This is a genomic window from Streptomyces sp. NPDC059906 (genome assembly GCF_042730645.1).
Lineage (GTDB): Bacteria > Actinomycetota > Actinomycetes > Streptomycetales > Streptomycetaceae > Streptomyces > Streptomyces rubrogriseus.
In genome coordinates this window covers 1-57,671 of the sequence record NZ_JBHWKU010000034.1, presented here as the reverse complement: position 1 = coordinate 57,671, position 57,671 = coordinate 1, and the positions used below count along the sequence as shown (strand labels likewise).

Sequence of the window (57,671 nt, the reverse complement as noted above, 5' to 3'; positions counted from 1 at the left end):
AAGGGCGAGTACGCGCGGATCCAGCACGAGCGCCGCACCGGGCAACTCATTCTGCCCAGCAGGCTGACGGTGTCCGAGCTGATAGACGCCTACGTCGCGAGCAAGGTCGACGACCTCGAAGAGACGACGCTCGACGGCTACCGCAACCGGCTCCTGCACGCCCGCGACTACCTCGGGCACATACGCCTCCAGGCGCTCACCGAAGACGACATTGAGCGGTGGGTGGCGTGGCTGTTGGTGGCCGCGCGGCGCCGCGGCGGGCAGAAGGGGACCGGCCTGCGGACGACGACCGTTGACGGTGTCCTCGGCCGCTTCCGCGCCGCGCTCCGGTACGCCGTGCGGAAGCGGTACGTCGGCCGGAACGTCGCCGAATACATCGAGGTACCGCGCAAGGCACGCAAGGCCGACCGGCGCGACAACCGGCGCCCCGCCCCGTGGAACGTGGTGGAGGTGAAAGAGTTCGTCGTCGGCGCCCGCGAAGACCGCCTCTTCGCTCCGCTGCTGCTGTCCCTCATGGGCATGCGGCCCGCCGAGGTGGCCGGCCTCCGCTGGAACGAGGACGTCGACTTCACCGCGGGCACCCTCGCCATTGCCAACACCCGCACAATGCTGCGGAACGCGAAGGTGATCGAAAAGGACACGAAGTCGGAGGCGGGGGAGCGCACGCTTCCCCTGCCCGAACCGGTCCGGCTCGCCCTGCTGAATTTCCGTGTCCTACAGGAAGCGGAGCGGGCCACCATGGGCGACGACTACGCGGCATCCGGCTACGTGTTCGCCGACGAGATCGGCCAGCCGCTCACCACGCGGGACCTGCGGGACGCGGCGTATCGCCTCATGGGGCAACTGGAGCTGCGGCGGGTGCGGCTGTACGACGCCCGGCACTCCTGCCTCACTTTCCTCGCGGTGAACGGCGTCCCGGACGTCGTCCTCGCCGCGTGGGCCGGCCACGCTTCGGCGTCCTTCACCAAGGCCAAGTACGTGCATCCGTCGGCCGCAGACATGGGCGCCGCCGTGACTCACCTGAACGACCTTCTCGGCGTCTCCGCTGGCCGTTCCGACACCCTGATGTGAGAGAAAGTGAGATAGTCGCTGTGACCTAGCTCCCGAAACCGCCTCTGACCAGTAGGAGAGACGGAACCGGTAGAGCACGTCAGCGACTCTAACCGCGCCCTCAGATCCCCGCGCCGGTTCGCCGCAGGACACGCAGCGAGTCGGTCGCGGAGACCTCTGTGAACGCGCCGGACGCCAGCGCCCTCAGGTGGACGCGGTACGGGGCCTGGCCGGTGAACTCGTCGGCCGGGTCCGGGAAGACGTCGTGGATGACCAGCAGGCCGCCCTCGGCCACGTGCGGGGCCCAGCCCTCGTAGTCGGCGTTCGCGTGCTCGTCGGTGTGGCCGCCGTCGACGAAGACGAGGCCGAGGGGCGAGTTCCAGACCGCGGCGACCTGCGGGGAGCGGCCGACCAGGGCGACCACGTGCTCCTCCAGACCGGCCCGGTGCAGGGTGCGGCGGAAGGTGGGCAGGGTGTCCATCACGCCCAGTTCCGGGTCGACCGTCTCCGGGTCGTGGTAGTCCCAGCCCGGCTGCTGCTCCTCGCTGCCGCGGTGGTGGTCGACGGTGAGCGCGGTGACCCCGGCCCGGCGGGCCGCGTCGGCGAGCAGCACGGTGGAACGCCCGCAGTACGTGCCCACCTCCAGCAGCGGCAGCCCGAGCCCGGCCGCCTCCACGGCGGCGGCGTACAGCGCGCGGCCCTCGTGCGCGGGCATGAACCCCTTCGCGGCCTCGAAGGCGGCCAGGACTTCGGGGGAGGGGGCGGGGAGGGAGCCGGGGGCCGCGGTCATGGGGGCCTTTCGGTGGTCGTACGGGGTGTGCCGGCGCCCCATGCTGCCGTACCCCCCGCCGCGTGCTGCGACAGGGGGTACGGGGTACGGGGTACGGGGCCGGGACGGCGGGGCGAGGGTCAGGCGGGGACCGTCTCGCCCGGCAGGGACAGGTCCAGGTCGACCGGGCGGTCACCGCCGTGGGTGGCGGCGTGGGCGAGCGGGGCGTGGCCCGCGGCGCGGGCGGCCAGGACGTACGGGCCCTGGGCGGGCACGGCGAGGGCGTAGCTGCCGTCGCCCGCGGAGAGGGTCGCGCCCGCCTGCCGTCCGTGCCGGTCGATCAGGGTGACCTTGGCGCGGGCGACGGGGGCGCCGTCGGCGGCCAGCACCCGGCCCCGGAAGCCGTGCGGGTGCTGCCCGGCCCCGGCGAGCGCCTGCTCGGCGCGGGCCAGGTTCGCGTCCTCCTCGCTGCTCGCGCGCAGCTGGGACACCGCCGCCGGGGTGCGGCGGGGGAGGAAGAAGGCCAGGACCAGGCCGACGGCGACCGCGCCCGCCGCGATCATGAAGGAGACGCGGAAGCCGTGCAGGGTGGGGACGGCGACGCCGCCCACGTCGTTCGCCGTGTTGGCGAGCACCATGCCGATGACGGCGCTCGACACCGACGTACCGATGGACCGCATCAGCGTGTTGAGGCCGTTGGCGGCGCCCGTCTCGGAGGCCGGGACGGCGCTGATGATCAGGGCGGGCAGGGAGGAGTAGGCGAGGCCGATGCCCGCGCCGATCAGCACCGAGGTGACGACGGTCTGCCAGGCGGCGCTCATCAGGCCGAGGCCGCCGGCGTAACCGATGCCGATGATCACCAGGCCGGTGATGAGGGTGGTGCGGGGGCCGTAGCGGGCGGACAGGCGGGCGTAGACCGGCGCGGTGAACATCATCGTCAGGCCCAGCGGCGCCACGCACAGACCGGCGACCACCATCGACTGGCCGAGGCCGTAACCGGTCCGAGAGGGCAGCTGGAGGAGCTGCGGCAGGACGAGGGAGATGACGAAGAAGGAGACGCCGACCATGATCGAGGCCAGGTTGGTGAGCAGCACCTCGCGGCGGGCCGTGGTGCGCAGGTCGACCAGCGGGGCCTTGACGCGCAGCTCCATCAGGCCCCACAGGACCAGCACGACGACGGCGGCGGCGAACAGGCCGAGCGTGGTGGGCGAGGACCAGCCCCAGTCGCTGCCCTTGCTGATCGGCAGGAGGAAGAGGATCAGACCGGCGGTCAGACCGAGCGCGCCCGGCAGGTCGAAGGAGCCCTTGGCGCGCAGCGGGGACTCGGGTACGACCAGCAGGGTCAGGGCGATGGAGACGACACCGAGGCCGGCGGCGCCGTAGTACAGGGCGTGCCAGTCGGTGTGCTGCGCGACCAGGGCCGCGGCGGGCAGCGCGAGGCCGCCGCCGACGCCGATCGAGGAACTCATCAGGGCCATCGCCGAGCCGAGGCGCTCGCGGGGCAGCATGTCGCGCATCAGGCCGATGCCGAGGGGTATCGCGCCCATCGCGAAGCCCTGGAGCGTACGGCCGACGATCATCGGGACCAGGGCGTCGGTGAGCGCGCTGAGCAGCGCGCCGACGACCATCACCGACAGGCTGGCGATCAGCATGCGGCGCTTGCCGAAGAGGTCGCCGAGCCGGCCCATGATCGGCGTGGCCACGGCTCCGGACAGGAGCGTGGAGGTGAGGACCCAGCTGGCGTTGCTGGGTGAGGTGTCCAGAAGTCGGGGCAGGTCCTTGATGACCGGGACCAGCAGGGTCTGCATCACCGCGACGACGATGCCCGCGAACGCGAGCACCGGGACGGTGGCCCCGCTCGCTCGCCGCACGGGCTCGTCGGTCGTCGTGTGGGACATGGGGTGGGGCCTCCAGGCCGGAGTTGGCGGGTGCGAAGCGTGATCGTGATACGTGCAGACTGAACCTCGTGCGCCGGGGCAACTATTCCGTTGCTTCGAGTCCCTAACTAATTCTTGACCTTCTCTTGGCGTTCACGGGAGGGGAGCGGAGGGAAGGGCACGGCTAGGTCGGGAGACCTAGGCCGGTCCGGGGCCGAAATACCGATGCAAGGGTCAGGTCGGGGTTGAGACCATGACACCCATGCTCGAAGCCACCGGTTCCCCCGCCTCCGCCACCGCGCGGATATCCCCGCGCCGTACTCCGCCCACCTGGCTGGTCGTGGCGCTCGCCTGCGCCGGACAGTTCCTGGTCGTGCTCGACGTGTCCGTCGTCAACGTCGCCCTGCCCTCGATGCGGGCCGACCTCGGCCTGAGCGCGCAGGGGCTCCAGTGGGTGGTCAACGCCTACGCCATCGCCTTCGCCGGCTTCATGCTCCTCGGCGGGCGGGCCGGCGACCTCTACGGGCGCAAGCGGATGTTCCTGGTCGGGCTCGGGCTCTTCACGCTGGCCTCGCTGGGCGGCGGCCTCGCCCAGGAGGGCTGGCAGCTGCTGCTCGCCCGCGCCCTGCAAGGGCTCGGCGCGGCCGTACTCGCCCCCTCGACGCTGACGATCCTGACCGCCGCGGTGCCGGAGGGCGCGGCGCGGGCCCGCGCGATCGCGACCTGGACCGCGGTGGGCGCGGGCGGCGGCGCAGCGGGCGGTCTGGTGGGCGGCGCCCTGGTGGACGGGCTGTCCTGGCGCTGGGTGCTGCTGATCAACGTGCCGGTGGGCGCGGTCGTGCTGGCCGGCGCGGCGCTGTGGCTGGCCGAGAGCAGGGGTGGCCCGCGGCGCCGGCTCGACCTGCCCGGCGCGCTGCTGGTGACCGCCGGTCTCGCCACGCTGGCCTACGGCATCTCGCAGACCGAGTCCGAGGGGTGGGCGGCGTCGGCGGCCCTGGTGCCGCTGGTGGCCGGGCTCGCGCTGCTCGGACTCTTCCTCCTCGTCGAGGCGCGGACGGCGACGCCGCTGATGCCGCTCGGGCTGCTGCGGCTGCGGGCGGTGGCGTCGGCGAACGTGGCGATGCTGGTGTCCGGCTCGTCGATGTTCTCGATGTGGTTCTTCATGACCCTGTACGCGCAGAACGTGCTGGGCTACTCGCCGCTGGAGGCCGGGGTGGCCCTGGTGCCCAGCTCCCTGGCGGTGATCCTCGGCTCGAAGGCGGCCCCGCGGTTCCTGCCGGTGCTCGGGGCCCGGAACGTGGCCGTGCTCGGCACGCTCGTCGCGGCGGTCGGCTTCGGCTGGCAGTCCACGATGACCGCGGACGGCGGCTATCTGACGGCGATCATGATCCCCGGCGTGCTGATGATGCTGGGCGCGGGCATCGCGGCGACCCCGCTGGCCTCGCTGGCCATCTCCGGCGCGGCACCCGGGGACGCCGGGCTGGTCTCCGGGCTGATCAACACCTCCCGGACGATGGGCGGTTCGCTGGGACTCGCGGTGATGTCGACGATCGCGGCCACCCGGGCCGGGGGCGAGGACGCGGGCCCGGTGGCCCTGACGGACGGCTACGCGCTGGTCTTCCGCACGGCGGCGGTGGTCCTGGTCGCCGCGGCCCTGCTGATGTGGCTCTGGCTTCCGGCAGGACGCCCAAAGCCCGAGCGGAAGGCAGCCCACAGCACAGACTGATCGCCCCTGAAAGGGGCGCGGGGAACTGCGCGAGCAACCCCCACGGGCCCGCGGCCGACAAACCGCCCCCGCCCGGGGCCGTTCGGGGGCGCCGCGCGTCGCCGGGTGCGTGGATCGCCCCTGCAAGGGGCGCGGGGAACTGCGCGGCCAACCCCCACCGGCCCGCGGCCGACAAACCGCCCCGGCCCGTAGGCCGACAAGCCGCACCCCGGGCAGATCAGAGCCACCCCTGCGCCCGAGCCGCGCGCAGCGCCTCCGCACGGTTGCGCGTACCGGTCTTGCCGATCGCCGCGGAGAGGTAGTTGCGCACCGTGGACTCGGACAGATGCAGCGCGCCGGCGATGTCGGCGACCGTCGCGCCGTCCGCCGAGGCCCGCAGGACGTCGCACTCCCGCGCGGTGAGCGGGCAGGGACCCGCGCTCAGCGCGGCGGCGGCGAGCGCCGGGTCGACGACCGTCTCGCCGCCCAGCACCCGGCGGATCGCCCCGGCCAGCTCCTCCACCGGGCCGTCCTTGACCAGGAAACCGGCGGCGCCCGCCTCCATGGCCCGCCGCAGGTACCCAGGGCGGCCGAACGTGGTCAGGATCAGCACCCGGCAGCCGGGCGCCCGCTCCCGCAACTCCGCGGCGGCGTCCAGGCCGCTCAGGCCCGGCAGTTCGATGTCGAGGAGGGCGATGTCGGGGCGGTGCGTGAGCGCGGCGGCGACGATCTCGTCCCCGGCCGACACCTGCGCGACCACCTCGATGTCATCCTCCATCCCGAGCAGCAGCGCGAGCGCGCCCCGCATCATGCCCTGGTCCTCGGCGAGGAGGACGCGAACGGGGTGGGCGCAGGGCGTCTCGTCGGTCACGGGGAAAGGGTAGAGGGCAGACCGCCGGAGGACGGGCGCCCGACGGCATGCGCACCGGAGGGCAGGCCGCGGGAGGACGGGAGCCGGACGGCATGCGCACCGGAGGGCAGGCCGCGGGAGGACGGGAGCCGGACGGCATGCGCACCGGAGGGCAGGCCGCCGGAGAACAGGCGCCCGACGGCATGCGCACCGGAGGGCAGGCCGCGGGAGGACGGGAGCCGGACGGCATGCGCACGGGAGGGCAGGCCGCCGGAGAACAGGCGCCCGACGGCAATGCGCACCGGAGGGCAGGCCACGGAGGACATGCGCCCGACGGCAGGCGCACCGGAGGGCATGCGCACGGGAGGGCAGGCCGCCGGAGAACAGGCGCCCGACGGCAATGCGCACCGGAGGACGGGCGCCGGACGGCATGCGCGCCGGACGGCATGCGCGCCGGAGGGCAGGCCGCCAGAGGGCAGGCCGCCGGAGGGCAGGCGCCGGAGGGCATGTGCACCGGAGGCTCGGCGCCTCGCACGGCGGGGTGTTACGCCGGTGCGCCCACCGGTTTTCCCTCCGCCGGGACCGGCAGCTCCGCCGTCACCGAGAAGCCGCCCCGCGGTTCCACCCCCGCCGTCAGCGACCCGCCCGCCGTGGCGAGGCGTTCCCTGAGCCCGGTCAGACCGGTGCCCGGACCCTGGGTGGCGGGAGCGGCGCCCGTGCCGTTGTCCGTGACCGTCAGCCGGACCCGGTCCGCGCTGCCCGCGACCGCGATCTCGCACCGGCTCGCCCCGCTGTGCCGTACGACGTTGGTGACCGCCTCCCGCACCACCCACCCCAGCAGCGCCTCCGCCTGCGGGGGCAGCGGCGGTCCGGAGCGGCGCACCACCGGGTCCACGTCCGCCGCGCTCAGCGCGGAGCGCGCCCGGTCCAGCTCGGTGCCGAGGCTGCCCTCCCGGTAGCCGGTGACCGCCTCGCGGACCTCGGTCAGCGCCTGGCGGCCGACCGACTCGATGTCCGTGATCTGGGTCAGCGCCGCGTCCAGGTCGCGGGGCGCCAGCCGGCGGGCGGCCTCCGACTTGACCACGATCACCGACAGGGTGTGTCCCAGCAGGTCGTGCAGGTCCCGCGAGAACCGCAGCCGCTCCTCCGCCACCGCCCGCGTGGCCAGTTCCTCCCGGGCGGCCCGCAACTGCCGTACCGCGTCGGACAGGCTCAGGATCGCGGCCGTCACCATCGTCGACAGGAAGGTCCCGTAGGCGATGTTCAGGCCCGTCCAGCCGTCCTTGACGCCCGCCACCGCACCGGCCACCACCGCCAGCGACCAGCCCCACCGGCCCAGCCACCGGCCGCGCAGCGCCGCCCCCGCGGCCAGGCCGAGCAGCGGGAAGAAGAGCAGCCAACTGCCCCCGTACGCCAGCGCCAGACCACAGGTCACCAGCGCCATGGCGGCCAGCGCCAGCCGCGTGGACGGCGACTCGCGCAGCTCCTTGTCGAAGGAGCGGAAGGCGACGTAGATGTAGAGCGAGTTGAAGACGAACAGGCCGAGGCCGCCGATCCAGGGGTTGGCGCTGTTCCCCTGGAAGATGTTCGCCAGGCTGCCCAGGCCCATCAGCAGCCACGGCAGCAGCGTGAATCCGGTGGGCGGCGGCCCCATCCGCTCCGGCCGCTCGCCCGCCCCCGCCGCCCCCGCCGCCGCCCCGGCCGCGTCGGCCGGATCCGACTGCCGTGCCAGCTGCCACGCGTCCAGACGGCACGACATGCTGCGCAGCCGCCCTCGGGTCCCGGTCATGGGTGTCGGCTCCCTTCCACTCCGGCGCCCGCGGCGCTCAGTCGTTCGCCGCGCCGCGGCGGTAGGACAGGACGGCGTACGCGCCGAAGGCCAGCAGCCACCCCGTCAGGACGAGAATGGCACCCGCGGGGGGCGCGTGCCCCGTGGCGACCGAGGTGCCCAGTTGCGCGAAGCGGTTGGTCGGGGTGTACGCCGACACCGTGCGCAGCCACTCCGGGAACAGCACCAGCGGGAACCACAGCCCGCCGAGCACCGCGAGACCCAGGTTGGCCACCATGTTCGCCACGCCCGTGGTCTGTCCGGTCAGCCGGTAGCCGTTGCCCAGCCCCAGCAGCGTGAACGGCACCGAGCCGAGCCACAGCAGCAGCGCCAGCGCCGCCCACTGCCAGGCGTCCAGCCGTACGCCGTTGAGCAGGCCGCCCGCGGCGAGCACCGCCGTGATCGCGGGCAGCACGGTGACCGAGGCGGTCAGGGCGCGGCCCACGACCACCTGGTGCGGCCGCATCGGAGTCACCCGCAGCTGCCGCAGCCAGCCGATGGCACGGTCCTCGGCGACCCCGCCGCCGGTGTTGAGGGCGGAGCCGACCGCGCCGTACGCGGCCATGCCGACCATCGCGCCCGTCTTCCACTCGCCCGCGTCGCCCCCGAGGTTGGTGAACAGCAGGTACATCAGCACCGGCATGGCGACACCGCCGACCACGAAGCCGGGGTCGCGCAGGGTGCGGCGCGTTTCCAGGATCAGGTAGTCCCTCATCGCACGCTCTCCTTCTCCGGCACCGGCACCGGCTCCGGCACCGGTGCCGCCGTCGTCAGGGCCAGGAACGCGTCGTCCAGGGACGCGGGCGCGACCTCCAGGCCGCGTATCGCGCCGAGCCGCGCGAGGGCGATCACGGTCGCGTCGGAGTCCTCGGTGCGCAGCAGCGCGCGGTCCCCGCGCACCTCCAGCGAGCGGACCCCGGGCAGCAGCGTCAGGTCCTCGGTGGCCCGCCCGGCCAGGTCGAAGGAGACGCGGCTGCCGCCCGCCGCCCGGCGCAGCTCGTCACCGGTGCCGTCCGCGACGATCCGCCCCCGGTCGACGACCAGGATCCGGTCGGCGTGCGCCTCGGCCTCCTCCAGGTAGTGGGTGGAGAACAGGACCGTGCTGCCGCGCCGGGCGTACGCCCGCATCGACTGCCAGAAGGCGTGCCGGGCCTCCACGTCCAGGGCCGCCGTCGGCTCGTCCAGGACCAGCAGGTCGGGGCGGCCGGCCAGGGCGAGCGCGAACCGCACCCGCTGGGTCTGCCCGCCGGACAGCCGGTCCACGCGCCGCCCGGCCAACCGCTCGATCCCGGCCAGCTCCAGGGCCTGCCCGACCGGCATCGGCGCCGGATAACGGCCGGCCACGAAGGCCACCAGCTCGCCCACCGTGACCCGGGGCACCGCCCGCGCTTCCTGGAGCATCGCGCCCACCCGGCCCGCGCGCACGGCACGCTCCGCGGGCCCGCCGAACAGCTCCACGGTGCCCGCGTCGGGCGGGCACAGGCCGAGCAGCAGCGCGATCGTCGTCGACTTGCCCGCGCCGTTGCGGCCGAGCAGCGCGACCGTCTCGCCGCACCCGATGCGCAGGTCCACGCCGTCGACGGCGCGGACGTCGCCGTAGGCCTTGGCCGCTCCGGTGAAGGCTACGGCGGGGGTGGTGCCCTCTGTCGGTCTCATACCGGTGACGCTACGGAGGCGGCCCGGACGGGCGGCAGATGCGGTTGTCCGGAGTTGGCGATGACAAATGTCATGGGTGGCCGGCGTCCCGTACGGTCGGGGCTGTCCGTGATCGTCTTCGTGCCCGGGGCGTTGTGCCCGGGGCGTTGTGCCGGGTCGTCGTGCCCGGGAGGAGCAGGAGGGCCATGCCCGTCGACGCAGCCGGGGCGCTCGCCGCCGCACCCCGGGTCCGTGAGATCGCCTGGGACCACAAGGACGTCCAGCTCTACCACCTCGGCATCGGCGCCGGACGGCCCGCCACCGACCCGCGCGAGCTGCGCTACACCCTGGAGTCCCGGCTGCACGTCCTGCCGAGCTTCGCGACGGTGGCCGGCGGCGGCGCCCCAGGGGTGATGGGCACCCTGTCCGCACCCGGCGTCGACGTCGACCTCGCCCGCGTCCTGCACGGCGGGCAGCGTCTGCGCCTGCACCGGCCGGTCCCGGTGCGCGGCCGGGCGAGCGCGGCCTCGCGCGTCGTCGCCGTGTACGACAAGGGCACCGCGGCCGTCCTCGTACTGCGCACCGAGGTCACCGACGCGGACGGGCCGCTGTGGACCGACGAGGCCGAGGTCTTCGTGCGCGGGGCAGGCGGCTGGGGCGGTGAGCGGGGCCCCTCCGGACGCCCCTCGCCGCCGCCCGCCGGCCCGCCGGACCAGATCGTGGAACGGGCCGTACGGGAGGACCAGGCGCTGCTCTACCGGCTCTCCGGCGACTGGAACCCCCTGCACGCCGACCCGGAGTTCGCGGCGCGGGCCGGCTTCGAACGGCCCGTGCTGCACGGCCTGTGCACCTACGGCGCCACGCTCAAGGCGGTCGTCGACACGCTGCTGGACGGCGACGTGACCCGGGTGCGCGACTACCGCACGCGGTTCGCCGGAGTGGTGTACCCGGGGGAGACGCTGCGGGTGCGGATGTGGTCGGCGGCGGCGCAGAGGAGCGGGGCGGGGGAGGCGCGGGTGACCGTGAGCGCCGTCGAGCGGGACGACGCGCCGGTCCTCGCCGACACGGTCGTCCGGTACGGGTGAACGACAACGGCCCCGCCCGCCGGATACGGCGAACGGGGCCGGAGCCGCTTGCCTCAGGCGGCCGTCTCGGACTCCTCGGCCGGCTTGCGGTGGCGGCCCTGTGGAGTCGCCACGCCCTCCTGGCTGGAGAACGGTCCACGGTGCTTGCCGTGGCCGGTGTCGGTCTCGGAAACGTCGGCACCGGCGGCCTGCATCGGCTGGGTCGTGCTGGCGTCGTTCATCGGAAGGAATTCACCCCGTCAACATGATCTTTCCTACAACCGGGCGAGTCTAACCGGCACACCTCGGGCCGAATCCAGGCGGCCGCGCCAACCGGCACTACTTCGTTACAAGCCGTGCCAGCGGGGCCTGTTGCAGCGGTACGGGGCAGGGCCGAGCGGGTGTGGAGGCGCGCGTCGACGGGTCCGTCGTACCGGGGTCGCCCGACTCGTCCGGAGCCGATTCCTCCGTGCTCGCCGATTCCTCCGCGCTTGCCGATTCCCCCGTGTCCGCCGCATCCGCAGGGTCCCCCGGGTCTCCCGCGTCTCCGGTTCCGCTCGCCGCCTCCGTCCGTCCGCCGCCCGCGTCGGGTGCGGCCAGCCGGGCCACGCCGCACGGCGACCGCGGTGTGGAGCAGGGCAGCCGCAGCTCCCCGTCCGGGGTCCACAGCCCGGCGCCCGTCAACCAGCCCTCGGGGGCGGGGAGATGCCGCACCCGCCGTTCGGCCGGCCGCCACACTCCGACCCAGCTGCCGAACGCGCCGTCCACCCGCAGGGCCACCGCACAGCGTTCCGGGGTCAGCACCTGCCCCGGCTGGATCGCGAACGGCGTCACCACGCAGTCGGGCATGCGCAGGCACTCCGGGAAGCGCACCGGCAGTGTGCTCCCGAGCACGCCCCAGCCGAGCCGCTCCCGCCCCGGCGAGGGGGCGTCCGAGCCGATCAGCACCAGCCCGCTGTCGGGGTCGGCCAGCAGCAGCCGGTCGTCGCTGTCCGCGGCGATCTGCAGCAGCGGCGAGACCTCGCCGTCCCGCTCCAGGTCCACCACGACCGCCTTGGTGCGCCCGCCGGTCTCCCGGTCCACCGCCAGCATCCGGCCCGCACGGTCCAGCCAGACCCCGCCCGAGCAGCGGCCGGGGACCTCCGCCACCCGCTCCGGGCCGAAGGCGCCGCCCGCGACCTGCCACAGCACCGTCGAACGCGGCCCGGTCGCGAGGGCGTACGCCCGCTCACCGCCCGGGACCGGCGGCAGCAACCGCAGTCCGGTGGTGTCCGCCGGGCACTCGACCGCGCCCAGCGGTAGCTCGCCGGTACCGGGTCCGGTCGGGTACAGCAGCGCGAAGACGTGCCGCCCGGCGGCGACGCGGTGGACCAGGACCCGCCCGTCGCCCATCGGCTGCACCTCGGTGCCCGCCTCCTCGGGCTGGTTGCCCGGCAGCGGCACCGCGTACGGCTCGGGGCCGTCCAGGGTCCAGCGCTCCGGGTACCAGGAGTCGCCGTCCGGCCCGCTCCGGGCGAGACGCGCGGCGTAGGCACCCGCCGCGGTGATGCTGCAGCCCGCCCGCGGGGCCCCGCTGTTCCCGGGGTCCGCCGAGGGCTCGATCGCACAGGCCGTCATCGTTCGGTCACCTCCGGCGACGAAGCTAGTTTTCGCACGCACGGGCGGGGGACCGGAGCGGCCCCCATCACACATACGTGTGTCACAGGAACGATTCGCCTGAGGGAAAGGCACGGTGTGTGCTGCGCCGGACCGGCCGGCCGCGGGGGCGGGCGGGGAGTGCGTCCGCGGGTACAACGGCGCAGAACCTCCAGGTAGCCTTGCACGCGTGCCCCGTCTGTCAGAAGTCATCGCCGCGCTGGAGGACCTGTGGCCCGCCGAGCGGGCCGAGTCCTGGGACGCGGTCGGCACCGTCGTGGGCGAGCCCGACCAGGAGGTCACGCGGGTCCTGTTCGCCGTGGACCCCGTCCAGGAGACCGTCGACGAGGCGGTGAAGCTGGGCGCCGACCTGCTCGTCACCCACCACCCGCTGTACCTGCGCGGGACGACGACGGTCGCGGCGTCCACCTTCAAGGGCCGCGTGGTGCACACCCTCATCAAGAACGACATCGCCCTGCACGTCGCCCACACCAACGCCGACACCGCCGACCCGGGCGTCTCCGACGCACTGGCCGGCGCCCTCGGCCTGAACGTCGTACGGCCCCTGGTGCCGGACCCGAGCGACCCCGAGGGGCGCCGGGGCCTGGGCCGGGTGTGCGAGCTGACGCACCCCCTGACGGTCCGCGAGCTGGCCGCCCGCGCCGCCGAGCGGCTGCCCGCCACGGCGCAGGGCATCCGCGTCGCCGGCGATCCGGAGGCGAGGGTGCGCACCGTCGCCGTCAGCGGCGGCTCCGGCGACAGCCTCTTCGACCACGTGCGGGCGGCCGGCGTCGACGCCTTCCTCACCGCGGACCTGCGCCATCACCCCGTGTCCGAGTTCGCCGCGGACCGCGCGGCCCGTCGTCCCCTCGCGCTGCTCGACGCGGCACACTGGGCCACCGAGTGGCCCTGGTGCGAGCTGGGCGCCGCCCAGCTCGACGAGATCTCCGACCGCAATGGCTGGGACCTCAGGGTCCACGTCTCGAAGACGGTCACCGACCCCTGGACCGCCCAGGTGGCGTCCGCCCCGACCTCTAGCGCAATGGGAGCCCCCAACTGAAAGCCGCGCCCGCCGACCAGATCCGACTCCTCGACGTCCAGGGCCTCGACACGCGGCTCCAGCAGCTCGCGCACAAGCGCCGGTCCCTGCCCGAGCACGCCGAGATCGAGTCGCTGACCAAGGACCACACCCAGCTGCGCGACCTGCTCGTGGCCGCGCAGACCGAGGAGAGCGACTGCGCCCGCGAGCAGACCAAGGCCGAGCAGGACGTGGACCAGGTGCGCCAGCGCGCCGGCCGCGACCAGCAGCGCCTGGACTCCGGCGCGGTCACCTCCCCGAAGGACCTGGAGAACCTCCAGCGCGAGATCGCCTCCCTCGCCAAGCGCCAGGGCGACCTCGAGGACGTCGTCCTGGAGGTGATGGAGCGCCGCGAGTCCGCGCAGGAGCGGGTCGCCGAGCTGACCGAACGGGTCGGCGCGGTCCAGGGCAAGATCGACGACGCCACCGCACGCCGGGACGCGGCCGTCGAGGAGCTGGACGGCGAGGTGGCCTCGGTGACCAAGGAGCGCGAGGTCGTCGCGGGTGCCGTCCCGGACGACCTGCTGAAGCTCTACGACAAGCTGCGCGAGCAGCAGGGCGGCGTCGGCGCGGCCAAGCTGTACCAGCGCAGCTGCCAGGGGTGCCGCCAGGAGCTGGCCATCACCGAGCTGAGCGAGATCCGCTCCTCGGCGCCCGACACGGTCGTACGCTGCGAGAACTGCCGTCGCATCCTGGTGCGTACGGCCGACTCCGGGCTGTAGGGGCGGCCCGGTGGCCGACCAGACGCCGCGTCCGGCGCGGGAGTTCGTCGTCGAGGCCGACGGTGGGTCGCGGGGCAACCCGGGGCCCGCGGGCTACGGCGCGGTGGTCCTCGACCCGGCGACGGGGGAGTCCCTGACGGAGGCCGCCGAGTACCTCGGCGTCGTCACGAACAACGTGGCCGAGTACCGGGGCCTGCTGGCCGGCCTGCGCGCCGCCGCCGCACTGGACCCGGACGCCACCGTGCACGTCCGCATGGACTCCAAGCTCGTCGTCGAGCAGATGTCGGGGCGCTGGAAGATCAAGCACCCCGACATGAAGCCGCTGGCGGCCGAGGCGGCCCGCGTCTTCCCGCCCGGCCGCGTGACGTACGAGTGGATCCCCCGCGCCCACAACAAGCACGCCGACCGCCTGGCCAACGAGGCGATGGACGCGGGTGCGCGCGGCGAAGCGTGGTCCCCGTCCGCCTCGACGGCGGAACTGGACGCGGCCGCCGCCGACCGTGCCGCACTCGCCGGTCGTACGGCCGGATCCCGCCGGAGCGGGGCCGCGCCGACCGGCGATCCCGCCGGGGCCGAAGGCGGCGACGGCGGGGAGTCCGCGGTGGAAGAGGGCCGAGCGGTGGCGGGCGAGCGCCTCGCGCGGGCGGGCCGGGCCGGCGTCGAAGCCGCGTCGCCCGGTGCGGGGACGCGCGCCGCCGCCGGCGCTGCCGGTACCGGTGCCGCCGCCGAGACCTCGGGCGAGGCCGACGTGCGGGCCGCGAAGGCCGTGGCCTCGCCCGGCTGGGGGCCGCCCGACATGGGTGCTCCGGCCACCTTCGTCCTCCTGCGGCACGGGGAGACGCCGCTCACCCCGCAGAAGCGGTTCTCCGGGAGCGGCGGCAGCGATCCGTCCCTGTCGCCCGTCGGCCGCGAGCAGGCCGAGAGGGCCGGCGCGAGCCTCGCCCGGCGCGGCACGATCGAGGCGATCGTCGCCTCGCCCCTGGCCCGCACCCGTGAGACCGCCGGCATCGTCGCCGCCCACCTGGGGCTGGAGGTGGCGGTCGAGGAGGGGCTGCGCGAGACCGACTTCGGCGTGTGGGAGGGGCTCACCTTCGGCGAGGTGCGCGAGCGCCACCCCGCCGACCTGGACGCCTGGCTGGCCTCCCCGGACGCGGAGCCGACCGGGGGCGGCGAGAGCTTCACGGCCACCGGCACCCGGATCGCCGCCACCCGCGACAAGCTCGTCGCGGCGTACGCGGGCCGCACGGTGCTGCTGGTCTCCCACGTCACGCCGATCAAGACGTTCGTGCGCCTCGCCCTGGGCGCCCCGCCCGAGTCGCTGTTCCGGATGGAACTCTCGGCGGCGTCGCTGTCGGCGGTGGCGTACTACGCGGACGGCGGCGCCAGCGTGCGCCTGTTCAACGAGACGTCCCACCTGCGCTGAGTGCGGCCGCCTCGCGGGCCAGCGCCTCCACGCGCGCCCAGTCCCGGTCGGCCACCGCGTCCTTGGGCAGCATCCAACTGCCCCCGACGCAGCCGACGTTGGGCAGCGCCAGGTACGTCGGCGCGGAGGCCGGGGTGATGCCGCCGGTCGGGCAGAAGCGTGCCTGCGGCAACGGCGCGGCGAGCGCCTTGAGATAGGCGGTGCCGCCCGCCGCCTCGGCCGGGAAGAACTTCATCTCCCGCACCCCGCGCTCCAGCAGCGCCACCACCTCCGAGGTGGTCGACACCCCCGGCAGGAACGGCACCCCGGATCCCCGCATGGCCTGGAGCAGTGCGTCCGTCCACCCCGGGCTGACCAGGAACCGCGCCCCGGCCGCCACGACCTGCGCGACCTGCTCCGCGGTGACGACCGTGCCCGCGCCGACCACCGCGTCCGGCACCTCACCGGCGATGGCCCGGATCGCGTCGAGGGCGACCGGTGTCCGCAGCGTCACCTCGATCGCGGGCAGCCCGCCGGCGACGAGCGCCCTGGCGAGCGGCACGGCGTCGGCGAGGTCGTCCACGACCACGACGGGCACGACGGGCGCGAGATCCAGCACCGAGGCGCCGGGGGAGGAGGGCAGCGGAGAACTCATGCCCTCATCGTGCCGCCGAAACGCACTCCCTGCAATTACCGTTGCAGCAGGCGCAACGACTGCGGGCGACGGTTCAGTGGACCTCGTGCACGAGTACGTCCAGCGACCACGGCCGCCCCCCCTTCGCGGGCGCCTCCGCCGCCACCTCGTACCCCAGGTCCCGCAGCGCCTCCACCAGCTCCGCCGGTCCCTCGGGCGCGGTACCGGAAGCCAGCAGACTCCGGACGATCCGCCCCTTGGTCGCCTTGTTGAAGTGGCTGACCACCTTCCGGGTCGGCGCGTGCAGCACCCGTACGGTCGCCGTCCGCGAGGCGACCTCGCCCTTCGGCTTCCAGGCCGCCGCGTACGCCGCCGAACGCAGGTCGAGGACCAGCCCGTTCCCGGCCGCCTCCGGCAGCACCTCGGCCATCGGCGCCCGCCAGTGCGCGCCCAGCGCCCCGAGGCCGGGCAGCTTCACGCCCATCGAGCACCGGTAGGAGGGAATCCGGTCGGTCACCCGCACGGCACCCCACAACCCCGAGAAGACCAGCAGCGACCTGGCCGCCCGCCGCCTGGCGGCCGCGTCGAGGGAGGCCAGGTCCAGGGCGTCGTACAGCACTCCGGTGTAGATCTCCCCGGCCGGACGCGCGCCCGCCGTCAGCAGCTCCGTGTTCTTGGCGACCTCGCCGCGCAGCCCCTCGCTCAGCCCCAGCACCTCGCGCGCCTTCTCCTCGTCGCCGGCGCACAGCTCGACCAGCTCGCCGAGGACGGCCTCCCGGGCCGCGGTGAGCCCCGGCAGGGACAGCGACCCGGTCTTCAGCGGGGCGCCCCGGCCGGACGCGGCCTTCCCCTCGGACGGTGGCAGCAGGACAAGCACACGTACTCCTTCACATCGAGCCGGCTCCCCAGCCCCCGGTCAGGGTACGGCGTCCCCCGCCCGCGCCCGCTCGACGGCCCGTACCAGCGCCCCGGGATCGTCGGCGTGACACCGCACCACGCGCACCTCGCGCCGGCGCCCCAAGAAGGAGACGTGGGCGACGGGCTCCGCCAGCTCGACGGTGACGGAGGTCTGGGACCCCACGGCGAGAGCGAGTTCCCCGTCGGCAGGCTCGTGCGTCGTACGCAACTCGCGCCGGACCGAGGCGATCCGCTCCAGCGGTATCCGCAGATCGACGTGGAGGGCCCGGCGGATCCGCAGCACGCCCGCACCCGGGTCCAGAACATGCGGCCGGACGACGGACGCGGCGTGCAGCCCGACCACCATCACGACGGTGTACACGTCCAGCACCAGCATCACATGGTGCACGGCGGGCCAGTCCCGCAGCAGCAGGGACATCATCACGGACTCGACGACACACACGAATCCGAAACCGGCCATCATCGCGCCCTGCCCCCGCGCGTACCCGAAGGCGGACCCGCCGGCCGCCGCCCCGTGCGTCCGCCGGGCGGCCCACAGCCACAGGCTCGCCCACAGCCGCAGCTCGTGCCGGACGAGCAGGTACGGAAACGTGGCGAGACCGGTGCCCCTCACGACCGCCGCCCCCGGGAGGCGATCACCATGGCCTGCCGGACCGCCTCAGCCTGGGCCGGCGCGAAGTCGGCGTACAGGGCACGCAGGAGACCGTGGCCGGGGTCGAGGTCGAAGCCCTCCTCGGGCAGCAGCTCGGCGGGCATGCAGTCGGCGAATAGACGGGCCGCCTGCGCCACACGGGGGTCGTCGGCACCGGCGCCGTCCAGCTCGTCGAGCAGCGCATAGGCACGGCGGGCCCGTGCCGCCGCCTCCGGCGAGCCCAGGGCACCGCGCATCGCGGCCAGCAGTCCCGCCCGCTCCTCCGGGGCGACGGTGCTCTCCAGCAGCACCAGCATCTCCCGGTCCCGCAGCGCCATCGGCGAGCCGGACACGTCCCCGATCCCGGCGAACAGCTCCGCCAGCTCGGGCGAGACCGGCCCCTCGGGCGGCACCCCGCCCTCCGCCCCCAGCAGCGCCCGCAGCCGCGTCCGGCGGTCCCGGATCGCCGCCTCCTGCCGCGCGAGATCCGCGTCCAGCTCCTCCAGGACCTCGGCGAGGTCCTTCCCGGCGTCGTCCGCCAGCACGTCCCGTACCTCCGCCAGGCCGAGCCCCAACTCGGTCAGCCGCCTGATCCTGGCCAGCACGACGACGTGCCGCAACGTGTACGTCCGATACCCGTTGGCCAGCCGCTCCGGTTCGGGCAGCAGGCCCTGGTGGTGGTAGTGCCGCACGGTCCGCGTGGTGACGCCGACGGCGTCGGCGAGTTCTCCGATCCGCATGACCTCAGTAGAAACGTTGACGTTGCGGCAGGGTCAAGCGACCACGATCGAGGGAACGGCTCGCCTGCCCGCGGACAGCGGCGGAGTGGCTGCACGAACATGGCCGGTGGCCGGCGAGGAACGAAGGGGAGTCCGCCTTGGCGACGACGCATGATCCGGTGTCACAGCGGCTGCTCGTGGAATGGTTCGTCGGGCCGGAAGCTCCCACGGGCTTCCGGGCGGAACTCGTCGAGGGCGAGTTCGCCCTCACACCGCCGCCGGACGGACATCATGAGCACTGCATCAGCCGGATCCTGAGCCAGATGCACAGGCGGTCGCGAGCCGCGCTGCAGTTCTCCGCGCACAAGGGCCTGACCTTGCAGAACGCGGAAGGACAACCCCTGGACCACGTGATCCCGGACGGCACCTTCGCCCCCGCGAGCTTCGGCTGCTCCGCGGGGCAGCGCCCTGGATGCCGGGCAAGGGCGTCACCCTGGTGCTGGAGGTGGCGTCCCCGTGCCGGCGGACCGACCGCGAGGCCAAACGCCGTGCGTACGCGCGCGGCGGCATTCCGTGCTACCTGCTCGTCGACCGCCAGGAGTCGTCGATCACGCTGTTCGGCGATCCAGGCCACGACGACTACCGACAGCACTGCACCGTCGCCTTCGGAAAGTCGCTGACCCTCCCCGCCCCCTTCTCCTTCGACCTGGACACCACCGACTTCCTCTGATCCCGTTGGGGGCAGGGAGTGGGCAGCGGTCGCCGTCGCCTGCACCCTGGTCCTGGCCGGCTAGGTCCTCGCGGCGGCGGCTGACGGTCCGGGGCGGGAGGTCCGCCGGGTACCATGGTCGACACGGCAGACGAGCCGGGCGGGCGGCCGCGTGGAGTCCCTCACGGGACTTCCCGAGGAACGTCCGGGCTCCACAGGGCAGGGTGATGGCTAACGGCCACCCGGGGTGACCCGCGGGACAGTGCCACAGAAAGCAGACCGCCGGAGGCTTCGGCCCCCGGTAAGGGTGAAACGGTGGTGTAAGAGACCACCAGTGCCCAGGGCGACCTGGGCAGCTAGGTAAACCCCACCCGGAGCAAGGTCAAGAAGGAAGCACCCCGGTGCTTCTGCGCGGACGTTCGAGGGCTGCCCGCCCGAGTCCGCGGGTAGACCGCTGGAGGCCGGTGGCAACGCCGGTCCTAGATGGATGGCCGTCGCCGACGGGACCGCGAGGCCCCGTCGGAACAGAACCCGGCGTACAGCCCGACTCGTCTGCCGCCCCCCTGCGGCGTCGCCTTGTGATCAAGGCCCGGGGCCGGGTGGAGCCCTGGTCGGGCTCCATCCGGCCTCCACCCGCCCGTGTTCCGGGGGTCAGACGAAGAGCGGTGTCGGGTTCAGGTCGTCGTACGCGGTGGCCTCCTGGACGCGGCCCAGGGCCACCGGCACGTCGAACAGGCGGCCCGGTGCGAAGCGGGCCCAGAAGTGCCGCAGTCCCGGCACGATCACCTTCACCACCGGCAGCTCCAGGTCGGGGCGCCGCTGGTCGAGCACCAGGAGTTCCAGGCCCCTGTCGCGCACCGACTCCGTGACGGCGTGCACGTCGTCCAGGAGGTCGGGGCGCTGCGTGGTGGGCCAGGATCCGGGGCCGCGCGGCGCCACCCGCGGGTCCGGCGTCAGATAGGCCTGGTTGGCGACCGTGGCGTGCCGCCACCAGCGTCGCGGCTCGGGATCGTCGAGCCGGTACCCGGACCCGTCGGGCAGGACGTCGCACACCGCCGGCAGCAGCTGTCCCATCTCGGTCAGCGCCCGCCGCAGGGCTGTGCGCGGATCGAAGTGGGCGCCGAACCCGAAGATCACGTCCTGGGCCGGTTTGTCGAGGCGGCGGGAGAGCGCCGCCATGACGGGGATGCCGAAGTCCGAGGTCAGGTCGAGGACCCAGAGGTCCCGGTGAACGCGCCGGTAGCCCTGGCGCAGCCGCTCCACGTAGGGCTCGTCGAAGGCGTCCAGGTCGACCGAGGGCTGCCGGGTGCGGTTGTACCACCACAGGGCGACCGCGTCCCGCTCGACCAGTTCGAGGAATCCCTGGAGGAGCGCGTCCTCGGGGCTGCTGCCGGCGGCGTTGCCGTTCGAGTCGGCCCACAGGCCGTCCCCCTCACCGGCACCGAGTTCCGTGCCCGTCCCCGCTCCCGTGCCCGTGCTCGTGCCCGCGAAGTAGAGCATCGACGTGGGCAGCAGGCGCTGGGTGTGGTGGGTCAGGGACCAGACGGGGGTCCAGTCGGTGACCCGGGTCTCGTCGAAGGGGGCGCTGACGTGCTGGAAGCGGGAGTGGGTCGCGTTCCAGCGCTCCCGTTGCGCGTACTGCCGGTCCGCGTACAGCTGGCAGTCGTTCGGGTGCACGGCCGCCGGGCCGAGGCCGCGGTAGGAGTCCCGCACCACCGGCTCGTCGCCGTGCCGGGTTCCGCTGTAGCGCTCCACCGCCTCGCAGAGGGCGCTGACCCGGGCCTCCGTCTCGGTCAGGCCCTTGCCGCCGCTGAGCGCGCGCAGACCGGAGCGCAGTCCGGCGAGCGTCGCGGAGCCCATCGCCAGGTTGTGCCCGGAGACGTAGGAGGTGACGAAGTCCGGGCAGCCGGGCGCCTGTCTGATCTCCTTGACGACACCGGTCACCGGGTTCACCAGATGACCGTACGTGCCGAGCATCTGCTGCGCCGTCAGCGCCCGGTGGCCGCCGCCCGAGGTGACGGCCTTGAGGCGGGAGACCGGCCGGAAGGGGGCGCGCACCCGCCGGGCGACCAGCCCCGGATCTCCGCACGCCGGGCACTGCCGGCGCCGGCTCACCGGGTGGGAGGCGGTGCGCAGCCGGACCGTGTCCATCGTGCGGACGTGGCCCTGCTCCGGATCGCGCACCCCGGCCAGCCACTTCGCCGTCTCCAGGACGGCGATCCCGATGGCGAGGGAGCGGCCCGCGGCCAGCGAGGCGACCGGACGGGGCAGCGGCCCGTCCAGTCCGAGGGCCCGCTGCACCGGCACCTCCGAGTGGCGGTGCCCGCGCAGCCGTACGGAAAGGCAGTGCCAGCAGGGCCCGTCGTCCGGGCGGAAGACCGGGCCGACCCACGGGTCCGCCCCGCACAGCTTCGCGAGCAGCCACGGCTTCCCGGCGGCGCGGTGGGCCGCGTCCACCGCGGCGAGCTGGGGCGACAGATAGTCGTCGCACAGGACGAGGGACAGGTCCGCGTCGCCGCCGGGCGGGGAGACGGCGATCCCCTCGGCCCTGCAGGCCCGCACCACGGGATCCCCCGCCACCCCGGGCAGCGCCTCCACCGCGACGGTGGCACCCGCGACGGTGGCCGCGGCCCGGCCACCGTCCAGGCCGATCAGATCCCAGTACGCCTCGGCGGCCGGGTCCGTGTCCGGCGGCTCGGGTACGTCGAACCGCAGCAGACCCGCACCGTCCAGGGCCCGCAGTGCCGCCTCGGCGTCCGCCGCGCCCAGCACCGGGGCGGCCTCGCACAGCACGGCGTGCGGGCTGCGGGTGCCGTCCAGCAGCGGCACCAGGACCTCCGCGGGGTGCCCGTGCAGTGCCGTGACACCGCGACGTGACACCAGGTACGTCGCGTCGTCCGGCAGGACCGTGGGGCGTAAGTGGCTCTTGAAACCCACCAGGACACCGTCCCCCGCAGCGAGCACGGGGGACCCGTCCTTCCGTACGTCGGAAAGGCTCACGCGTCGAGCCGTCCCGCTCTCCGCGTGGCGGCCGGAACAGCGCTCTCGGCCTGGATGCAGAACGTGGAGAGCGCGACCATGTGGTCCGCCACCGAGTCGAGCTCCTCGATCACGAGGGCGGACCGGGCGGGAACGGCGCTGTCGGTGCCGACGGCACCGGCGGACTTCAGCTGAATGCCGGAGGAAAGCAGATTCATGTCCTCATCCCTTGGTGGTGTGCGACGGGTCTTTCTGTTCCTCGAGGTGCTCCGTGGTGCGCGGTGGTGCTCCGTGGTGCGCGGTGGTGCTCCGTGCTGCTCCGGGAAAGATTCTGCGAAGTCGGGCCCCGCTGCGCACAGTGCCGGTTTCATCACTGCGAGATGAAGAATTCACGTGCCGCCGGAGGTGGCCCTTTAAGGCTCCGCTTGATCACGGTGATCCGCCCCGTGCCACGTGGCTACGCTCACCGGGACGACGCCCCTTTCGGCTTCCGTACACGAGGAAGAAGGCCCCCGTGAATGCCGTGACCGCCGCCCCGCCCTATGGCCAAGTGCTCCGGCTCGAGGAGCTGTTGCGGGCCGCCCGCGTCCATGACGACGACGTGGACCACGTCCTCTTCCTGGCCACGCACCAGTCCTGCGAGATCCTCTTCGCCGTCGCCCTGCGCCACCTGGAGGAGATCCGCGCGGCGCTGGACGCGGGCGACGCGGACAGGGCCGTGCGCAGGGCGGCCCCGCTGCCGCGGCTGATGGACACGCTGACCCGGCACTTCGACGGTCTCGCGACGCTGACCCCGGCCGCGTTCGAGGACATCAGGACCGCCCTGGGCGATGCGAGCGGATTCCAGTCCGCGCAGTTCCGCGAGGTCGAGTTCCTCTGCGGACTGCGCGACTCCCGTTACCTGACCACGGGCGGCTTCACCGAGGCGGACCGCGCGCGACTGGAGGCGCGGCTGGCAGAACGCTCGGTGGCCGAGGCCTACCGGGACTTCGCCGACTCGTGCGCGGACCGGCCGGCCGCCGAACGGGTGCGGCTCGCCCTCCTGGAGTTCGACGAGGCCGCCGCCGTGTGGCGGGCCCGGCACGCCGTGCTCGCCGAGCGCTTCCTCGGTACGGCCGTGGGCACCGCCGGCTCGGAGGGCGCCGGCTACCTGTGGCGTGCCGCCCTGCGCCGGATGCTGCCCGAGGTGTGGACCCCGGTGCCGTGACCGGGCCGGGCACGGTCCGCGCCGCCCTCGACCGGGAGTACTCGCCCAGCTCGCGCGTGGTCGACCTGGACGTCCATCTCGCCCGGTACGCCACCGACAGCGCCCGGGCCCGTACCGCTCTCCCCGTCCACCTGGACGTGCCCTGCGGCCCCCTGCCCGAGCAGCGGCTCGACCTGTTCCCGGCGCCCGACCCGCACGCCCCGCTGTTCGTGTTCGTGCACGGTGGCTACTGGCAGGAACTCAGCAAGTCCGAAGCCGCCTTCGCCGCACGCGACTTCACGGCCGCCGGGATCTCCTTCGCGGCGCTCGGCTACGGCCTGGCTCCGCGCTTTCGCCTGCGCGCCATCACCGCGGCCGTCGGCGACTCGCTGCGCCGCATCCGCACCGGCCGGGCCCGCCTGCCCATCGCCCCCGGGGCCGTTCACCTCGGTGGTCACTCCGCCGGCGCCCATCTCGTCGCCTGCGCGCTGGTCGACACCGACGGGGACACCGACGGGGACACCGACGGGGACACCGATGGGGACACCGACGGGCCGCACCCGGCGGGGTTCGCCTCCGCGACCCTGATCAGTGGCGTCTACGACCTGGAACCCCTGCGGCACACCTACGTCAACGACGCCCTCGGCATGGACGCCGGCGAAGCCCGCGACTGCAGCCCGCTGCACCGTCTGCCCGCCCGGCTTCCCCGGCTCGTCGTCGCTCTCGGCGACAACGAGACGGACGCCTTCACCGCCCAGCACCACCGGTTCGTCGACGCCGCCCGGGCGGGTGGTGCCGACGTGACCGGTCTCGTCGTACCCGGACGCCACCACTTCGACCTGCCCTTCGACCTCGCGGACCCCGGCACGGTGCTGGGCGCCGCCGTGCTGCGGGCCGTGCGCGACAGCCACTGACCGGTGAGTTTCGGCCCGGGCTTAAGAGCGTGGTCGGGGCGGTCGGACGGTTCCTACGCTGGCGACTGCCGGAAGACCGTGCCGGCGCCCTCGCCCCCTCCCTCCCCGAGGAGTCCTCGTCATGGTCCGTGTGCCCCATCCCAGTGCGGTGTCCGGCGCGGTGCGCCGCGTCGCGGAGCCGTCCGTCGTCCACATGGTCGTCCGGCACGTGCGGACCCGGCCCGACGCCGTGGCGGTGCGTTCGTCCCGGGGCGCCCTCACCTACCGGCAGCTGTGGCGCCGGGCGCTCGTCGTCGCCGCGGCGCTGGACGAGGCGGGCGTCGGCGCGGGGGACCGGGTGGCGCTCATCGCCGCGCGCACCCCGGACACCGTCGCCGGCGCCCTGGCGGTGATGGCCCTCGGGGCGGCCTACGTGCCCATCGACCCCGAGCACCCCGGTGAGCGCACGGCCGCCGTACTGGCCGGCGCGTCTCCCGCCGCGCTGCTGCACTCGGGACCCGACGCGGCCGCGGGGCTGCCTGACGCGGCCGCGGGGCTGCCCGCCCGGTCGGTGCCGTTCATCGACATCGCGGCCCTGCCGGACGCCGAGGCCCCCGACCGGAGCGCCGCGCTGCCGGGCCCGGAGGACATCGCGTACGTGGTGTTCACCTCCGGCTCGACCGGCACCCCCAAAGGGGTCCGGGTGCCGCACGCGTCGCTCGCCAACTACGTCTCCTGGTGCGGCGACCTGGTGGGCTCCGAGGGCACCGGCAGCCCGCTGTTCGGCAGCCTCGGCTTCGACCTGGCGATGACGTCCCTGTGGGTGCCGCTCGCGCGGGGCCGCACCGTCGTGACCGTCGCCGGGCTGTGGGACCAGGAGACGCTGTTCGGCGAACGCCCGGAGAAGTACACGTTCGTGAAGATGACCCCGTCGCACGCCCGCTTCTTCGACGTCCTCGCCCAGCCGCCCCGCTACGACCGGGTGACCCGGCTGCTGATGTTCGGCGGCGAGGGCCTCGACCCGGCGCTCATCGCCTCCCTGGGTGAGCGCCTCGACGGGGTCCGGCTCGTCAACCACTACGGCCCGACCGAGACCACCATCGGCTGCTGTGCCTTCTCCTTCGACCGCGCGACGCTGCCCGCGACACCGACCGTGCCGATCGGCCGCCCCGCGTGGAACACCCGGGCGTACGTCGTGGACGACCAGCTGCGGCCGGTGCCGCAGGGCAGCCCGGGCGAACTGGTCGTCGCGGGGCGGGCGGTGGCCGCCGGCTACCTGGGCCCGCAGCCGTCCGGCGAGCGGTTCATCGACGAGGCCGAGCTGGGCGGGCCGCCCGGGCGCGCCTACCGCACGGGCGACGTGGTGGAGCTGCGCCCCGACGGCACGCTGCTCTACCTCGGGCGCGGCGACGACCAGTTGAAGGTGAACGGTCACCGGATCGAACTCGGTGAACTCCGCCACCACGTGCTGTCCGTGCCGGGTGTCGCCGACGCGGTGTTCGACGTCGTGCGCGGCCCGATCGACACGCTGGAGCTGTTCGTACGCCCCGTCGCGGCGGGCGGCGCCGGGGATCTGGCCGCCACCGTGCGGTCCGCGCTCGCGGCGGTGCTGCCCTCCGCCCTGGTGCCGGAGGCCGTGCACACCGTGCCGGAGATCGTCGTGAACGCCAACGGCAAGTGCGACGTGGCGGCGACGAGGACGCGCGCGGCCTGAGCGGGGAGTCCTCGCGCGGCACACATCAGCGAAGAGTCAGCATTTCGTCAGCGCGGGTCGAGATCCTCGATGAACCCGGTGCGAAACCACCGGGCGACCGAATCCGACACGACCTGGAGTGTGCGACGTGGCGAACCCCTTCGACGACGCGGACGGAACCTTTCTGGTGCTGGTCAACGACGAGGGCCAGCACTCCCTGTGGCCCGCCTTCGCGGAGCGTCCCGCAGGATGGACGGTGGCCCTGGACGAGACCTCGCGGGACAAGGCGCTCGCCTACGTGGAGGAGCACTGGACCGACCTGCGCCCGCGCAGCCTGCGCGGACCGGCCGCCGACAAGCCGGCCGCCGACCTCCCGGCCGCCGACCTCCCGGCCGCCGACCTCCCGGCCGCCTGACGAGCCCGGCCGAATCGGGGCGTGAGGAGCAGCGGTGGCAGCGGCGGAATGGGCGATCGAGGCCGAGGGCCTGTGCAAGCGGTACGAGCGACACCAAGCGCTCGGCGGAGTCGACCTGGCGGTGCCACCGGGAACCGTGCTCGGCCTGCTGGGCCCGAACGGGGCGGGCAAGACGACCACCGTCAGAATGCTCGCGACCCTGCTCGAACCGGACGGCGGCCGGGCCCGCGTCGCCGGTTACGACGTGGTGCGCCGGCCGGCCGAGGTGCGGCGGCGCATCGGGCTCGCCGGACAGTACGCCGCGGTCGACGACATGCTCACCGGGCGGGAGAACCTCGTCCTCATCGGCACGTTGACCCACCTCGGCCGGGGCGCCGCGCGCGCCCGGGCGGCGGAGCTGCTCGACCGGTTCGAGCTGACCGGCGCCGCCGACCGCCCGGCGCGCACGTACTCGGGCGGTATGCGGCGCCGGCTCGACCTGGCGGCCTGCCTGGTGGCGAGGCCGTCCGTCCTCTTCCTCGACGAGCCGACCACGGGCCTGGACCCGGTCAGCCGCTCCGGACTGTGGGACGCGGTGAAGGAACTGGTCGCCGACGGGGTGACCGTGCTGCTGACCACCCAGTACCTCGAAGAGGCCGACGTCCTCGCCGACCGGATCGCGGTCATCGACACCGGCCGGGTCATCGCCGAGGGCAGCCCGGAGGAGCTCAAGCGCACCGCGGGGGAGGAGCGGCTCGAAGTCTCCCTCACCCGGCCGGAGAACGTGGACCGGGCCGCCGACGCGCTGCGTCGCGTCGGCGGGGGCGAGGCGACCGCGGACCCGGCCGACGGCACCGTCTCGATCGTGCTGAGCGACGGCATGCAGAGCATCGAGTCCGCCGCGGCGGCGCTGCGCCGGGCAGGCGTGGACGTCGCCGACTTCGCCGTGCGCCGGCCCACCCTCGACGACGTCTTCATCTCCCTCACCGGCAAGTCCGCCTAGCGGCCCTGTCGCGGATCGGGCCGGGACCGGGACCGAACCCCCCCCGGACCCGGGGGCCGGGGGCGCCCCCCCCGGGGCCCCCCGGGGGAAAACCACCAAACAATAACCCGTAACCCCGCCCGCGCCGCCCCCCCCCCCCCCCCCCCATTATACAAACACCCCCCCCCCCCCCCCCCCGCCCCCCCCGCCGGGGGGGGGGGGCCGCCCCCCCCCCCCCCCGCGACAGGACCTGGGCGACGGTTGCCGCCAGCAGCGTGACCACGGGGGCATCACCATGCAACGAATCCGCTTCACCCCGGCCGACTTCGCCCGGGTCCGGCTGGGGACGACCGCCGGCCCGCTGGTGGAGAGCGCCTTCGCGTACGGGCTGCTCGGGCGGGGCGTCGGCGCGCCGTTCGCCCGCTGGCGCAGCCAGGTCGGGGACCGGCTGGCCCAGTGCCCGCTCCCGCTGAGCGGCGGCAGCGCCGCCCCCGGCCTCGACGGGCTGATCGATCTCATCGAGCGCAGTGGCCGCTGCGTCAGCACCGACCCCTTGGCCGTCCGGAGCGCGCCGGGCCGGCACTTCCCGCCGGCGGCCGGCGATCTGTCGCTGGTGTGGCGGGCGGCCGTCGCGCCGTACTGGGAGCACGTACGGGCCTATCTGGAGACCGAGTGCGAGGCCCGCGGCCGCGTGCTGATGGCCGGCGGGGTGGAACTGCTCCTGACCACCCTGCACTCCAAGATCATTTGGCGTGCTCCGGTGCTCGAGGTCCACGACGGCCCGGACGAGGACATCGACCTCGACGGGCGCGGCCTGGTGCTCACTCCGTCCGTGTTCCTGGCCCACCGGCCGGGCCGGGTCACCCGCCGCCTCGCCGAGAACGGACCGGTCGTGCTCGCCTTCGCCGCGCCGCCCGACACCCGTCAGGCGGCCGGGCTGTGGGACGAGCCGGACGACAGCGGCCAGTCGCTCGGCGCCCTGGTCGGGCAGACCCGGGCCGCCGCGCTGCACGCCCTGCGCAGCAGTTGCACCACCAGCCAGCTGGCGGACCGGCTCGGCATCTCGGCGGCGGGCGCCAGCCAGCACACCGCGGTACTGCGCAGGGCGGGCCTCATCACGACCCGCCGCATCCGCAACACGGTGCTGCACACCCTGACCCCGCTCGGAGTCGCCCTCCTCAAGGGCATCTCCCCCGGCCCGGCGAAACCGGCCGCCGTGGGCGAGGCGGCCCGCCGCCGCCCGGCCGGCCCGGCGGTGCGCCACCGCGACCCGCGCCAGGTGACCGGCCTGGCGGCACACAGCACCCCCGCCGCCTGAGGCCCGGCCCGCCGCGGTGGGCCCGTGGTGCCGAAACGGCGGTGCCCGGCACGGTACTGCGTGCCGGGCACCGCCGTTTCCGGGAAGGGCGACAGCGGGTGTGCCGCTACTCCTTGATTCCGGCCATGTCCCCGGGGCGGCCCCGCAGGACCGCGCCCGCGGCCAGCAAGGTCGTCATGAGGGTCAGTGCCGTCGCCCCGGCCACCACCGCGACGAGAATCCACGGCGAGCCGCCGGGCAGCGCGGTGCCGAGGACGCTCATGCTCAGCGGCACCAGCGTCGCCCCGGCGACCAGGAGACCGAGGATGACACCGGCCAGCGCCACCAGGGACGCCTCGACCGTCATCATCTGCAGCACCTGGCGGCGCGTGGCCCCGATGAGACGCTGCAGCATGAACTCCTTGCGCCGCTCGGTCGTCGCGAGGACCTGCGTGTTGATCAGGGCGAGCGTGGCGTAGCCGACGACGACGCCGAGGACCAGGTACGCCATCCACGCCTGGGTGTCGTCCGCGTCGGCCTGCGCCGCCTCCAGGACCTCCCGTCCGCTCACCTGGAGTCCGGGCTGCTCCTTCGCCAGCGCGGAGAGGGACGACGTCAGCGCGGCGGGGTCCGTGCCGGCGGCCGCGGTCACCAGGATCTGCGGGACCAGCCCGCCGTCAGTGTGCCCGACGAGCAGCGACGCCGGAACGAGCGCGGTCTCGTACCCACGCCGCCCGTCGACCGTGGCGACCAGCTTCAGCTCGACCTGCGTGCCGTCGCCGAGCCGCATCGGGACCAGATCGCCCAGCTCACGGTCCTCGGCGTACCGGGCGGGCAGCACCACCGACTTGCCGCTCAGGTCGGCCAGGCTGCCCGAGGCCGCCCGGTAGGCGGTCGTGCGGTCCAGGCCCTGGTGCGTGACGCCCAGCATCGACAGCTCGGTGGGCTGCGGGCCCGTGTCCTCTCCCTCGCTGGGCCGCATCGGCTCGTCCGGCTCGATGTAGCCGGTCGTGGGGATCTGCGCGGACGCCGCCGCCACCCCCGGCTGCGAACGCACCGTGTCGACGAGGTCGAGCGGCAGACCGCCGGATGCCGACGTCACGACGACGTCCGCGCGCATGCTCTCCTCGAACGCCTGCTTCGCACCGTCGGACTGCGTGGTCTGCATGTAGATCAGGCCGACCGCCAGACCGCTGGCCAGCATCACCGGCATCACGGCCGAGGCGAGACGGGCCGTGCGGGCCCGCGCGTTGTGCGCGGCGAGTTCTCCGGAGAGCCCGGACAGCCTGCTGACCGGACGGCGCAGCGCGGCGACCATGGCACGCACCACGACGGGTCCGAGCAGGCCGAACGCGGCCGCCCACACCATCGCCGCCGGAGTGGCGACCCCGGCCGCGTCCGGCCCCGCCGAGCCCGCGGTGCCCCAGGCGAGGGCCGCGCCCCCGGCCAGGCACAGCAGCCCCACGACCAGCCGGAAGGCGCTGAACCAGCGGCGTTGCAGGGTCGCCTCGGCCAGCGCCTCGGTCGGCTTGGTACGGGCCGCGCCGTGCGCCGCGATGTACGCCGCGCCGACAGCGGTGAGCAGCGCCGTGCCCACTCCGACGATCACCGGCCAGGAGCCGGCCCGGTACGCGATCGACTCCGGCACGACGCCCGCGCCCGCGAACGCGTCCAGCAGCCACTGCCCGAAGCGGGGCCCCGGGACGGTGGCGAGCCCGGTGGCGACGACCGCGAGGAAGAAGGTCTCGCCGAGGACGAGGCGGCGCAGCTGCCCCGGTGTCGCACCGATCGTCCGCAGCAGCGCCATCTCGCGCTGCCGCTGCTGGATGGAGAGGCCGAGCGTGCTGGCCACCACGAACACGGTGACCATCGCCGACAGACCGCCGAACGCGGCGGCGAGCGGGATCAGGTCGCTGCCGTCGGCCACCACGCCGGGGTCCTCGGCGCGGCCCCGCTCGTCCCCGGTCAGCACGGTGACGGGCGAGCCGTCGACGACCTCGCGGACCGCGGCGGCGACCTGCTGCGGGTCGGCGCCGGAGGCCGGGAAGACGCCGATGTTGTCGGTCGTGCCGACGCGGCCCGCGACCTCGGCGGCCTCCGCGTCCGCGAGGAAGACGTCGCCGCCGTCGTCGGGACCGGTCGCCAGGCCGGAGATCCGGTAGCCGTGTTCCGTGCCGTGGACGAGGAGCCGGACGCGGTCGCCCGTCTTCAGCCCCGCACCGTCCGCCAGCTCCTTGCCCAGGACGATCGTGCCGTCCGCGGCCGGTGCCGCACCCTCGGTGAGCCGGTGGGAGGAGAGCCTGGTCGAGGACCAGCCGTGGCCGGTGACGGAGCCGCCTTCGGACAGGGCCGCCGGGAACGACAGGTCCCGTACGGCGTCCTCGACACCCGGGACCTTCGCGATCCGGTCCGCCAGAGCGGCGTCCAGGTGGGACCGCTCGGGGAAGACCAGCTCCTGCTGCGTGTAGGCGTAGCGCTGGTCGCCGGAGACGACGATCGGCGCGGCGGACAGCCGGTGCGGCGGTGCCGCGTTGTGGATGCCCGTCTCCAGGAGCGCGCCGGAGCCGATGACGATGACGGCACCGAAGAACAGGGCCACGAACGAGGCGATGAAGCCGCTCTTGTGGAAGCGCAGCGTGCGCAGCGAGATCCGGATCATCGGCGCACCCCGTGTTCCGGCCGCTGGATCGCGAACGGGTCGCTCCAGGTGCCCAGGCTCTGCATCTGCTCCGTGACCTGCTCGACCGTCGGGCCTTCGAGCGTGCCGATGAGCCGGCCGTCGGCGAGGAAGACGACGCGGTCGGCGTAGGCGGCGGCCACCGGGTCGTGCGTGACCATCACGATCGTCTGCCGCGCCACGTCCACCGACTGCCGCAGCAGCGTGAGCACCTCGGCGGCGGTGCGCGTGTCCAGGGCACCGGTCGGCTCGTCGCCGTAGATCACCGCGGGCTGCGTGACGAGCGCCCGCGCGATGGCGACGCGCTGCTGCTGACCGCCGGACAGCTCGCCGGGGCGACTGCGCCGCCGGCCCGACAGACCGACCTGTTCGAGGACTTCGTCGACCAGGGCCTTCTTGGGACGGGTGCCCGACAGGCGCAGCGGCAGCGTCACGTTGTCCACGACGCTGAGCGCGGGCAGGAGGTTGAACGCCTGGAAGACGAAGCCGATGCGCTCGCGGCGGAACTTGGTCAGGGCCTTCTCCCGCAACGAGGCGAGGTCGACCCCGTCCAGGTGCACGGACCCCGACGTCGGCCGGTCGAGGCCCGCGGCGCAGTGCAGGAAGGTGGACTTGCCCGCCCCGGAGGGGCCCATGACGGCGGTGAACGTGCCCCTCTCCAGGCTGATGCTGACGTTGTCGAGGGCCGTCACCCGGTTCTTGGGGCCGCCGTAGAACCGGGTGACGGAATCGAGGCGGACGACTGGCTGGCTGTGCGGGTCCTGTGTCCCGTTCATGGGTGTCCTTAGGGCGTGGCGTGGAGAAGGCAGGGCCGGAGCAGGGGTGCGGGGCGTGCGGCGGGGAGGCGGCACGCCCCGCACCCGGTGGCCGGACGGTCAGCTGGTCGTGGGCCAGGCGGCGAACTGCCGCAGCCCGTACAGGAGCGGGGGCCGCCCGCTCGGTCGGCGGATGCGTCGCACGCGTCCGTACACGGTCGTGTGGTCGCCCATGCGCTGGGTCAGGGCCACGGCGCAGTCGGCGATGGTGTGCGCGTGCCGGGGGAGATGGGGTCCCGCGGCCTCGGCCGTCCGCTCCCAGTGCGTCTTGCGGAACCGTTCGGAGTCTCCCGAGGCGAACAGTTCGGCAAGGCCCCTGGCGTCCTCGTGCAGCAGGTTCACGGTGAACTCGCCCGAGTCGAGGACGGCCTGGAGCGTGGGGCTGCCCTCGCGCAGGCACACCAGGAGCGTCGGTGGGTCGAGCGCGACACTGCACACCGACGAGCACGTCATGCCGCGCGGGGTGCCGTCGAGGTCCTCCGCGGCGATCACGGCCACCCCGGTGGGGAAGCTGCCCATCATCACGCGGAAGTCGTCGGACCGGGCGGCCGTGGCCGCCGTCGTGCGGACGGTGGACTGGGTCATCGGATACCGCCTTCTGCCGCCACGGCGACCGGAGGGTTCGGGGTGGGTGGTTCGACTTCGCCCGCGCCCCGGTCGAGAAGGCCGAGGAGCGGGCCCGTCACGGCGGTGGTGGCCACCGCCATCACGGTCAGCGCGAGCACCAGGGGAGCCGTGAGGATGCCCGCGGCGAGCCCGGCCTGGAGCATGATCAGTTCGGTGAGACCGCGCGCGTTCATCAGCACGGCGATCCGCCGGGACGCCGCGGGTGGCTGACCTCCCAGGCGGGCTCCCAGGTAGCCGCCGATCCCCTTGCCCGCACAGGCGAGCACGAGGGCCGTGACGACCAGCGTCCAGGAGAGCCGGGAGAAGGCCTGGTTGAGCACGGTGACTCCGGTGACGACGAAGAACGCCGGCACGAGCGCACGCCCGGTCCGGGTCAGCGTCGCCACCATCGGCGACCACGGGGTGCCGTCGCCGGTGGGGATCGCGAGCCCCACCAGGGCGGCGCCGAGGATCGCCGTCATACCGAGGTGCTCCACGGCCGAGGCCACGGCGAGCGCCGTCGCCCCGAGCACCGCGGTGGCGGTCCGCGGCCGGCGCGCGCACGCCTTGCGCACGGCCGTCACCCGCAGCCCGTACCGCACGGCGAGTGCCCCCGCCGCACCCGCCGCGATGCCGAGCAGGGAGCGCAGGAAGCCCGTCGCGCTGCCGGCTCCCAGACTGATCGCGAGCATGCACAGCAGCCAGCCGACCGCGTCGATCGCGACGGCCGCGGACAGCGCGAGCCGTCCGGCCGACGTGTTGTTCATGCCGCGGTCGGCGAGAATGCGGGCCATGACGGGGACGGCCGTGATGGACATCGTGACGGCGACCATCAGCACGAACGCGGCGGTCGGCGCGGACCCGCGCACCACCGGGTCGTCCGCGAGCAGCACGTAGCCGGCGAGCAGCGCGCCCGCGCACAGCGGTGGGACCAGCGAACCGGCCGCCACCCAGGCGGTGGCGCGCCGCTCGGTGCCGGAAGCGGCCCGCAGTTCATGGGCCAGCCCGACCAGGAACAGCACGAGTCCGGCCTCGGTGACGACCTTCAGCGCGTCCAGGGCGGAACCGGGCAGCACCGCGTCGAACGTGTCCCGGCCGAACAGGTGGAGCACGGCGGGCCCGGCCAGCAGACCCACCACGATCTCGCCGATCACCCCGGGCTGGCGCAGCCGGCGGGCCAGGCCCCGGCCCACCCGGGCGAGCAGCAGAATCGCGGCCAGCAGCGCCGCCAGGTGTGCGGCGTGGCCCAGCGGTTGCAGGGAATCCATCGCGCGGGACCCTCCAGCCGTCGTCGTCAGTGCTGTGCGGCGAAATAGTCGTACGCCTTCGGCAGCGTCTCGGTCAGCCGGCGCGTCTTGTCCCGGATCGCCGCGAACTCCCGTTCCGCCGCACCCGAGTCGGCCAGGGCGAGGGCCGGCGAGTGCTTCATGTCGATGCCTCCCATGCCGAGCAGGACGCACATGTACGAGTAGGCGGGCAGGCCGTGGTAGTAGGGGAAGACCGTCTCCGAGTCGGGTACCTGGGTCTTCCACTTCTCTAGACGGTCCGCCAGCCCGTCCGGTATGCGCCGGGTCTTCGCGTCGCGCCAGTACTGCGTGTCGTTGCGCTTGGCGGCGACGTAGTGCAGCACGAGGAACTCCCGTATGCCGTCCATGACGTGGGCGACCGAGTCGTTGTAGAGGTCCCGCTGGACGGGGTTCCAGGACTCGTCGGGGAAGTACTTGGCGAGCTGCTCGATGGCGTGGTGGATGAAGAAGATGCCGGTGGACTCCAGCGGCTCGACGAAGCCGCTGGACAGGCCGATCGCGACGCAGTTCTTGACCCAGGAGTTCTCGCTGCGGCCGATGCGCATCCTGATGTGGTTGGCCTCGACGTCCGCCGCGGCCGGGCCGACGAACTCGCGCAGGGTGCGCTCGGCCTCCTCCGGGGACAGGTAGTCCTTGGCGTACACGTAGCCGGTGCCGATGCGGCCCATCAGCGGGATCGTCCAGATCCAGCCGGCGTCCTGGGCGGTGGCGGTGGTGCACGGAAGGATGCCGCGGGCCTTCATGTCCTGCGGGACCTGGAGGGCGACCGCGCTGTCGTTGGGCAGGGTGTCCGCGTAGGAGACGAACGGGACCTCGAGGGCCTTGTTGAGGAGCAGCGCGCGGAACCCGGTGCAGTCGACGAAAAGATCGCCCTCGATCTCGCCGTGCTCGGCCGTGGTGACACCGGAGATCCAGCCGCGCTCGTCCAGGCCGACCTTCTGGACGTCGTCCGTGATGTGCCTGACGCCCCGCTCCACGGCGTACGTCGTCAGGTACTTGGCGAGCAGCGCCGCCTCGAACTGGTAGGCGTAGGGGAACTGCGTCTTGCCCTGGTGCTCGACCATGGTCAGGCCCTGCATCTCGTCCGCGCCCTCGTCGAAGGGCTGGTCGATCAGCGTGCCGTCCAGATGCCGGGGGCTGAGCCCGGCGTCGATGACCGAGGGCATCACGAAGCAGTCCTGGTCGAACCGGTCCGTGGGGCCGTCCTTCAGCCACCAGTCGGTCAGCGGGAACCCGTTGACCGACCGCATCTGCTCGAAGGGGTGGTAGAAGTAGTGGCCCTTCTCCCGCCAGTTCTCGAACCGGACCGCGAGCTTGTACGTCGCGTTGCACGCCGGCATCCAGTCCTTCTCCTTGAGCCCGAGGAACTCGAAGAAGTGCCGGATGTCGCTGAAGGTCGCCTCGCCGACACCGACCGCGCCGACCTTGCCGGACTCCACCAGGGTGATGTCGATCCGGTCGCCGAACGCCGCCTTGAAGTAGGAGGCCGTCATCCAACCCGCTGTTCCGCCGCCGACGATCACAAGTCTGTTGAGCATGGGGTGACTCCTTTCGCTGACCGACTTCCCGTACACGGGAGGAGCCTAGGAATCAGCCACAGAGCACAACAGGTTGTTAAGTCGGCGCTGAAACACGCCGGTTGAACCGGTCCGCCGGCGGGTACACCCCGGCGTCAGCGAACCGTCAGTGACGTTCGGCATTATGCCGACGTGCCGCACGCGCAGCAAGGGGTACCGAGTGCCCGCGCGTACGCACCGAGCGCGTTCCGGCCCCGGCCATACCTTCCGGGCGCCCGTCGGTGGCGCGAGTGGTATTTCCCCCGACCGGTGGACACAGGCGATATTGGGCCATCCAACCGACGAATACGGGGGCGTTCGCAATGGACCCAGTAGGCATACAGGTTCTCGGTTCCTTCTCGGTGCGCCACGGCGGCAGGCAGCACGCCATGGCGTCGAAGCGCCTGAAGGCGATCCTCGCCCTGCTCGCACTCTCGCCCGGCCGCACGATCCAGGCCGACCAGCTGGAGGACGAGCTGTGGGAGGGCCGCACCCTCACCAACGCGCGCAACGCGCTTCAGGCCGGCGTCGGCCGGCTGCGCAAGCATCTGGGGTCGATCACGGGCCGGCGCGGGGACGAACTGATCCGCACCGTGGGCGGCGGCTACCAGCTCGACGTTCCGGCCGGCGCGGTGGACGCCCACCGCTTCCGTGACCAGGCGCGCAGCGGTGCCGACCTGGTGGCCGGCGACCCCGCCCTGGCCGCCGTCGTACTGGAATCGGCCCTGGCCCTGTGGCGCGGCCCCGCCCTGCGCGACGTGCACGACGGACTCCGGGTACGCATCGCGGCGGCCGACCTGGAGGAGCAGCGGATCACCGTGTACGAGGATCTGATCACCGCGCGCCTGGCGGTGGACCCGCACCGGATCCCGCTGCCGGAACTGCGCCGGGCGGCCGCCGACCATCCCGAGCGGGAGCGGCTGAGCGAGCTGTTGATGCTGGCGCTCTATCACGCCGGGCGCCAGGCCGAGGCGCTCCAGGTGTTCCATCGCGCGCGGCGCAGACTCGCGGACGACATGGGACTCGAACCGGGCCGCGCACTGCACCGTGCCTATCAGGCGATTCTGGAACAGGACGTCAGACTCGGTGAACCACGACAGGTTCTCGTCCATCGCTGAGGCGTCACTGAAGGAATACTGACGTACGGCGGAACGGGGCTGCCGCTCCCCGGTGACACGGCTAAGTTGGATTACCAGTGGAACTCCGTTCGTTCCGGTCCCCGAACTCTCGAAAGGGTCCCGGAACGGGCGGATTCGGTATGTCCGCTCGGGGATTTAAGGCGGCTCATGGACATCGAACTCAGACATGCGCGTGTCGTCGTCACCATAAGTGAAGCCGGGAGCATTTCCCGCGGCGCGAGCGAACTCAATCTCCCGCAGCCGAGCATCACCGCCCAGCTCAAGCGCATCGAGAGAGCCGTCGGCGGCGAACTGTTCGTACGCTCCCGGAGCGGTGTCACGCCCACCCCCCTGGGGGAGCGGCTGATCCCCCTGCTCGGCGACCTCGTGCGGCGGGCCGACGAGGTGACCGCCCAGGCGAGCTGTGCCACCGCCGGTCAACTGCGCCTGGGGAACACCGAATGGACCCCGCCCGCCCTCGGCGACACCCTGCAGGGCGTGCTGCCCGGCACCACCGTCGCCACCGAGACCCTCTCGCCCGCCGCCGCGGTGGCGGGCGTGCGCCGCGGCTCGCTCTCCGTGGCCCTGGTGCCGGGCCCGGCCCTGCAGCCGGGCACCGCGTCCGACGTGGCCGATCCCGCCGTCGGCAGCGAGGTCGTCGTACGCGAGCCGGTCTGGCTCGCGCTGCCGGCGCACGGCGAGTGGTCCGGCAGTGCCTGGGTGCGCTACTCCCGGCACCACTGGCTGCACACCGTCGAGGAACGGCTGCTCGACCGGCCCGGCCGGGGCGGCCCCGCCACGGTGCTGCACCAGGTCAGCACGCAGCGCGAGGCGATGACGTGGGTGCACGACAGCAAAGCCGCGGCCCTGGCCACGCCCTCCGGCGCCACCGCGGACGTACGCCTGGACCCGCTCCCCGACACCGAGCTGGTCGACATGCTCCTGGTGTGGCGCCGCGGCGCGGTCACCGAGGAGACCCTGCGCCGCCTCGTGCACGCGGTGCGCGACTACTACTGCGCGTACGCGCGCACGCTGCCCGGCTACTGGGAATGGCTCGTCGAGCACCGGGCCGAGCTGCCCGAACTGCGGCCGCACCTCACCCGGTCCACCGGAACACAAGATCTCGGGGCAGAGCCTGTCAGCGTGTGGTCAGCGAAGCATCAGTGAAGGGTCAGCGCGTGCCGCCAGCATCGTAGGCATGACAACAACGAACTCGCTCAACGCCGAGGACCGCGCCAGGATCAAGGAAATCATCTGCGACGTCCTGGAGATCGAGCCGGAGGACATGACCGGCACCAGCCGCTTCAAGGAGGACCACGAGGCGGACTCGATGGGTGCCATCGAGATCCTCTCCCAGCTGGAGCGGACCTTCGGCGCCGACATCGACCAGGCCGAACTCGCCCGCATGGTCGACCTGGACAGCGTCGTGACCGTGGTCGGCGAGGCCGTCGCGGCCCAGTCCGCCCAGTCCGCCCAGCCCGTCCAGCCCGCCCGGGCCAACTAGCCACCGCCGCCTGACGGACACGACGGGAGCACACGGTGTACGACGAGGAGCAGCAGGCGCGCCGGGTGGTCATCACCGGACTCGGCGCCGTCACCAGCATCGGGCTCGGAGCCCCGGCCTTCCTGGAGGGTCTGAGGTCCGGCCGCAGCGAGGTCGGGCCCATCACGGCCTTCGACACGACCGGTTTCGCGCATGCCAACGGATGCGAGGTGACCGACTTCGTGCCGGCGGAGTGGATCCACCACGTCGACCCCGAGGAACTGGGCCGGGCCACCCAGTTCTCCGTCGCCGCGGCCAACATGGCCGTCGAGGACGCCGGCCTGAGCGCGCGGGAACTGCGCGAACGCAGGGTGCTGGTCTCGGTCGGCACCACCGACGCCGAGTCGCGCGATCTCGACACGCTGGCCGGCGTCCAGCTCCAGGAGGGGCCGGAGCACTTCCCGCCCGGCCTGGCACGCCGGGCGCAGGCCGGTCACCTGTCCCTCGGCATCGTCCGGGAACTCGGCCTGGAAGACGTCGAGGCCCTGACCATCCCGACCGCCTGCGCCGCGGGCAACTACGCGATCGGCAGCGGCTTCGACGCCATCCGGCACGGTGAGGTGGAGGCCGCGCTGTGCGGCGGTGCCGACGCCGTCTGCCGCAAGACCTTCACCGGGTTCTACCGCCTGGGCACCATCGCTCCCGAGGTCTGCCAGCCCTTCGACGTCGACCGCAAGGGAATCCTCACCGGCGAGGGGGCGGGCATCCTGCTGCTGGAGAGCATGGAGTCCGCCCTCGCGCGCGGGGCGCGGATCTACGCCGAGGTGCTGGGCTACGGACTGAACTGCGACGCGCACCACCCCGTCTCGCCCGACCGGGACAGCCTCGCCCGCTGCATGGAGATCGCGCACCGCAACGCCGGCGTCGGCCAGGACGACATCGACTTCATCTCCGCGCACGGCACGGGGACGCGGGCCAACGACGCCACGGAGACCGGCGCGATCCGGCAGGTCTTCGACACCCCGCCGCCCGCGGTCTCCATCAAGTCGATGATCGGCCACTCCATGGGGGCGGCCAGCGCCCTGGCGGCGGCCGCCTGCGCCCTCGCCATCACCGAGAACTTCATCCCGCCGACCGTCAACCACCGGGAGACCGACCCCGAGTGCGGACTGGACTGCGTGCCCAACGAGGCCCGCCCGGCCGTCCTGAACGTCGTGCAGAACAACGCGCTCGCCTTCGCGGGCAACAACGCCGTGCTGATCCTCGGCCGCGCGGACCGCACGCAGCGCACGCCCCGCACGGAGCCCGGCAAGGAGGCCGCGTGATGTCGTCCCTGGTCATCTCCGCCTGGTCGGCGATCACCGCCTACGGCGTCGGCAACACCCCCCTGCGCGACGGGCTCGCCCAGGGACGCGACGCCGTGGCCCTGCTCGACCGCGAGGTCCACGAGGTCCCCTACCGGCGGGCCGCCCTGGTGCCCGACTTCACCGCCGCCCGGTACCTCGGCAAGAAGGGCGTACGGACCATGGACCGGGTGACCGCGCTCGCCGTCACCGCCGTCGGGGGCCTCGTCGAGAGCGTCGCCGAGGAACACGCCGAGCGGTCCGAGGAGACCGCCCTGGTCCTCGGCACCGGCTCCGGCAGCGTCCAGAGCATCATGGACTTCACCAGGGACTCCCTCACCGGTGAGCGCCCCTACCACGTGGAGGCGGCCCGCTTCCCGAACACCGTGATGAACCGGGCGGCCGGACAGAGCGCCATCTGGCACCGCATCAAGGGCCCCAACGTCACCGTGGCGGGCGGTTCGCTGACCGGCCTGCTCGCCCTCAGCCACGCACTGCGGCTGCACCGGGGCGGACACTGCGCCCGCGTGCTCTGCGGGGCGGCCGAGGAGTTCTCCACCCAGCGCGCCTGGCTGGAGTGGCACGGCGGGGCCGACGAGGACCGGGCAACCCCGCTCGGCGAGGGCGCCGCCGTCCTCCTGGTCGAGACCGCCGAGGACGCCGCTGCGGCGGGCCGCCCCGCCCTGGCCCGCGTCGGAGCCGTCCGCTTCCGCGCCCACCGGCAGGCCGACGGCCTGCGCGGGGCGCTCACCGGGTGCGTCCGCGACGCGCTGGCCACGGCGGGTGTGGCGCCCGCGGACGTCCGGTACGTGGCCCCGCTCGGGGGCGGCGGCAAGCTCGCCGCCGAGGAGGAGCAGGCCGTCACCGACGCCCTGCCCGGCGCGCGTCCCGAGTGGACCCGGCTGAGCGAACGCGTCGGCCACACCTCCGCCGCGGCCACCGCGCTCCAACTGGCCGCCGTCCTCGCCAGGGCCGGCGAGCGGGGCCTCGGCCCCGGTGAGGCGGCCCTGGTGACCGGTGTCCAGCGAGACGGCCAGGTCGGCTGCGCCGTACTGGCCGGGAGCTGAGCCGTGCCCGCACCCGCCACCGAACCGACGGAGCCCCGCCGCAGAACCTCCAGGAGACAAGCATGTCCGTAACCGATCGCCCCGTCGCCCTCGTCAGCGGCGGCTCCCGCGGCATCGGCCGCCACGTGGTGACCCGGCTCGCCCGCGACGGCTACGACGTGGCCTTCTGCTTCCAGTCGGACAAGGCGGCCGCCGAAGAGGTAGCCGAGGAGGCCACCGCGGCGGGCGCCCGCGTGTACGCGGCGCGCGCGGACGTGACCGGACACGACACCGTACGCGACTTCGTCAAAGCCGCCGAACGCGAACTGGGCCCGCTGCACACCGTGGTGTCCTGCGCGGGCATCGTGCGTGACAACCCGCTGGTGCTCCTCTCGCCGGACGACTGGGACGCGGTCGTGCGGGTCAACCTCGACGGCACGTACCACCTCTGCAAGGCGGCGGTCTTCGCGATGATGAAGCGCAAGGCCGGCTCCGTGATCACGCTGTCGTCCGTGGCCGGCGTGTACGGGAACGCCACCCAGGCCAACTACTCGGCCACCAAGGCCGGAATCATCGGCTTCACCAAGGCACTCGCCAAGGAATCCGGCCGCTACGGCATCCGTGCCAACGCGGTGGCGCCCGGCTTCATCGACACCGACATGCTCTCCGGACTGGCCGCCGAACACGTCGAGAAGATGACCGAGCGGATCCCGCTCGGCCGCTTCGGCCGCCCCGAGGAGGTCGCCGACCTGGTGGCGTTCCTCGCGTCCGACCGCGCCTCGTACATCACCGGACAGGTATTCGGAGTCGACGGCGGCCTCGTCGTGTGACCGGAAGGGAGCCCACCATGCCCAGGAACAAGACGCCCAGGTTCTACTTCTCCCTGCGCAGCCCCTACTCGTGGCTCGCCTACCGCACGGTGATGGCCGAGCACCGGGACCTCGCCGAGCGCCTCGAATGGGTGCCCTTCTTCGAGCCCGACCCGCTCAGCGCCCGGCTCATGCGGGAACAGGGCGGTCGGTTCCCCTACTCGCAGATGTCCCGCGAGAAGCACCGCTACGTACTCCAGGACATCGGCCGCCTCACCAGGTCCCGCGGGATCGAGGTGGTCTGGCCGGTGGACCGCGACCCGGTGTGGGAGGTCCCGCACCTGGCGTATCTGGTCGCCCGCAGCGAGGGCCGCGGCCACGACTACATCGACGCGGTGTACCGGGCCAGGTTCGGCCGGGGCCGCGACATCTGCGACCCGCGGACCATCGAGGACATCGGATGGGAGCTGGGGATCGACCCACGGCGCCTGTCCCGCGCCAGCAACCAGCCCGAGCTGCGCGCCGAGGGCATCCGCATCCTGCTGGACGTCTGCGCGGACGGCGTATTCGGCGTCCCGTTCTTCGTGCACGGCTACAGCCGGTTCTGGGGAATCGACCGGCTCGACGCCTTCGTGGAGCACCTGCGCTCCCAGGAGCGGCCGGCCCCCGAGCTGCCGCGCGAGCCGATCGCGGCCGGCCTCGGCACCGCCACCGACGACGGGCACGCGGGCGGCTGCGGCTGACCGCCCCGCGTCCCGGCCGACTCACACCCCCCACCCGCACCACCTCTCCATCCACCCATCCACGGCGTGACTTCTGTGACCTTCGCTAGGGGACTGCTATGACACCTGTTCGGACGGTCGGCCTTCCGCTCACCGCCGGCCAGAAGGACATCTGGTTCGACGCGAAACTCTCCGGTGGGGGCGCGATCTACAACAACTCCGCCTACTGGGACATCCGCGGGCCACTGAACCCGGACCTTCTGCGCACCGCGCTCGCGCGGCTCGTCGACGAGTCGGAGTGCCTGCGCGCCCGGTTCGACGAACAGGACGGCGAACCACGCCAGTTCGTCGAACCGATCGAGACGCTGCCGCTGGTCGTCACCGACGTCAGCGCCGCACCCGACCCCGCGGCGGCCGCGCGGCAGGCCATCCAAGACGACCTGGCCGTGCCCTTCCCGCTCGACGACGACGCCGACGGCACGCAGGGACACGGCCCGCTGTTCAGGCTGAGCGTGTTCGTGCTCGGCCCGGAGCGCACCTTCCTCAGCCTGCTCACCCACCACCTCGTCTCCGACGGATTCAGCTACGTCATCTACTTCCAGCGGCTCTCCGAGATCTACGGCGCCCTGCTGGACGGCACCCCGCTCGACGAGGGCCGCTTCCCCCCGCTCGCCGAACTCGTCGACGCCCAGGCGGCGTCGGCCGGCTCGGCCAAGGGCGAGCGCGACGCGGCGTACTGGCGGGAGCGGGTGGGCGACGGCCCCGAACTGATCAGCCTGGCCGCGCGGGACGCCCAGCCCGCGGCCTCCTTCCACCAGGAGGGGACGGTGCTGGCCGAGGCGACGGCCGAGCTGCTGCGCACGGTCGCCTGGAAGTCCCGGGTGATCTGGCAGACCACGCTCGCCGCCGCCCTCTTCGCCTACACCGCGCGCACCGCCGGCACCGAGGACGTCCTCGTCGCCCTGCCGGTGACCGGGCGCCTCGGCGAAACGATGCAGCGCGTGCCCGGCGTGGTCGTCAACACGCTGCCCCTGCGCCTGACCGTGTCCGACGACGGCACGCGCGCCGAACTGCTCGCGGCGACACACGAGGCGTTCTCCCAGGCACTCAGACACCAGCGCCACCGGGTCAGCCGGATCCGAAGGGACATGGGGCTTCCCAGCGACGACCGGCGGCCCTTCGGCCCCTTCCTCAACATGTTCCCGCAGGCCGAGAAGCCGGTCATCGGCCCGTGCCGGGCCACCATCCACACCCCGTCCACGGGGCTGGTCGACGACCTGGAGTTCACCGTCTTCGACAAGGGCGAGGAGGGCGTCGCCATCGACCTCAGCGGCAACACCGCACGCTACGACCGTGCCGAGGTCCGCATGCACCTGGACCGGTTCACCGCCTTCCTGGACGCCTTCCTCCGGGCCGCGCCCGACGCCCCGCTCGGCGGCCTCGGCCTGCTCACCGCCGACGAGCGGGCGGGCCTGGCCACCGCGCTCACCGGACCCGTCCGCGAGACGCCCTACCGAGGGGTCGTGGAGCGGGTGAGGGAGCACGCCGCACGGACCCCGCACGCGGTGGCCGTCACCGACGACGGCGGCAGCGTCGACTACGCGGAGCTGGCCGGCCGCGCCTCCGCCCTCTCCCGGGTCCTGACCGGAGACGGCCCCGTGGCCATCCTCTGCGAACCGGGCCGGGACTTCGTCACCGCCGAACTCGCCGTCCTCGGCGCCGGACGCGCCTTCGTGCCCCTCGACCCCGGGGCGCCGACGGCCCGGCTGACCGCACTGCTGCGCGACAGCGGCGCCGGATTCCTGCTCGCCCAGGACGCGCACGCCGAACTGGCGCGCGAGTCGGCGCGCGGGGCGGTGGACCCGCCCGCCGGCCCGCTGCCCGTGCACGTCCTCGACGGCCGCGCCGACGCCGCGGACCGGCTGGCCCCGGTCACCGGCGGCCCGCTCGACCTGGCGTACGTCATCTACACCTCCGGCTCCACCGGCAAGCCCAAGGGCGCGATGGTGCAGCGCGGCGGCATGGTCAACCACCTCCTCGCCAAGATCGAGGAGTTCGAGCTCACCGGCGCCGACACGCTCGTCCACAACGCACCCGTCACCTTCGACGTCACCGTCTGGCAGACCCTGACGACGCTGCTGGTCGGCGGGCGGGTCCGCGCCTTCGGCCGGGGCGACGCCGCCGACCCGGAAGCCCTGTTCCCCGCCATCGGTGCCGAGGAGCTGACCGTCGTCGAGGTCGTGCCGTCGCTGCTGCGCGCCACCCTCGACGTCTGGGACGCGGCGGGCTCCGCACCCGCACTGCCCGCCCTGCGCTGGATGATCTCCAACGGCGAGGCACTCCCCGCCGACCTGTGCGACCGCTGGTTCGCCCGCTACCCGCGGATCCCGCTCGCCAACCTCTACGGCCCCACCGAGTGCTCCGACGACGTCACCCACGCCTACGTCCGCACCACCGGCGACCTGGACGCGCCCGTCGTCCCGATCGGCCGGCCGCTGCGCAACACCCGCCTGCACGTCCTCGGCCCGGACCTGCGGCCGGTGCCGCGCGGCGGGCAGGGCGAGCTGTACATCGCCGGCCGCGGAGTCGGCCGGGGCTACCTCGGCGACCCGCGCCGCACCGCCACCACGTTCGTGCCCGACCCCTTCGCCGCCGACGGCTCGCGCATGTACCGCACCGGCGACCACGTCGTCCTGCGCCCCGACGGACAGCTCGCCTTCGTCGGCCGCGTCGACCACCAGGTCAAGATCCGCGGCCAGCGCATCGAACTCGGCGAGGTGGAGACGGCCGTGCGCGCACTGCCCGGCATCGCCGACGCGGTGGCCGCCGCCGTCACCGACTCGGCCGGCCAGCAGCGGCTCGTCGCCTACGTCGTCGGGGACGGCGCCCGCCCGGACACCGCCGCCGCCCGCGCCCTGCTGACGCGGCGGCTGCCCGGCGCCCTGGTGCCCACCGTCCTGGTCGCCCTGGACGAACTGCCGCTGACCGCGCACGGGAAGGTCGACCGCAAGTCCCTGCCCGCCCCCGACTTCGGTGCCCCCGCACAGAGCCGCGCCGCGCACACCGACGCCGAGCGCGTTCTGTGCCAGGTGCTGGCCGAGGTCCTCGGGCTGCCCGAGGTCGGCCCCGAGGACAGCTTCTTCGCCCTCGGCGGCGACAGCATCAGCTCCCTCCAGGTGGTCAGCAGGGCCCGCAAGGAGGGGCTGGTCGTCACGGCCCGCGACGTCTTCCGGCACCGCACCCCGGCGGCCATCGCCGCAGTCGCCGACCACGCCGGCCGGGCGGTGCCCGCGGCCGAGGAGGACGGCATCGGAGAGGTGGAACTCCTGCCGGTGGCGGAGCAGTTGCGCGCACTGCTGGCGCACCTGCCGGACGAGGCGCGTCAGTTCGCGCAGCACTTCGCCGTGACCGTGCCCGCCGAGGTGGACGCGCCGCGCCTGGAGCGAGCGCTCCAGGCCCTCCTCGACCGCCACGACACGTTGCGGCTGCGCCTGACCTCCCCGGTGCCCGGCCTGTGGTCCCTGAACACCCTGCCCCGGGGCGCCGTCGCGGCGTCCGACGTCCTCACCACCGCCACCGTCGCCGAGGGCGCCGACCGGGCCGCCCGGCTGACCGAGGAACTGGCCGCGGCCCGCACCCGGCTGCGCCCCGAGGACGGCCTGGTCGTGCAGGCCGTACTGCTGACGGAGCAGGAGGAGCAGGAGGAGCAGGACACCCGCACCCTGCTCGTCGCCATTCACCACCTTGCCGTCGACGGCGTGTCCTGGCGGATTCTGCTGCCCGACCTCCAGGCCGCCTGGGAGGCCGTCGCCGAGGGCCGCGAGCCGCGGCTGGACCCCGTGCCGACCTCCTACCGCCGCTGGGCGAAGGCCCTGTCCGAGGAGGCCCGCACCGCGGACCGGATGGCCGAACTGCCGCTGTGGACCGAACAGACCGGCGGCCCGTCGGTGTCGCTCACCGAACGGCCGCCGGACCCGGCACGCGACGTGCACGGCACCGCCGGCCGGCTGCGCGTCGAGCTGCCGGCCGAGCACACGGCGGCCCTGCTCACCCAGGTGCCCGGTGCCCTGCACGCCGAGATCAACGAGGTGCTCCTGACGGGCCTCGCCCTCGCACTCGTCGAACGGGACCACCGCACCGGATCCGCCGGCGCCACCCGGGCCCTGATCGAGCTGGAGGGACACGGCCGCGAGCAGATCGCGGGCGACCTGGACGTCTCCCGCACGGTCGGCTGGTTCACCAGCGTCTTCCCCGTCGGTCTCGACCTGGGCGAACTCGACCGGGCCGACGCCTGGCAGGGCGGCCCCGCCCTCACCACCGCGCTCAGGCGGGTCAAGACCACGCTGCGCGCCCTGCCCGACCACGGTGTCGGTCACGGCCTGCTGAGCCACCTCAACCCGCAGACCGCCGCCGTCCTCGCCCGCACCCCCGTACCGCAACTCGCCTTCAACTACCTGGGCCGGTTCACCGCGAGCGGCGGCGACTGGACCATGCAGTCCGGCAGCGCGGGCCAGACCGCGGCCCCGGGCACCCCGCTGCGCCAGCCCGTCGAACTCGTCGCCGTCGCCGAGGACCGGCCCCAGGGCCCCGTGCTCGTAGCCGAGTGGACCTGGGCCTCGGCCCTGCTCGACGAGGCCGACGTACGGGACCTCGCCGAGACCTGGTTCCGCGCCCTTGAGACCCTGGTGGCGCACGCCGGGCGGCCGGGCACCACCGGGCGCATCCCCGCGGACTTCCCGCTCGTCGAGGTCGCCCAGCGGGAGATCGACGCCTACGAGAGCGAACTGGGCGGCGTCACCGACATCCTGCCGCTCTCCCCGCTCCAGCGCGGACTGCTCTTCCAGGCCGAGTTCGACCGCCAGGGCATGGACGCGTACACCCTCCAGGTCGTCATGGACATCGGCGGCCCCCTGGACACCGGCGCGCTGCGGGCCGCCGCCGTCGCACTCCTCGACCGCTACCCGGCCCTGCGCGCGGGCTTCCGCGAACGCGACACCGGCCACCCGGTCCAGCTCATCCCCGACCACGTGGAACTGCCGTGGACCGAGGTCGACCTGACCCACGTCCCGGCGGCCGACGTGGACGCCGAGGCGGCCCGCCGCACCGACGAGGAGTGGCTGCACCGCTTCGACGTCGCCCGGGGCCCGCTGACCCGGTTCACCGTCCACCGGTTCGCCGAGGACCGGCACCGGGTCGTGTGGACCACGCACCACCTGCTCGTCGACGGCTGGTCCCTGTCCGCCGTGCTCGCCGAGGAACTGGTCACCCTGTGGTCCAACGGCGCCGACACCACCGCCCTCGCCCGGGTGGCCCCCGTCCACCGCTACCTGGAGTGGTCGGCGGCCCAGGACAAGGACGCCGCCCGCGAGGCCTGGCGCGCCGAACTCGCGGACCTCGGGGAAGCGGGCGGCGCGACCCGGCTCGGGCCCGCCGACCGCGACCGCGTCTCCGTCCTGCCCGAGACCCTCGTGGCCGAGGTGCCCGCCGAGGTGACCGCCGCGCTCACCCCCTGGGCGCACGACCGCGGCCTCACCATGAACACCGTGATGCAGGGCGCCTGGGCCGTGGTCCTGGGCGCGCTCACCGGACGCCGGGACGTCACCTTCGGCGCGGTCGTCTCCGGACGGCCGGCCGAACTCGGGGAGGTGGAGCGGATGGTCGGCGCGTTCCTGCACACCCTTCCGGTCCGCGCCCGGCTCGACGCCGCGCAGCCCTTCGAGGCGCTCCTCACCGACCTCCAGGACCGCGGGCTCGGCCTCGAACCCCACCACCACCTGGGCCTCGCCGAGGTGCAGCAGTGCGCCGGTGCCGGCGAACTGTTCGACACCGTCGTCAGCTTCCACAACTACCCGACGGGCGCCCTCGACCGCATCGGCGAGCACCTCCCCAAAACGGCCATGCTCGGCTGGACGGCCCGCGTCATCGCCGAATACCCCCTGGCCGTCGGCGTCTTCCCGGGTCCGGACGGCCGGCTGCGCGTCGAGGCCCAGTACCGGCCCGACGTGTTCACCGAGGAGCAGACGGACGGTTTCGTACGCCGCTTCCTGCGGGTCCTGGAGCGCCTCGCGGCCGACCCGGGCGCCCCGCTCGGCCGCCTCGACACCCTGGACGCCGGCGAGCGGCGCCGGCTCACCGCCGACTGGGCGGGAACCGGGGCCGCCCGCCCCGAGCCCGCGGCGCTCGCCACGGCCGCCTTCGAGAAGTGGGCCGCCCGCTTCCCGGACAAGCCCGCGGTCTCCCTGGGCGCCGAGGTCCTCGACTACACCGAGCTGAACACCCGGGCCAACCGGATCGCCCGGCTCCTCGTCGCCCGCGGCGTGCGCCCCGAGCAACCGGTCGCCGTGCTGCTGCCGCGCTCCCCGGAGCTGGTGGTGGCCGCCCTGGCCGCGCTGAAGGCGGGAGCCGTGTTCCTGCCCGTCGACGTCGACTACCCGGCCGACCGCGTCGGCCACCTCCTCGGCGACGCGCGCCCCGCGGCACTGCTCACCGACCTCGCCACCGCCGCCCGCCCGGAGGGGCTGCCGGACCTTGTGGACCTCGCCGGCGGACCCCTGGTGCTGGACTCGGCCGGCACCGCGGCGGAACTCAACCGGCTCTCCGGCGCCGACCTCACCGACGCGGACCGGAACGAACCGCTGCACCCCCAGCACACCGCGTACATGATCTACACCTCGGGCTCCACCGGCCGGCCCAAGGGCGTGACCGTGCCGCACGGCGCCCTGATGGCGATGACGGACAGCCTCACCGAGCGGTTCGCGCTGGACGAGGACGTGCGCGTCCTGCAGTTCGCGTCCTTCAGCTTCGACGCGTCGGTCTTCGGCATCATGCTGGCGCTGCTCAACGGCGGCACGCTCGTGATCGCCGACGAGGAGCACCGCACCCCCGGCCGCCCCCTGGTCGACCTGATCAACGACGCCCGTATCAACCTGGCGGCCCTGCCGCCCGTCGTCGTCGGGGCGCTCCCGGAGGACAGCACCCTGCCCGCGGACCTGCGCATGGTGGTGACCGGCGAGGCGGTCCCCGCCCAGGTCGTCGACCGCTGGGCGGGCTCCGTACGGATGTTCAACGGGTACGGTCCCACCGAGGCCGTCGTCGGCTGCACCGTCAGCGGCCCGCTCGTCCCCGGCCCCGGCCGCCCGCCGATCGGCCGCCCGACCAGCGCCCACCGCGTGTACGTCCTGGACCGCGCGCTGCGGCCCGTACCGGCCGGCTCCGTCGGCGAGCTGTACGTCGGCGGCGGACTGGCCCGCGGCTACCACGGCAGGCCGGGACTGACCGCCCAGCGGTTCGTGCCGGACCCGTACGGACCGGCCGGCGGCCGCATGTACCGCACCGGCGACCTGGTGCGCTGGCTGCCCGACGGCGAGCTGGACTACCTGGACCGCGCCGACGACCAGGTGCAGCTGCGCGGCATCCGCATCGAACTGGGCGAGATATCCGCCGCGTTGACGGCCGTGCCCGAGGTCGAGCAGGCCGCCGTGGTGATGCGCGAGGACGAGGCGGGGGAGCGGCGCCTGGTGGCGTACGTGGTCGCCGCCGGAGCCGGAGCCGGAGCCGGAGCCGGAGCCGGGGTGGACACCGGTGTGCTGCGCGACCGGCTGGCCCGGGAACTGCCCGACTACATGGTGCCGTCCGCCGTCGTCGCCCTGGACGCGCTCCCGCTGACCACCAACGGGAAGCTGGACCGCGCCGCCCTGCCCGACCCGGACCTCGGGGCCGGAGCACCGGGACGTGCCCCGCGCACGCCCGTCGAGGAGATCCTGTGCGGCCTGTTCGCCGACATCCTCGGCCGCGACCGGGTCAACGCCGACGACGACTTCTTCGAGATCGGCGGGCACTCGCTGCTCGCCACGCGGCTGGTCAGTCGGATCCGCGGGGTCCTCGGCGCCGAACTGCCCATCCGCGCCCTCTTCGAGGCCCGCACCGTCGCCGCCCTCGCCGCCCGCGTGGAGCAGGCGGACCGGGGCAGGCTGCCGCTGGCACCCGCGCCCGCCGGAACCGAACGGCCGCTGTCGTACACCCAGCAGCGGCAGTGGTTCCTCAACCGCAGGGAGGGCACGGCGGACGGCTCGTTCAACTCGGTGCTCGCCTTCCGCCTCACCGGGCACCTCGACACGGACGCCCTGCGCTCCGCGCTGCGCGACGTCGCGGGGCGGCACGAGGTGCTGCGCACCGTCATGCCGGACACCGACGGCGTCCCGTCGCTGCGCGTCCTGGACCCCGCCGCGGGCGCGCCCGCCGTCAAGGTGGTGGCGCTGCCGGCCGAGGAGGTGACCGAGGCGGTGGCCGCGGAAGCCGACCGCGGGTTCGACCTCACCGAGCAGACACCGCTGCGCGTGCGGGTCTTCCCGGTGGCGCAGGACGAGTGCGTGCTGCTGTTCGTGATCCACCACATCGCGTTCGACGGCTGGTCGATGGGCCCCTTCCTCGACGACTTCACCGCCGCCTACCGGGCCCGGAGCGAGGGCCGCGCCCCGCACTGGGAGCCGCTGCCCGTCCAGTACGCCGACTTCGCCGTCTGGCAGCGCGAACTGCTCGGCGCCGACGACCCGGACGGCCTCGCCGCCGAACAGCTCGACTTCTGGCGCGACGCGCTCGCGGGCCTGCCCGACGAGACACCGCTGCCCGCCGACTTCCCCCGCCCGGAGCGCGGCTCGCGGGAGGGCGACGCGGTGCCGTTCGACGTGGACGCCGGCCTGCGCTCGGCGATCGGGGAACTGGCCCGCGCCACCGGCACGACCGAGTTCATCGTCTTCCAGGCGGCGCTGTCGGCCCTGCTGACCCGCCGCGGCGCGGGCACCGACGTCCCGGTGGGCGTCTCGGTGGCGGGCCGCACGGACGACGCGCTCGCGGACGTCGTCGGCATGTTCCTCAACACCCTGGTACTGCGCGGCGACACCAGCGGCGACCCGACCTTCCGGGAGCTGCTCGAACGGCTCCGGGAGACCGACCTCGCGGCCTTCTCCCACCAGGACGTCCCGTTCGACCAGGTGGTCGAGGCACTGCGGCCGCCCCGCAGACTGAACCGGCACCCGCTGTTCCAGGTGTCGCTGACGGTGCAGTACGACGGCGTGAACGATCTCGCCCTGCCCGCGCTGACCGCGCGCCCCGAGTACGTGCCGTCCCGGCAGGCCAAGCTCGACCTCGTCGTCGAGCTGGTGCCGTCCTACGACGACGACGGCATGCGGGGACTGCTGACCTTCAGCAAGGACCTGTTCACGAGGGAGACGGCCGAGCGCCTGGTGCGGCAGTTCACCCGGCTGCTGCGGGACGCGGTCGCCGACCCCGGCACACGGATCGCGGACCTGGAGATCGAGGGCGCCGGGGACCCGGACGAGCCGGCGGACCCGGCCCACGAGCCGGAGGACCCGGCCCGGGACTTCGCCGCGGTCGTCCGGGAGCTGCCCGAGGTCACGCTGCTCGACCTGTTCGCGGACCTGGTCGCCGGGAAGCCCGACGCCGTCGCCACCGGCAGCGGGCCCCAGGCGCTGACGTACGCCGAACTCGACCGGCGCGCCGACGCGCTGGCCCGCGCCCTGGCCGTGGCCGGGGCCGGACCCGAGCGCACCGTGGCCCTCGCCGTGCCGCGGGCGGCCGACCAGGCCCTCGCGGTGCTCGCGGTCCTCAAGGCCGGCGCGGCGTACGTGGTGCTGGCCGCGGACGAACCGGCCGCCGGGATCCGCGACCTGTTCGCGGACGTCGCCCCGGTCTGCGTCCTGACGACGACGGGCATGGCGGGACGGCTGCGGTCCACCGGAGTACCGGTCCTCGTCCTCGACCACGCCGCGCCGCGCGGCACGGCCGACGCCGCCCACCGGCCGGTGGGCGCCGCGGCGCGGCCCGGACAGGCCGCGTACGTGGTGCGCGGCGGCACGGCGGGCGCGGTGGTCGAGCACCGCACCGCCGCCGCCCGGGTCGTCGCGGCACTCGACGGCGGACGGCCCGGCGAGGCGGGGCTGTTCGGGGCGCTGCTCGCCGGGACCGGCCTCGCCACCCGGGAGCGGCCGCCCGCCGCGTGGGCCGCACCGGAGACGTTCCCGGCGGACCCGGCCCGGTGGCCGGCCCACGGCTACGTCCTGGACGAGGCGCTGCGCCCCGCCCAGGAGGGCGAGCTGTATCTCGCGGGGGCGGCCGTCGCCCGGTCCTACGCGGGCCGCGCCGGTGCCACCGCCGAGCGGTTCGTCGCCGACCCGTGGGGCGGGGCAGGGGCACGGATGTGGCGCTCCGGCCGGAAGGTGACCCGGGGCGACGGCACGCCCGTACGGCTCGCGGGCCCGTCGCAGGAGACCGCGGCCGGAGCACCGGGGCGGCCCGCCGCCGAGGCGGCCGACCCGGTCGTGGCCCGGCTCTGCGAGATCGTCGCGGAGGTGGTCGGGGCCGCCTCGGTGGACCCGGCGGAGAACTACTTCGAGACCCGGTCCATGGACAGCATGAAGTCGCTGCGCCTGGTCGCCCGGGCCCGCAAGGCCGGCTTCGAGCTGAGCATCGCCGACGTGTTCACCCACCAGAACGTCGCCGCGCTCGCCGCGGCGCTGCGCCCGGAGCCGGAGCCGGAGCCGGAACCGGGACCGGGACCGGCGCAGGCGCAGGAACCGACGGCCCTCGCCCCCAGGGACACCATGCGCGTCGCGGCCGAGGCGATCGAGGAGATCGAGAGCCTCGAACACGCGGACACGTTCGCACCGATGCTGTGCATCCGGGCGACCGGCGAGCGCCCGCCCGTCTTCTGCGTCCACAGCGGAGTCGGCCTCGCGCTCTCGTACCTGCCGCTGGCCCCGTACATCGGGGCGGACCACCCGGTCTACGGCATCCAGTCGCCCAGCGTCGTCGACGGCGCGCCGCTGCCCGACAGCATCGAGGCGAACGCCGCCGCCTACATCGACCTCATCCGCCAGGTGCGCCCCGAGGGGCCGTACCACCTGCTCGGCTGGTCGTTCGGCGGACTGCTCGCGTACGAGATCGCGGTGCAGCTGCGGGCCGCCGGACACGAGGTGGGCCTGCTGGCCAACCTGGACTCCTACCCCCGGACCGGCGCGGTCGACGAGCGGGACGTCCAGGGCAGCCTGACCTGGCTGCTGGAGGGCATCGGGCACAGCCGCGACGAGTTCGGCGACCGGGATCTCACCCCGGCGGACATCGTCGACGCCCTGCGCCGCGACGGCAGCGCGCTGGCCCGGATGGGAGAGCACCGGATGGCCCGCATGGTGGACCTGATGGCCCGCCACCAGATCCTCAACACCCGCTACCGGCCCCGCGCCTACGACGGCGAGATGCAGCTGTTCCTGGCCGACCGCTCGCCCTGGGGCGAGGAGACGGACAAGGAACGCCTGTGGGCCCCGTACACCGGGGGCACCGTGACCACGCACCACGTCGACTGCGCCCACGACGACATGCTCAGCCCCGGGCCGCTGGACGAGATAGGCCGGGCGGTCGCGGAACGGCTGGAGCGGCTGCACGCGCCGTCGCGGGACGTGCCGCACCGGCGGACGGGCACCTCACCGGACGAACGGAACCCGTCATGACGACCACCCTCCCCAAGGCGCCGTCCCCCGCGGCGCCCACTCCCGGCCGGGACCCCCTCGGGAATCCCCTCCCCGACGGGGCCCGGCCGGGCAGAGCCCGCACCTTCGGCACCGAGGTCCTCGCCGTACTGGGGCGCAGGCTCCGGCGGCTGCGCCGGGGGCCCGGCCGGGCCATCGGCGTCGTACTCAACCCGCTCGTCTCGATGGTGCTGCTCGGGTACCTGTTCCGGGACGCCATCACGCTGCCCGCCGGCGGAAGCTACGTCGAGTACGTCTTCGCCGGCGGCGCCGTCCAGGTGGGGCTCGCCTGTGTGGGACCGACCGCCGTGTCCATGGCGATGGACCTGCAGGGCGGCATCGTCGACCGGTTCCGCTCGCTGCCGATCAGCCGGTCGGCCGTGCCGCTGGGGCACACCGCGGCGGACTTCCTGACCGCGCTGGCCGCGCTCGCGGTCACCACGGGCGCCGGGCTGCTGCTCGGCTGGCGCTCGCACACCGGGCCGCTGCCCACGCTCGCCGGGTTCGCCCTGGTCGCGGTCTTCACGTACGTGATGCTCTGGCTGGGCGTGCTGCTCGCCATGACCCTGCGCAGCATCGAGACGATCAGCGTCGTCGCGCCGTTCATCGTCGTCGTGCTGCCCTTCCTGTCCAGCGCCTTCCTCTCCCCGCAGTCCATGCCGGGCGCGATCCGCCCGATCGCCGAGTGGAACCCGGTCAGCGCCGTCATCGCCGCCTGCCGCGACCTGTGGGGCAACCCCGCCACCACGAGCCCCGGCTTCGTCGGCGAGCATCCGCTGATCGTGGTCGCGGTGACCCTGGGCGTGCTGTTCGCCGCCTGCCTCGCGCTCAGCCTGCGCCGATTCCGAAAGCCCTGAGACCGAAGCCGTAAGGAACACCCACCATGCCTGTCACAGAACGCGCGGCGGCACCCGACCCCGCCTCGCTCGACCTCACCGACCCGCAGACCTTCCTCGACGTCGACCAGCACGCCATGTGGCGCAGGTTCCGCACCGAGAGCCCCGTGCACCGGCACCCGGCGGGCCCGTCCACCCCCGGATTCTGGGTGATCTCCCGGTACGCGGACGCGGTGGCCGTCTACCGCGACAACAAGCGGTTCACCTCCGAGAAGGGAACCGTCCTCACCACCCTGCTCCAGGGCGGGGACTCGGCCGCCGGCAAGATGCTCGCCGTCACCGACGGAGTGCGCCACCGCGAGATCCGCAACCTGATGCTGAAGTCGTTCTCGCCGCGTGTCCTCGCGCCCGTCATGGACGGCGTGCACCGGCACACACGTGAACTGCTCGGCACCGCCGTCCGGTCGGACCGGGTCGACTTCGTCACCGACGTCGTCGACCACATTCCGATGCACACCATGGGCGACCTGCTCGACATCCCGGCCGCCGACCGGCCGCAGCTGGTCGAGTGGAACACCCGGACGCTGTCGCGGCACAGTTCCGAGGAGAGCGAGTTCGAATCGCTCCTCGCGCGCAACGAGATCCTGCTCTACATCTCCCAACTGGCCGCCGAGCGGCGGGCGAAGCCGGGCGAGGACGTGCTGAGCACCCTGGCCACCGCCACCGTCGGCGGCAAGCCGCTGACCGACGACGAGATCGTCCTCAACAGCTACAGCCTCATCCTCGGCGGCGACGAGTCGACCCGGATGTCGATCATCGGCGGGCTGATCGCGCTGGCCGAGAACCCCGAGCAGTGGCGCCGCCTCAAGAGCGGCGAGGTCACCTCGGACGCGGCCACGGAGGAGATCCTGCGCTGGACGACGCCCGCCATGCACTTCGGACGCCGCGCCCTGGTCGACGTGGAGCTGGGGGACCGGATCATCAAGGCCGGCGACGTGGTCACCCTGTGGAACGCCTCCGCCAACTTCGACGAGGACGTCTTCACCGACCCGTACACCTTCGACGTCGGCCGCACCCCCAACAAGCACGTGGTCTTCGGCCACGGCCCGCACTTCTGCCTCGGCGCCTTCCTGGGCCGGGTCCATGTGAACGCCATGGTGGAGGCGCTGCGCGCCATGGTCGCCGACATCACGCTGCTCGGCCCCCCGCAGCGCCTCTACTCCAACTTCATCCAGGGCTACAGCGGCCTGCCCGTCGCACTGCGCGCGGAGCCGGCCCCCGAGGAGGTTCGCTGAGATGCGGCACGAGACACGGACCACGGGCGGCACCACGCTCGCGATCCTGCACACCGAGGCCCCGGCCGACGCCTGGGACGAGGAGGGCTGGGCGCAGGTGCGCCGCCGGACCCGGGTCCTGCTCGACTCGTACGGGGTGGTCCTGCTGCGCGGTGCCCACATCCCCGACGTCACCGCGTTCCACGCCGCCGTCAGCGGCTTCGGCAGCGACCTGATCGAGAGCTACCGCGGCGGCAACACCCCCCGCAAGACGCTCTCCGACGGCGTCTTCACTTCCACCGAGTACCCGGCGCGCTACGACATCACCCTGCACAACGAGCTGTCCTACGCCCGCGCTTGGCCCGACCGCCTGTACTTCTGCTGCCTGGACGCACCCGACACCGGCGGCGCCACCCCGGTCTGCGACGGCGAGGCCCTGCTCGGCGCGCTCTCCCCCGACGTGCGGGAGCGGTTCGCCACCGGCGTGGTCTACCGCCAGTACCTGCACGGCGGGGCCGGGCTCGGCAAGTCCTGGCAGGACACCTTCGAGACGGACGACAAGGCGGCCGTCGAGGAGTTCCTCACCGGGTCGGGCGCCGACTTCGCCTGGGCGGCCGACGGCGGCCTGCGGGTCGCCCAGCACCGGCCCGGCATCCGCAAGAACCCGCGCACCGGCCGCGACACCTGGTTCAACCAGGCCGACCAGTGGCACCCCTCCAACCTCCCCGACGACGAGGCGGAACTGCTGCTCGCGCTCACCGACTCGCACGACGACCTGCCGCACTGGGTGACGTACGCCGACGGCACCCCGCTGTCCGACGGGGACCTCGCCGAGGTCCGCGCGGCGCAGCGCGAGCACACGGTGGCCGAACCCTGGCAGCGGGGCGACCTGATGATCGTCGACAACCTCTCCGTCCTGCACGGCCGACAGGCGTTCACCGGTACGCGCAAGGTCGTCGTCTCGATGACCTGAGCACCAAGGGAGGTGTACGGGATGACCGTGCTCGACGACATCGTGGCGGGGGCGCGCGAGGATCTCGCGGAACGCCGGCGCGCCGTGCCGGAGGAGGAACTGAGACGGCGGGCGGCGGCACGCGGCCCGGGCCGGGACTGCGTCCGCCTGCTCAAGGCCGCGGACGGGCGCCCCCGGATCATCGCCGAGGTGAAGCGCGCGAGTCCCTCCCGCGGCCCGCTCGCCCCGATCGACGACCCGGCCGCGCTGGCCGCCGGGTACGAGAGGGGCGGCGCGGCCGCGATCAGCGTGCTCACCGAGCGCCGCAGGTTCCACGGCAGCCTCGCCGACCTGGACGCGGTGCGGGCCGGGACCGCCCTGCCCGTGCTGCGCAAGGACTTCGTCGTGGACCCGTACCAGGTCTGGGAGGCGCGGGCGCACGGCGCGGACCTGGTGCTGCTGATCGTGGCGGCGCTCGAACAGCCGCTGCTGGCGGATCTGTCGGCGCTCGCCGCGGAGATCGGCCTGACACCGTTGGTGGAGACCCACGACGAGGCGGAGGCCGAGCGTGCGCTGCGGGCCGGCGCGCGGGTGATCGGCGTCAACGCGCGTGATCTGCGCACCCTGAGCGTGGACCGGTCGACGTTCGCCCGGGTCGTTCCGCGCCTGCCGGCCGACGTCGTTCGGGTGGCGGAGTCGGGAGTGCGGACGGCCGCCGACGTGGCGGAGTACGGGGCGCTAGGGGCGGACGCGGTGCTGGTGGGCGAGGCGTTGGTCACGGGCGGGGTCGACGCCGCACAGCTGTGCGGTTGAGCGGTTGAGCGTCTGCCTGGCTTGGCTCGGGGGCCGGGTGCGGGTCGCGGCCGGTCCTCGCGCAGTTCCCCGCGCCCCTGAGTGCGCGGTGCCTTGTCGAGGTACGTCATCAGCGCGTCGAGAC

43 protein-coding genes, 1 other RNA gene and 1 pseudogene (1 of these 45 running past the window's edge) are annotated in these 57,671 nt (G+C 73.9%); 26 read left to right on the top strand and 19 right to left on the bottom strand.

Annotation, left to right across the window (positions count from 1 at the left end; translation table 11 throughout):
• On the top strand, positions 1–1,071 hold the 3' portion of the coding sequence (locus tag ACFV9J_RS34175; protein ID WP_385360984.1) for a tyrosine-type recombinase/integrase. Its footprint begins 129 nt before the window's first position; the window shows 1,071 of its 1,200 coding nt (coding positions 130–1,200); its start codon lies beyond the left edge, outside the window; it ends in the stop codon at positions 1,069–1,071.
• A gap of 100 nt (positions 1,072–1,171) precedes the next feature.
• On the opposite strand, the gene ACFV9J_RS34170 is transcribed toward ACFV9J_RS34175, so the two are convergent.
• Both ACFV9J_RS34170 and ACFV9J_RS34165 read right to left on the bottom strand, forming a co-directional pair.
• The gene (locus ACFV9J_RS34170) at positions 1,172–1,840 is read right to left on the bottom strand and encodes a class I SAM-dependent methyltransferase (RefSeq protein WP_385360982.1); all 669 of its coding nucleotides are present in this window, start codon (positions 1,838–1,840) and stop codon (positions 1,172–1,174) included.
• Positions 1,841–1,959: 119 nt separating this feature from the next.
• Positions 1,960–3,717 carry an MFS transporter gene (locus ACFV9J_RS34165; RefSeq protein WP_385360980.1) on the bottom strand — a complete coding sequence of 586 codons (1,758 nt, stop codon included), beginning with the start codon at positions 3,715–3,717 and terminating at the stop codon, positions 1,960–1,962.
• 241 nt (positions 3,718–3,958) lie between these two features.
• Between ACFV9J_RS34165 and ACFV9J_RS34160 the strand changes: the two genes are divergently transcribed.
• Positions 3,959–5,422, top strand: a complete 1,464-nt coding sequence (locus tag ACFV9J_RS34160; RefSeq protein ID WP_385360977.1) for an MFS transporter — start codon at positions 3,959–3,961, stop codon at positions 5,420–5,422.
• Positions 5,423–5,639: 217 nt separating this feature from the next.
• Here the strand turns inward: ACFV9J_RS34160 and ACFV9J_RS34155 are convergent, their stop codons facing one another.
• The 4 genes from ACFV9J_RS34155 to ACFV9J_RS34140 all read right to left on the bottom strand — a co-directional run bounded on the left by ACFV9J_RS34155 (position 5,640) and on the right by ACFV9J_RS34140 (position 9,735).
• Entirely contained in the window at positions 5,640–6,272 is a 633-nt protein-coding gene (locus tag ACFV9J_RS34155; RefSeq protein ID WP_385360975.1) for a response regulator transcription factor, read from the bottom strand.
• A 523-nt stretch (positions 6,273–6,795) separates the two neighbouring features.
• Positions 6,796–8,040: a sensor histidine kinase gene (locus tag ACFV9J_RS34150; RefSeq protein WP_385360973.1), complete on the bottom strand. Its 1,245-nt coding sequence runs from the start codon at positions 8,038–8,040 to the stop codon at positions 6,796–6,798.
• Positions 8,041–8,077: 37 nt separating this feature from the next.
• Positions 8,078–8,794, bottom strand: a complete 717-nt coding sequence (locus tag ACFV9J_RS34145) for an ABC transporter permease (protein WP_382818425.1) — start codon at positions 8,792–8,794, stop codon at positions 8,078–8,080.
• A complete protein-coding gene (locus ACFV9J_RS34140; protein WP_385360971.1) occupies positions 8,791–9,735 on the bottom strand; it encodes an ABC transporter ATP-binding protein in 945 nt (314 codons plus the stop codon). The genes ACFV9J_RS34145 and ACFV9J_RS34140 overlap by 4 nt, the downstream gene beginning before the upstream one ends.
• 185 nt (positions 9,736–9,920) lie before the next feature.
• Here ACFV9J_RS34140 and ACFV9J_RS34135 point away from each other — a divergent pair, with 185 nt between their 5' ends.
• Complete coding sequence (locus tag ACFV9J_RS34135; protein ID WP_385360969.1) at positions 9,921–10,799, top strand: MaoC/PaaZ C-terminal domain-containing protein; 879 nt, start codon at positions 9,921–9,923, stop codon at positions 10,797–10,799.
• 53 nt (positions 10,800–10,852) lie between these two features.
• On the opposite strand, the gene ACFV9J_RS34130 is transcribed toward ACFV9J_RS34135, so the two are convergent.
• Both ACFV9J_RS34130 and ACFV9J_RS34125 read right to left on the bottom strand, forming a co-directional pair.
• Positions 10,853–11,020, bottom strand: a complete 168-nt coding sequence (locus ACFV9J_RS34130) for a hypothetical protein (RefSeq protein WP_115741833.1) — start codon at positions 11,018–11,020, stop codon at positions 10,853–10,855.
• Positions 11,021–11,117: 97 nt separating this feature from the next.
• Positions 11,118–12,395: a hypothetical protein gene (locus tag ACFV9J_RS34125; RefSeq protein ID WP_385360967.1), complete on the bottom strand. Its 1,278-nt coding sequence runs from the start codon at positions 12,393–12,395 to the stop codon at positions 11,118–11,120.
• Between the two features lie 208 nt (positions 12,396–12,603).
• Here ACFV9J_RS34125 and ACFV9J_RS34120 point away from each other — a divergent pair, with 208 nt between their 5' ends.
• The 3 genes from ACFV9J_RS34120 to ACFV9J_RS34110 are packed head-to-tail and all read left to right on the top strand — an operon-like array spanning position 12,604 to position 15,636.
• Positions 12,604–13,473: a Nif3-like dinuclear metal center hexameric protein gene (locus ACFV9J_RS34120; protein WP_385360964.1), complete on the top strand. Its 870-nt coding sequence runs from the start codon at positions 12,604–12,606 to the stop codon at positions 13,471–13,473.
• A complete protein-coding gene (locus tag ACFV9J_RS34115; RefSeq protein ID WP_385361062.1) occupies positions 13,470–14,213 on the top strand; it encodes a zinc ribbon domain-containing protein in 744 nt (247 codons plus the stop codon). The genes ACFV9J_RS34120 and ACFV9J_RS34115 overlap by 4 nt, the downstream gene beginning before the upstream one ends.
• A 10-nt stretch (positions 14,214–14,223) precedes the next feature.
• The gene (locus ACFV9J_RS34110; protein ID WP_385360962.1) at positions 14,224–15,636 is read left to right on the top strand and encodes a bifunctional RNase H/acid phosphatase; all 1,413 of its coding nucleotides are present in this window, start codon (positions 14,224–14,226) and stop codon (positions 15,634–15,636) included.
• Here the strand turns inward: ACFV9J_RS34110 and eda are convergent.
• The 4 genes from eda to ACFV9J_RS34090 all read right to left on the bottom strand — a co-directional run bounded on the left by eda (position 15,611) and on the right by ACFV9J_RS34090 (position 18,538).
• A complete protein-coding gene (gene eda / locus ACFV9J_RS34105) occupies positions 15,611–16,270 on the bottom strand; it encodes a bifunctional 4-hydroxy-2-oxoglutarate aldolase/2-dehydro-3-deoxy-phosphogluconate aldolase (RefSeq protein ID WP_385360959.1) in 660 nt (219 codons plus the stop codon). The two genes, ACFV9J_RS34110 and eda, sit on opposite strands and share 26 nt — an antisense overlap.
• A gap of 73 nt (positions 16,271–16,343) precedes the next feature.
• A complete protein-coding gene (gene yaaA, locus ACFV9J_RS34100) occupies positions 16,344–17,126 on the bottom strand; it encodes a peroxide stress protein YaaA (RefSeq protein ID WP_385360957.1) in 783 nt (260 codons plus the stop codon).
• A gap of 39 nt (positions 17,127–17,165) precedes the next feature.
• On the bottom strand, positions 17,166–17,780 hold the full coding sequence (locus ACFV9J_RS34095; RefSeq protein ID WP_385360955.1) for a hypothetical protein: 615 nt from the start codon (positions 17,778–17,780) through the stop codon (positions 17,166–17,168).
• Complete coding sequence (locus tag ACFV9J_RS34090) at positions 17,777–18,538, bottom strand: MerR family transcriptional regulator (RefSeq protein ID WP_385360952.1); 762 nt, start codon at positions 18,536–18,538, stop codon at positions 17,777–17,779. Before ACFV9J_RS34090 ends, ACFV9J_RS34095 begins: the two co-directional genes overlap by 4 nt.
• Positions 18,539–18,675: 137 nt before the next feature.
• Here ACFV9J_RS34090 and ACFV9J_RS34085 point away from each other — a divergent pair.
• Positions 18,676–19,247, top strand: a pseudogene (locus ACFV9J_RS34085) (Uma2 family endonuclease).
• 131 nt (positions 19,248–19,378) lie between these two features.
• Positions 19,379–19,781: RNase P RNA component class A (gene rnpB, locus ACFV9J_RS34080), an RNA gene on the top strand.
• 96 nt (positions 19,782–19,877) lie between these two features.
• Here the strand turns inward: rnpB and ACFV9J_RS34075 are convergent.
• Both ACFV9J_RS34075 and ACFV9J_RS34070 read right to left on the bottom strand, forming a co-directional pair.
• The gene (locus ACFV9J_RS34075; RefSeq protein ID WP_385360949.1) at positions 19,878–22,190 is read right to left on the bottom strand and encodes a TOMM precursor leader peptide-binding protein; all 2,313 of its coding nucleotides are present in this window, start codon (positions 22,188–22,190) and stop codon (positions 19,878–19,880) included.
• Positions 22,191–22,222: 32 nt separating this feature from the next.
• Positions 22,223–22,423, bottom strand: a complete 201-nt coding sequence (locus tag ACFV9J_RS34070) for a hypothetical protein (RefSeq protein ID WP_385360946.1) — start codon at positions 22,421–22,423, stop codon at positions 22,223–22,225.
• A gap of 296 nt (positions 22,424–22,719) precedes the next feature.
• On the opposite strand from ACFV9J_RS34070, the gene ACFV9J_RS34065 reads away from it, so the two are divergent.
• From ACFV9J_RS34065 to ACFV9J_RS34040, 6 genes are all read left to right on the top strand, one after another.
• On the top strand, positions 22,720–23,412 hold the full coding sequence (locus ACFV9J_RS34065; RefSeq protein ID WP_385360944.1) for a tryptophan 2,3-dioxygenase family protein: 693 nt from the start codon (positions 22,720–22,722) through the stop codon (positions 23,410–23,412).
• Positions 23,409–24,305, top strand: coding sequence for an alpha/beta hydrolase (locus ACFV9J_RS34060; RefSeq protein WP_385360941.1), 897 nt, complete (start codon positions 23,409–23,411; stop codon positions 24,303–24,305). The genes ACFV9J_RS34065 and ACFV9J_RS34060 overlap by 4 nt, the downstream gene beginning before the upstream one ends.
• A 121-nt stretch (positions 24,306–24,426) precedes the next feature.
• Positions 24,427–25,998: an amino acid adenylation domain-containing protein gene (locus ACFV9J_RS34055; protein ID WP_385360938.1), complete on the top strand. Its 1,572-nt coding sequence runs from the start codon at positions 24,427–24,429 to the stop codon at positions 25,996–25,998.
• A gap of 127 nt (positions 25,999–26,125) precedes the next feature.
• On the top strand, positions 26,126–26,392 hold the full coding sequence (locus tag ACFV9J_RS34050; RefSeq protein ID WP_385360936.1) for an MbtH family protein: 267 nt from the start codon (positions 26,126–26,128) through the stop codon (positions 26,390–26,392).
• Positions 26,393–26,426: 34 nt separating this feature from the next.
• On the top strand, positions 26,427–27,374 hold the full coding sequence (locus ACFV9J_RS34045; protein ID WP_385360934.1) for an ATP-binding cassette domain-containing protein: 948 nt from the start codon (positions 26,427–26,429) through the stop codon (positions 27,372–27,374).
• Between the two features lie 274 nt (positions 27,375–27,648).
• Positions 27,649–28,671 carry an ArsR/SmtB family transcription factor gene (locus tag ACFV9J_RS34040; protein ID WP_385360931.1) on the top strand — a complete coding sequence of 341 codons (1,023 nt, stop codon included), beginning with the start codon at positions 27,649–27,651 and terminating at the stop codon, positions 28,669–28,671.
• Positions 28,672–28,777: 106 nt separating this feature from the next.
• Here the strand turns inward: ACFV9J_RS34040 and ACFV9J_RS34035 are convergent, their stop codons facing one another.
• The 5 genes from ACFV9J_RS34035 to ACFV9J_RS34015 all read right to left on the bottom strand — a co-directional run bounded on the left by ACFV9J_RS34035 (position 28,778) and on the right by ACFV9J_RS34015 (position 35,593).
• Positions 28,778–31,309: an FtsX-like permease family protein gene (locus ACFV9J_RS34035; RefSeq protein ID WP_385360928.1), complete on the bottom strand. Its 2,532-nt coding sequence runs from the start codon at positions 31,307–31,309 to the stop codon at positions 28,778–28,780.
• Positions 31,306–32,103, bottom strand: a complete 798-nt coding sequence (locus tag ACFV9J_RS34030; protein WP_385360926.1) for an ABC transporter ATP-binding protein — start codon at positions 32,101–32,103, stop codon at positions 31,306–31,308. The genes ACFV9J_RS34035 and ACFV9J_RS34030 overlap by 4 nt, the downstream gene beginning before the upstream one ends.
• Positions 32,104–32,202: 99 nt before the next feature.
• Positions 32,203–32,727, bottom strand: a complete 525-nt coding sequence (locus tag ACFV9J_RS34025; protein WP_385360924.1) for a flavin reductase family protein — start codon at positions 32,725–32,727, stop codon at positions 32,203–32,205.
• Positions 32,724–34,016: a cation:proton antiporter gene (locus tag ACFV9J_RS34020; RefSeq protein ID WP_385360921.1), complete on the bottom strand. Its 1,293-nt coding sequence runs from the start codon at positions 34,014–34,016 to the stop codon at positions 32,724–32,726. The genes ACFV9J_RS34025 and ACFV9J_RS34020 overlap by 4 nt, the downstream gene beginning before the upstream one ends.
• A 26-nt stretch (positions 34,017–34,042) precedes the next feature.
• Positions 34,043–35,593, bottom strand: a complete 1,551-nt coding sequence (locus ACFV9J_RS34015; RefSeq protein WP_385360919.1) for a tryptophan halogenase family protein — start codon at positions 35,591–35,593, stop codon at positions 34,043–34,045.
• A 407-nt stretch (positions 35,594–36,000) separates the two neighbouring features.
• Here ACFV9J_RS34015 and ACFV9J_RS34010 point away from each other — a divergent pair, with 407 nt between their 5' ends.
• From ACFV9J_RS34010 to trpC, 12 genes are all read left to right on the top strand, one after another.
• On the top strand, positions 36,001–36,729 hold the full coding sequence (locus ACFV9J_RS34010) for a BTAD domain-containing putative transcriptional regulator (protein WP_385360917.1): 729 nt from the start codon (positions 36,001–36,003) through the stop codon (positions 36,727–36,729).
• A 168-nt stretch (positions 36,730–36,897) separates the two neighbouring features.
• Positions 36,898–37,896, top strand: coding sequence for a LysR family transcriptional regulator (locus ACFV9J_RS34005; protein ID WP_385360914.1), 999 nt, complete (start codon positions 36,898–36,900; stop codon positions 37,894–37,896).
• Positions 37,897–37,927: 31 nt separating this feature from the next.
• A complete protein-coding gene (locus ACFV9J_RS34000; RefSeq protein WP_385360912.1) occupies positions 37,928–38,233 on the top strand; it encodes an acyl carrier protein in 306 nt (101 codons plus the stop codon).
• A gap of 35 nt (positions 38,234–38,268) precedes the next feature.
• A complete protein-coding gene (locus ACFV9J_RS33995) occupies positions 38,269–39,537 on the top strand; it encodes a beta-ketoacyl-[acyl-carrier-protein] synthase family protein (RefSeq protein ID WP_385360910.1) in 1,269 nt (422 codons plus the stop codon).
• On the top strand, positions 39,537–40,622 hold the full coding sequence (locus tag ACFV9J_RS33990) for a beta-ketoacyl synthase N-terminal-like domain-containing protein (protein ID WP_385360908.1): 1,086 nt from the start codon (positions 39,537–39,539) through the stop codon (positions 40,620–40,622). Before ACFV9J_RS33995 ends, ACFV9J_RS33990 begins: the two co-directional genes overlap by 1 nt.
• Positions 40,623–40,684: 62 nt before the next feature.
• Positions 40,685–41,431, top strand: coding sequence for a 3-oxoacyl-ACP reductase FabG (gene fabG / locus ACFV9J_RS33985; protein WP_385360905.1), 747 nt, complete (start codon positions 40,685–40,687; stop codon positions 41,429–41,431).
• Between the two features lie 17 nt (positions 41,432–41,448).
• Positions 41,449–42,153, top strand: coding sequence for a 2-hydroxychromene-2-carboxylate isomerase (locus tag ACFV9J_RS33980; protein ID WP_385360902.1), 705 nt, complete (start codon positions 41,449–41,451; stop codon positions 42,151–42,153).
• Positions 42,154–42,251: 98 nt separating this feature from the next.
• Positions 42,252–53,654: an amino acid adenylation domain-containing protein gene (locus tag ACFV9J_RS33975; protein WP_385360900.1), complete on the top strand. Its 11,403-nt coding sequence runs from the start codon at positions 42,252–42,254 to the stop codon at positions 53,652–53,654.
• Positions 53,651–54,529, top strand: coding sequence for an ABC transporter permease (locus ACFV9J_RS33970; RefSeq protein WP_385360898.1), 879 nt, complete (start codon positions 53,651–53,653; stop codon positions 54,527–54,529). The genes ACFV9J_RS33975 and ACFV9J_RS33970 overlap by 4 nt, the downstream gene beginning before the upstream one ends.
• 26 nt (positions 54,530–54,555) lie before the next feature.
• A complete protein-coding gene (locus ACFV9J_RS33965) occupies positions 54,556–55,803 on the top strand; it encodes a cytochrome P450 (protein WP_385360895.1) in 1,248 nt (415 codons plus the stop codon).
• A 1-nt stretch (position 55,804) separates the two neighbouring features.
• Positions 55,805–56,755, top strand: coding sequence for a TauD/TfdA family dioxygenase (locus ACFV9J_RS33960; RefSeq protein WP_385360893.1), 951 nt, complete (start codon positions 55,805–55,807; stop codon positions 56,753–56,755).
• A 21-nt stretch (positions 56,756–56,776) separates the two neighbouring features.
• Positions 56,777–57,547, top strand: a complete 771-nt coding sequence (gene trpC / locus ACFV9J_RS33955; RefSeq protein ID WP_385360890.1) for an indole-3-glycerol phosphate synthase TrpC — start codon at positions 56,777–56,779, stop codon at positions 57,545–57,547.
• Positions 57,548–57,671: the final 124 nt, after the last annotated feature.

Bases quoted from the DNA above. Each gene is read 5' to 3' on its own strand.
- ACFV9J_RS34055 (WP_385360938.1), top strand. From the start codon at position 24,427: ATGGTCCGTGTGCCCCATCCCAGTGCGGTGTCCGGCGCGGTGCGCCGC.
- ACFV9J_RS34070 (WP_385360946.1), bottom strand. From the start codon at position 22,423: ATGAATCTGCTTTCCTCCGGCATTCAGCTGAAGTCCGCCGGTGCCGTC.
- ACFV9J_RS33990 (WP_385360908.1), top strand. From the start codon at position 39,537: ATGTCGTCCCTGGTCATCTCCGCCTGGTCGGCGATCACCGCCTACGGC.
- ACFV9J_RS34165 (WP_385360980.1), bottom strand. From the start codon at position 3,717: ATGTCCCACACGACGACCGACGAGCCCGTGCGGCGAGCGAGCGGGGCC.
- ACFV9J_RS34015 (WP_385360919.1), bottom strand. From the start codon at position 35,593: ATGCTCAACAGACTTGTGATCGTCGGCGGCGGAACAGCGGGTTGGATG.
- ACFV9J_RS33960 (WP_385360893.1), top strand. From the start codon at position 55,805: ATGCGGCACGAGACACGGACCACGGGCGGCACCACGCTCGCGATCCTG.
- ACFV9J_RS34125 (WP_385360967.1), bottom strand. From the start codon at position 12,395: ATGACGGCCTGTGCGATCGAGCCCTCGGCGGACCCCGGGAACAGCGGG.
- ACFV9J_RS34030 (WP_385360926.1), bottom strand. From the start codon at position 32,103: ATGAACGGGACACAGGACCCGCACAGCCAGCCAGTCGTCCGCCTCGAT.
- ACFV9J_RS34005 (WP_385360914.1), top strand. From the start codon at position 36,898: ATGGACATCGAACTCAGACATGCGCGTGTCGTCGTCACCATAAGTGAA.
- ACFV9J_RS34025 (WP_385360924.1), bottom strand. From the start codon at position 32,727: ATGACCCAGTCCACCGTCCGCACGACGGCGGCCACGGCCGCCCGGTCC.
- ACFV9J_RS34150 (WP_385360973.1), bottom strand. From the start codon at position 8,040: ATGACCGGGACCCGAGGGCGGCTGCGCAGCATGTCGTGCCGTCTGGAC.
- ACFV9J_RS34170 (WP_385360982.1), bottom strand. From the start codon at position 1,840: ATGACCGCGGCCCCCGGCTCCCTCCCCGCCCCCTCCCCCGAAGTCCTG.
- ACFV9J_RS34140 (WP_385360971.1), bottom strand. From the start codon at position 9,735: ATGAGACCGACAGAGGGCACCACCCCCGCCGTAGCCTTCACCGGAGCG.
- fabG (WP_385360905.1), top strand. From the start codon at position 40,685: ATGTCCGTAACCGATCGCCCCGTCGCCCTCGTCAGCGGCGGCTCCCGC.
- eda (WP_385360959.1), bottom strand. From the start codon at position 16,270: ATGAGTTCTCCGCTGCCCTCCTCCCCCGGCGCCTCGGTGCTGGATCTC.
- ACFV9J_RS33975 (WP_385360900.1), top strand. From the start codon at position 42,252: ATGACACCTGTTCGGACGGTCGGCCTTCCGCTCACCGCCGGCCAGAAG.
- trpC (WP_385360890.1), top strand. From the start codon at position 56,777: ATGACCGTGCTCGACGACATCGTGGCGGGGGCGCGCGAGGATCTCGCG.
- ACFV9J_RS34010 (WP_385360917.1), top strand. From the start codon at position 36,001: ATGGCGTCGAAGCGCCTGAAGGCGATCCTCGCCCTGCTCGCACTCTCG.
- ACFV9J_RS33970 (WP_385360898.1), top strand. From the start codon at position 53,651: ATGACGACCACCCTCCCCAAGGCGCCGTCCCCCGCGGCGCCCACTCCC.
- ACFV9J_RS34040 (WP_385360931.1), top strand. From the start codon at position 27,649: ATGCAACGAATCCGCTTCACCCCGGCCGACTTCGCCCGGGTCCGGCTG.
- ACFV9J_RS33980 (WP_385360902.1), top strand. From the start codon at position 41,449: ATGCCCAGGAACAAGACGCCCAGGTTCTACTTCTCCCTGCGCAGCCCC.
- ACFV9J_RS34130 (WP_115741833.1), bottom strand. From the start codon at position 11,020: ATGAACGACGCCAGCACGACCCAGCCGATGCAGGCCGCCGGTGCCGAC.
- ACFV9J_RS34160 (WP_385360977.1), top strand. From the start codon at position 3,959: ATGCTCGAAGCCACCGGTTCCCCCGCCTCCGCCACCGCGCGGATATCC.
- ACFV9J_RS34090 (WP_385360952.1), bottom strand. From the start codon at position 18,538: ATGCGGATCGGAGAACTCGCCGACGCCGTCGGCGTCACCACGCGGACC.
- ACFV9J_RS33965 (WP_385360895.1), top strand. From the start codon at position 54,556: ATGCCTGTCACAGAACGCGCGGCGGCACCCGACCCCGCCTCGCTCGAC.
- ACFV9J_RS34020 (WP_385360921.1), bottom strand. From the start codon at position 34,016: ATGGATTCCCTGCAACCGCTGGGCCACGCCGCACACCTGGCGGCGCTG.
- ACFV9J_RS34035 (WP_385360928.1), bottom strand. From the start codon at position 31,309: ATGATCCGGATCTCGCTGCGCACGCTGCGCTTCCACAAGAGCGGCTTC.
- ACFV9J_RS34135 (WP_385360969.1), top strand. From the start codon at position 9,921: ATGCCCGTCGACGCAGCCGGGGCGCTCGCCGCCGCACCCCGGGTCCGT.
- ACFV9J_RS34145 (WP_382818425.1), bottom strand. From the start codon at position 8,794: ATGAGGGACTACCTGATCCTGGAAACGCGCCGCACCCTGCGCGACCCC.
- ACFV9J_RS34000 (WP_385360912.1), top strand. From the start codon at position 37,928: ATGACAACAACGAACTCGCTCAACGCCGAGGACCGCGCCAGGATCAAG.